63 protein-coding genes (2 of these 63 running past the window's edge) are annotated in these 57,351 nt (G+C 42.4%); 27 read left to right on the forward strand and 36 right to left on the reverse strand.

Annotated elements, in window-relative coordinates:
* From BB781_RS01665 to BB781_RS01680, 4 genes are all read left to right on the forward strand, one after another.
* Positions 1-520, forward strand: partial view of a CBS domain-containing protein gene (locus BB781_RS01665; protein ID WP_242492491.1) — the 3' portion only. Its footprint begins 281 nt before the window's first position; the window shows 520 of its 801 coding nt (coding positions 282-801); its start codon lies off the left edge, out of view; it ends in the stop codon at positions 518-520.
* 337 nt (positions 521-857) lie between these two features.
* A complete protein-coding gene (locus tag BB781_RS01670) occupies positions 858-1,466 on the forward strand; it encodes a YkgJ family cysteine cluster protein (protein ID WP_094226757.1) in 609 nt (202 codons plus the stop codon).
* 73 nt (positions 1,467-1,539) lie between these two features.
* Complete coding sequence (locus tag BB781_RS01675) at positions 1,540-2,481, forward strand: phosphotransferase (RefSeq protein WP_242492492.1); 942 nt, start codon at positions 1,540-1,542, stop codon at positions 2,479-2,481.
* The gene (locus BB781_RS01680) at positions 2,460-3,161 is read left to right on the forward strand and encodes an HAD family hydrolase (RefSeq protein WP_094226758.1); all 702 of its coding nucleotides are present in this window, start codon (positions 2,460-2,462) and stop codon (positions 3,159-3,161) included. Before BB781_RS01675 ends, BB781_RS01680 begins: the two co-directional genes overlap by 22 nt.
* A 20-nt stretch (positions 3,162-3,181) precedes the next feature.
* Here BB781_RS01680 and BB781_RS01685 read toward each other — a convergent pair whose 3' ends face one another.
* Both BB781_RS01685 and BB781_RS01690 read right to left on the reverse strand, forming a co-directional pair.
* The gene (locus BB781_RS01685; protein WP_129582600.1) at positions 3,182-3,799 is read right to left on the reverse strand and encodes a hypothetical protein; all 618 of its coding nucleotides are present in this window, start codon (positions 3,797-3,799) and stop codon (positions 3,182-3,184) included.
* 139 nt (positions 3,800-3,938) lie between these two features.
* Positions 3,939-4,799: a PrsW family intramembrane metalloprotease gene (locus BB781_RS01690; protein WP_094226760.1), complete on the reverse strand. Its 861-nt coding sequence runs from the start codon at positions 4,797-4,799 to the stop codon at positions 3,939-3,941.
* 166 nt (positions 4,800-4,965) lie between these two features.
* Here BB781_RS01690 and BB781_RS01695 point away from each other — a divergent pair, with 166 nt between their 5' ends.
* Complete coding sequence (locus BB781_RS01695; RefSeq protein WP_094226870.1) at positions 4,966-5,418, forward strand: DUF5788 family protein; 453 nt, start codon at positions 4,966-4,968, stop codon at positions 5,416-5,418.
* Between the two features lie 28 nt (positions 5,419-5,446).
* Here the strand turns inward: BB781_RS01695 and BB781_RS01700 are convergent, their stop codons facing one another.
* The 4 genes from BB781_RS01700 to BB781_RS01715 all read right to left on the reverse strand — a co-directional run bounded on the left by BB781_RS01700 (position 5,447) and on the right by BB781_RS01715 (position 10,881).
* Entirely contained in the window at positions 5,447-6,418 is a 972-nt protein-coding gene (locus tag BB781_RS01700) for a mechanosensitive ion channel family protein (protein WP_094226761.1), read from the reverse strand.
* Positions 6,419-6,457: 39 nt separating this feature from the next.
* Positions 6,458-7,369, reverse strand: a complete 912-nt coding sequence (locus BB781_RS01705; RefSeq protein WP_094226762.1) for a hypothetical protein — start codon at positions 7,367-7,369, stop codon at positions 6,458-6,460.
* A 338-nt stretch (positions 7,370-7,707) separates the two neighbouring features.
* Complete coding sequence (locus BB781_RS01710) at positions 7,708-10,170, reverse strand: tetratricopeptide repeat protein (RefSeq protein WP_094226763.1); 2,463 nt, start codon at positions 10,168-10,170, stop codon at positions 7,708-7,710.
* A gap of 114 nt (positions 10,171-10,284) precedes the next feature.
* Positions 10,285-10,881: an IMPACT family protein gene (locus BB781_RS01715; RefSeq protein ID WP_094226764.1), complete on the reverse strand. Its 597-nt coding sequence runs from the start codon at positions 10,879-10,881 to the stop codon at positions 10,285-10,287.
* Positions 10,882-11,027: 146 nt separating this feature from the next.
* On the opposite strand from BB781_RS01715, the gene BB781_RS01720 reads away from it, so the two are divergent.
* From BB781_RS01720 to comE, 9 genes are all read left to right on the forward strand, one after another.
* Positions 11,028-14,198 (forward strand): tetratricopeptide repeat protein, encoded by a 3,171-nt coding sequence (locus BB781_RS01720; protein ID WP_164997743.1) that lies wholly within the window; start codon positions 11,028-11,030, stop codon positions 14,196-14,198.
* A 45-nt stretch (positions 14,199-14,243) separates the two neighbouring features.
* Positions 14,244-14,900 carry an HAD family hydrolase gene (locus tag BB781_RS01725; protein WP_094226766.1) on the forward strand — a complete coding sequence of 219 codons (657 nt, stop codon included), beginning with the start codon at positions 14,244-14,246 and terminating at the stop codon, positions 14,898-14,900.
* 33 nt (positions 14,901-14,933) lie between these two features.
* Entirely contained in the window at positions 14,934-15,656 is a 723-nt protein-coding gene (locus tag BB781_RS01730; RefSeq protein WP_094226767.1) for a tetratricopeptide repeat protein, read from the forward strand.
* 134 nt (positions 15,657-15,790) lie between these two features.
* Entirely contained in the window at positions 15,791-17,041 is a 1,251-nt protein-coding gene (locus BB781_RS01735) for a cysteate synthase (RefSeq protein ID WP_094226768.1), read from the forward strand.
* Positions 17,042-17,043: 2 nt separating this feature from the next.
* Positions 17,044-17,808, forward strand: a complete 765-nt coding sequence (locus BB781_RS01740; protein WP_094226871.1) for an ATP-binding cassette domain-containing protein — start codon at positions 17,044-17,046, stop codon at positions 17,806-17,808.
* Positions 17,805-18,503: a GTP-binding protein gene (locus tag BB781_RS01745; RefSeq protein WP_094226769.1), complete on the forward strand. Its 699-nt coding sequence runs from the start codon at positions 17,805-17,807 to the stop codon at positions 18,501-18,503. Before BB781_RS01740 ends, BB781_RS01745 begins: the two co-directional genes overlap by 4 nt.
* A gap of 3 nt (positions 18,504-18,506) precedes the next feature.
* Positions 18,507-19,142, forward strand: coding sequence for a (Fe-S)-binding protein (locus BB781_RS01750; protein ID WP_094226770.1), 636 nt, complete (start codon positions 18,507-18,509; stop codon positions 19,140-19,142).
* 4 nt (positions 19,143-19,146) lie between these two features.
* The gene (gene comD, locus BB781_RS01755) at positions 19,147-19,674 is read left to right on the forward strand and encodes a sulfopyruvate decarboxylase subunit alpha (RefSeq protein WP_242492493.1); all 528 of its coding nucleotides are present in this window, start codon (positions 19,147-19,149) and stop codon (positions 19,672-19,674) included.
* Entirely contained in the window at positions 19,671-20,234 is a 564-nt protein-coding gene (comE, locus tag BB781_RS01760; RefSeq protein WP_094226771.1) for a sulfopyruvate decarboxylase subunit beta, read from the forward strand. The genes comD and comE overlap by 4 nt, the downstream gene beginning before the upstream one ends.
* On the opposite strand, the gene BB781_RS01765 is transcribed toward comE, so the two are convergent.
* From BB781_RS01765 to mdh, 6 genes are all read right to left on the reverse strand, one after another.
* Complete coding sequence (locus BB781_RS01765) at positions 20,203-21,486, reverse strand: methanogenesis marker 16 metalloprotein (RefSeq protein WP_242492494.1); 1,284 nt, start codon at positions 21,484-21,486, stop codon at positions 20,203-20,205. The two genes, comE and BB781_RS01765, sit on opposite strands and share 32 nt — an antisense overlap.
* A gap of 61 nt (positions 21,487-21,547) precedes the next feature.
* Positions 21,548-22,681: a hypothetical protein gene (locus BB781_RS01770; RefSeq protein WP_094226772.1), complete on the reverse strand. Its 1,134-nt coding sequence runs from the start codon at positions 22,679-22,681 to the stop codon at positions 21,548-21,550.
* A gap of 79 nt (positions 22,682-22,760) precedes the next feature.
* Positions 22,761-23,711 (reverse strand): tyrosine--tRNA ligase, encoded by a 951-nt coding sequence (locus tag BB781_RS01775; protein WP_094226773.1) that lies wholly within the window; start codon positions 23,709-23,711, stop codon positions 22,761-22,763.
* A gap of 62 nt (positions 23,712-23,773) precedes the next feature.
* A complete protein-coding gene (locus tag BB781_RS01780) occupies positions 23,774-24,514 on the reverse strand; it encodes a tRNA(His) guanylyltransferase Thg1 family protein (protein ID WP_094226774.1) in 741 nt (246 codons plus the stop codon).
* 3 nt (positions 24,515-24,517) lie between these two features.
* Positions 24,518-24,787, reverse strand: a complete 270-nt coding sequence (locus tag BB781_RS01785) for a PRC-barrel domain-containing protein (protein WP_094226775.1) — start codon at positions 24,785-24,787, stop codon at positions 24,518-24,520.
* A 91-nt stretch (positions 24,788-24,878) separates the two neighbouring features.
* Positions 24,879-25,802 carry a malate dehydrogenase gene (mdh, locus tag BB781_RS01790; RefSeq protein ID WP_094226776.1) on the reverse strand — a complete coding sequence of 308 codons (924 nt, stop codon included), beginning with the start codon at positions 25,800-25,802 and terminating at the stop codon, positions 24,879-24,881.
* 156 nt (positions 25,803-25,958) lie between these two features.
* On the opposite strand from mdh, the gene BB781_RS01795 reads away from it, so the two are divergent.
* The 4 genes from BB781_RS01795 to BB781_RS01810 all read left to right on the forward strand — a co-directional run bounded on the left by BB781_RS01795 (position 25,959) and on the right by BB781_RS01810 (position 30,167).
* Positions 25,959-26,714 carry a ribonuclease H-like domain-containing protein gene (locus BB781_RS01795; RefSeq protein WP_094226777.1) on the forward strand — a complete coding sequence of 252 codons (756 nt, stop codon included), beginning with the start codon at positions 25,959-25,961 and terminating at the stop codon, positions 26,712-26,714.
* A 1-nt stretch (position 26,715) separates the two neighbouring features.
* Positions 26,716-28,512 (forward strand): excinuclease ABC subunit UvrC, encoded by a 1,797-nt coding sequence (gene uvrC / locus BB781_RS01800; protein WP_094226778.1) that lies wholly within the window; start codon positions 26,716-26,718, stop codon positions 28,510-28,512.
* Positions 28,513-28,591: 79 nt separating this feature from the next.
* Positions 28,592-29,341, forward strand: coding sequence for a glucose-6-phosphate isomerase family protein (locus tag BB781_RS01805; protein ID WP_340637501.1), 750 nt, complete (start codon positions 28,592-28,594; stop codon positions 29,339-29,341).
* 70 nt (positions 29,342-29,411) lie between these two features.
* Positions 29,412-30,167: a DUF128 domain-containing protein gene (locus tag BB781_RS01810; protein ID WP_094226780.1), complete on the forward strand. Its 756-nt coding sequence runs from the start codon at positions 29,412-29,414 to the stop codon at positions 30,165-30,167.
* A 6-nt stretch (positions 30,168-30,173) separates the two neighbouring features.
* Here the strand turns inward: BB781_RS01810 and BB781_RS01815 are convergent, their stop codons facing one another.
* On the reverse strand, positions 30,174-31,556 hold the full coding sequence (locus BB781_RS01815; RefSeq protein ID WP_094226781.1) for a DHHA1 domain-containing protein: 1,383 nt from the start codon (positions 31,554-31,556) through the stop codon (positions 30,174-30,176).
* Positions 31,557-31,568: 12 nt separating this feature from the next.
* Positions 31,569-32,066: a hypothetical protein gene (locus BB781_RS01820; RefSeq protein WP_094226782.1), complete on the reverse strand. Its 498-nt coding sequence runs from the start codon at positions 32,064-32,066 to the stop codon at positions 31,569-31,571.
* Between the two features lie 111 nt (positions 32,067-32,177).
* On the opposite strand from BB781_RS01820, the gene BB781_RS15245 reads away from it, so the two are divergent.
* Both BB781_RS15245 and BB781_RS16300 read left to right on the forward strand, forming a co-directional pair.
* A complete protein-coding gene (locus tag BB781_RS15245; RefSeq protein WP_129582602.1) occupies positions 32,178-32,360 on the forward strand; it encodes a hypothetical protein in 183 nt (60 codons plus the stop codon).
* Positions 32,361-32,563: 203 nt separating this feature from the next.
* Positions 32,564-32,695 carry a hypothetical protein gene (locus BB781_RS16300; protein ID WP_277985475.1) on the forward strand — a complete coding sequence of 44 codons (132 nt, stop codon included), beginning with the start codon at positions 32,564-32,566 and terminating at the stop codon, positions 32,693-32,695.
* Between the two features lie 57 nt (positions 32,696-32,752).
* Here BB781_RS16300 and BB781_RS01825 read toward each other — a convergent pair whose 3' ends face one another.
* Entirely contained in the window at positions 32,753-33,148 is a 396-nt protein-coding gene (locus tag BB781_RS01825; protein WP_094226783.1) for a DUF1699 family protein, read from the reverse strand.
* 569 nt (positions 33,149-33,717) lie between these two features.
* Between BB781_RS01825 and BB781_RS01830 the strand changes: the two genes are divergently transcribed.
* Positions 33,718-34,515 carry a hypothetical protein gene (locus BB781_RS01830; RefSeq protein WP_094226784.1) on the forward strand — a complete coding sequence of 266 codons (798 nt, stop codon included), beginning with the start codon at positions 33,718-33,720 and terminating at the stop codon, positions 34,513-34,515.
* A gap of 10 nt (positions 34,516-34,525) precedes the next feature.
* On the opposite strand, the gene BB781_RS01835 is transcribed toward BB781_RS01830, so the two are convergent.
* The 6 genes from BB781_RS01835 to BB781_RS01860 all read right to left on the reverse strand — a co-directional run bounded on the left by BB781_RS01835 (position 34,526) and on the right by BB781_RS01860 (position 41,081).
* Positions 34,526-35,272 carry a MinD/ParA family ATP-binding protein gene (locus BB781_RS01835; RefSeq protein WP_094226785.1) on the reverse strand — a complete coding sequence of 249 codons (747 nt, stop codon included), beginning with the start codon at positions 35,270-35,272 and terminating at the stop codon, positions 34,526-34,528.
* Between the two features lie 20 nt (positions 35,273-35,292).
* Positions 35,293-35,652 (reverse strand): helix-turn-helix domain-containing protein, encoded by a 360-nt coding sequence (locus tag BB781_RS01840; protein ID WP_340637502.1) that lies wholly within the window; start codon positions 35,650-35,652, stop codon positions 35,293-35,295.
* Positions 35,653-35,742: 90 nt separating this feature from the next.
* Entirely contained in the window at positions 35,743-37,398 is a 1,656-nt protein-coding gene (locus BB781_RS01845; RefSeq protein ID WP_094226787.1) for a tRNA uridine(34) 5-carboxymethylaminomethyl modification radical SAM/GNAT enzyme Elp3, read from the reverse strand.
* A 43-nt stretch (positions 37,399-37,441) separates the two neighbouring features.
* Complete coding sequence (locus tag BB781_RS01850; RefSeq protein WP_094226788.1) at positions 37,442-38,470, reverse strand: AAA family ATPase; 1,029 nt, start codon at positions 38,468-38,470, stop codon at positions 37,442-37,444.
* 17 nt (positions 38,471-38,487) lie between these two features.
* A complete protein-coding gene (locus BB781_RS01855) occupies positions 38,488-40,182 on the reverse strand; it encodes a preprotein translocase subunit SecD (RefSeq protein WP_094226789.1) in 1,695 nt (564 codons plus the stop codon).
* On the reverse strand, positions 40,179-41,081 hold the full coding sequence (locus tag BB781_RS01860; protein ID WP_094226790.1) for a protein translocase subunit SecF: 903 nt from the start codon (positions 41,079-41,081) through the stop codon (positions 40,179-40,181). Before BB781_RS01860 ends, BB781_RS01855 begins: the two co-directional genes overlap by 4 nt.
* Positions 41,082-41,194: 113 nt before the next feature.
* Here BB781_RS01860 and BB781_RS01865 point away from each other — a divergent pair, with 113 nt between their 5' ends.
* Positions 41,195-41,656: a deoxycytidylate deaminase gene (locus BB781_RS01865; RefSeq protein WP_094226791.1), complete on the forward strand. Its 462-nt coding sequence runs from the start codon at positions 41,195-41,197 to the stop codon at positions 41,654-41,656.
* Here BB781_RS01865 and BB781_RS01870 read toward each other — a convergent pair.
* From BB781_RS01870 to BB781_RS01880, 3 genes are all read right to left on the reverse strand, one after another.
* Positions 41,642-42,400 carry a coenzyme F420-0:L-glutamate ligase gene (locus BB781_RS01870; protein WP_394335321.1) on the reverse strand — a complete coding sequence of 253 codons (759 nt, stop codon included), beginning with the start codon at positions 42,398-42,400 and terminating at the stop codon, positions 41,642-41,644. The two genes, BB781_RS01865 and BB781_RS01870, sit on opposite strands and share 15 nt — an antisense overlap.
* A gap of 386 nt (positions 42,401-42,786) precedes the next feature.
* Positions 42,787-43,248: an Hsp20/alpha crystallin family protein gene (locus BB781_RS01875; protein ID WP_094226793.1), complete on the reverse strand. Its 462-nt coding sequence runs from the start codon at positions 43,246-43,248 to the stop codon at positions 42,787-42,789.
* A gap of 129 nt (positions 43,249-43,377) precedes the next feature.
* A complete protein-coding gene (locus BB781_RS01880) occupies positions 43,378-44,583 on the reverse strand; it encodes a cofactor-independent phosphoglycerate mutase (protein ID WP_094226794.1) in 1,206 nt (401 codons plus the stop codon).
* 114 nt (positions 44,584-44,697) lie between these two features.
* On the opposite strand from BB781_RS01880, the gene BB781_RS01885 reads away from it, so the two are divergent.
* The 4 genes from BB781_RS01885 to BB781_RS01900 all read left to right on the forward strand — a co-directional run bounded on the left by BB781_RS01885 (position 44,698) and on the right by BB781_RS01900 (position 48,731).
* Positions 44,698-45,924: a hypothetical protein gene (locus BB781_RS01885; RefSeq protein WP_094226795.1), complete on the forward strand. Its 1,227-nt coding sequence runs from the start codon at positions 44,698-44,700 to the stop codon at positions 45,922-45,924.
* A gap of 105 nt (positions 45,925-46,029) precedes the next feature.
* Positions 46,030-47,424: an aspartate kinase gene (locus tag BB781_RS01890; protein WP_094226796.1), complete on the forward strand. Its 1,395-nt coding sequence runs from the start codon at positions 46,030-46,032 to the stop codon at positions 47,422-47,424.
* Positions 47,425-47,438: 14 nt separating this feature from the next.
* Positions 47,439-48,443, forward strand: a complete 1,005-nt coding sequence (gene purM, locus BB781_RS01895; RefSeq protein ID WP_094226797.1) for a phosphoribosylformylglycinamidine cyclo-ligase — start codon at positions 47,439-47,441, stop codon at positions 48,441-48,443.
* Between the two features lie 9 nt (positions 48,444-48,452).
* Positions 48,453-48,731: a DUF1894 domain-containing protein gene (locus tag BB781_RS01900; protein WP_094226798.1), complete on the forward strand. Its 279-nt coding sequence runs from the start codon at positions 48,453-48,455 to the stop codon at positions 48,729-48,731.
* Here BB781_RS01900 and BB781_RS01905 read toward each other — a convergent pair whose 3' ends face one another.
* From BB781_RS01905 to BB781_RS01955, 11 genes are all read right to left on the reverse strand, one after another.
* Positions 48,732-49,298, reverse strand: a complete 567-nt coding sequence (locus tag BB781_RS01905; protein ID WP_094226799.1) for a hypothetical protein — start codon at positions 49,296-49,298, stop codon at positions 48,732-48,734. It lies immediately after the preceding gene.
* 238 nt (positions 49,299-49,536) lie between these two features.
* Positions 49,537-50,493: a tetrahydromethanopterin S-methyltransferase subunit H gene (gene mtrH / locus BB781_RS01910; RefSeq protein ID WP_094226800.1), complete on the reverse strand. Its 957-nt coding sequence runs from the start codon at positions 50,491-50,493 to the stop codon at positions 49,537-49,539.
* A gap of 18 nt (positions 50,494-50,511) precedes the next feature.
* Positions 50,512-50,745: a tetrahydromethanopterin S-methyltransferase subunit MtrG gene (gene mtrG / locus BB781_RS01915; RefSeq protein ID WP_094226801.1), complete on the reverse strand. Its 234-nt coding sequence runs from the start codon at positions 50,743-50,745 to the stop codon at positions 50,512-50,514.
* A 1-nt stretch (position 50,746) separates the two neighbouring features.
* Positions 50,747-50,974, reverse strand: a complete 228-nt coding sequence (locus tag BB781_RS01920) for a tetrahydromethanopterin S-methyltransferase subunit F (protein ID WP_094226802.1) — start codon at positions 50,972-50,974, stop codon at positions 50,747-50,749.
* 1 nt (position 50,975) lies between these two features.
* Entirely contained in the window at positions 50,976-51,704 is a 729-nt protein-coding gene (gene mtrA / locus BB781_RS01925) for a tetrahydromethanopterin S-methyltransferase subunit A (protein ID WP_094226803.1), read from the reverse strand.
* Between the two features lies 1 nt (position 51,705).
* Positions 51,706-52,020 carry a tetrahydromethanopterin S-methyltransferase subunit B gene (locus BB781_RS01930; RefSeq protein WP_094226804.1) on the reverse strand — a complete coding sequence of 105 codons (315 nt, stop codon included), beginning with the start codon at positions 52,018-52,020 and terminating at the stop codon, positions 51,706-51,708.
* A complete protein-coding gene (mtrC, locus tag BB781_RS01935) occupies positions 52,017-52,862 on the reverse strand; it encodes a tetrahydromethanopterin S-methyltransferase subunit MtrC (protein WP_094226805.1) in 846 nt (281 codons plus the stop codon). The genes BB781_RS01930 and mtrC overlap by 4 nt, the downstream gene beginning before the upstream one ends.
* Before the next feature lies 1 nt (position 52,863).
* The gene (mtrD, locus tag BB781_RS01940) at positions 52,864-53,535 is read right to left on the reverse strand and encodes a tetrahydromethanopterin S-methyltransferase subunit D (protein ID WP_094226874.1); all 672 of its coding nucleotides are present in this window, start codon (positions 53,533-53,535) and stop codon (positions 52,864-52,866) included.
* Between the two features lie 44 nt (positions 53,536-53,579).
* Complete coding sequence (gene mtrE, locus BB781_RS01945; protein WP_094226806.1) at positions 53,580-54,488, reverse strand: tetrahydromethanopterin S-methyltransferase subunit E; 909 nt, start codon at positions 54,486-54,488, stop codon at positions 53,580-53,582.
* A gap of 254 nt (positions 54,489-54,742) precedes the next feature.
* Entirely contained in the window at positions 54,743-55,135 is a 393-nt protein-coding gene (locus BB781_RS01950; protein WP_094226807.1) for a DUF5402 family protein, read from the reverse strand.
* Entirely contained in the window at positions 55,135-56,166 is a 1,032-nt protein-coding gene (locus BB781_RS01955; RefSeq protein WP_094226808.1) for a peptidase U32 family protein, read from the reverse strand. Before BB781_RS01955 ends, BB781_RS01950 begins: the two co-directional genes overlap by 1 nt.
* An 87-nt stretch (positions 56,167-56,253) precedes the next feature.
* Here BB781_RS01955 and BB781_RS01960 point away from each other — a divergent pair, with 87 nt between their 5' ends.
* Positions 56,254-57,066: a sugar phosphate isomerase/epimerase family protein gene (locus tag BB781_RS01960; protein WP_094226809.1), complete on the forward strand. Its 813-nt coding sequence runs from the start codon at positions 56,254-56,256 to the stop codon at positions 57,064-57,066.
* A gap of 46 nt (positions 57,067-57,112) precedes the next feature.
* Here BB781_RS01960 and BB781_RS01965 read toward each other — a convergent pair whose 3' ends face one another.
* A protein-coding gene (locus tag BB781_RS01965; protein ID WP_094226810.1) for a universal stress protein crosses the window boundary here: on the reverse strand, positions 57,113-57,351 show its 3' portion. 172 nt of this gene lie beyond the right edge of the window; 239 of the gene's 411 nt are visible here — the last part of the coding sequence; its start codon lies beyond the right edge, outside the window; its stop codon occupies positions 57,113-57,115.

A 57,351-nucleotide genomic window follows, 5' to 3' on the forward strand; every position in this document is an offset into this window, starting at 1 on the left:
CCGCTCTCCGGTCTTGAACTCATCAACAGACAAAACTATCGCAGGCATACTGAGTGATACCAATCTGTTGCGACAAGTCCATCTATCAAAGCTCCCTCAAAAGACAGTGGGGGAGATAATGAACAAAAATGTAAAGACTGCTTATCCAGATGACAGTGTAGCTAAGATATGGGGCAACATGCTGGAATGGGATTACACAGGAATACCTGTTGTATCTCATGATGATGAAGTCATAGGAATAATCACCCGGAGCGATATCATAAAAGTAGGGTTTGCCAGAGTAGTTACCCGTTCCGGTGATTTCCATGACAATGGTTCCGGGGATAGCCCTAAAGTAGAAAAGCTAATGTCTACACCGCTTTATTCGATCAGTTCCGGCACAACCATCTCCAAAGCCATCGAAGCCATAATTCACTACGATGTTGGTCGCATATGCGTCACAGATAACAAACATCTCATAGGCATTGTTGACAGGTTTTCCCTTCTGAAAGAATGTCTTTCAGGCCACGGTTTTGAATGATTTCCTACTTTCCCACCATTTTTTTATAATTTTGCATCTGCCAGAGTTTTACAAAGGCGATTTTATCATTGTTTTTCATTCAATCAGGTCAATGCAGGGTCTTTTCAAAAACACCACTTTCAATATTCATATTATGTAGGCTTGTTTCTATGGCATTAATTCCTTCAATATTACCTTTATTTCATAATTTACTATCATATTTGTCACTAAATCATAATTTATCATGATTATTTCCTTTTTTCCCACTCAAAACATCTATATCCTCCTTATCTTCCTATATACTGCAATTTATTGAATTATACAGGTAAAAAAGATGTAATTGGAGATATATCGACTTATGGAATCCAGTATGACGGTAAAAAAGGCTATTCATTATAATGTGATACAGAACATTCTGCGATATTATGAATGTCCCGATACATGCAAGGCATATTGTTGCAAGAACGGCCGGGTTCACATGCTCGAAGATGAGTTCAGGTTCCTTACAGAAAAGGACCAGGAGAAAGCAAAGAATATTATAAGCGATTCCAATATCCCTCATCTCTATATGATGAACACCCCATGCTCTTTTTTGAATATGATCGACAGGTGCGATATCTATGACAAAAGGCCTACTGTCTGCGGTCTGTATCCATTTAAAGTAAATAATTCCGGCGTCTCACTAGGATTACAGCCATGCCCTCTGGGTTTTTTGATAATCAGAGACTTCTCATCATGGATAATGGACACCATCTCAAGATCAAATATCCCGGAAGATGAAAAGGCCGGGAAGATCAAGGAATGGCAGAATAATCTGGATTCCTATGAAACCGAACTTTCTGAATTCCACATAAAACCGATCCTGAAAGAAATGCAGATACCCTTTGATGAACTTGATATACTGTCAATGTTCCTGTTCTCTAAAAATGCGTTGAAAAACATTCCCCTATGTACTCCTACACTTTAACAGATAGACACATATAGTCATACATAGAAGTGCATAGAGTATATACCAACTCAAACAACGGGGAAATGCGGTTTTGAAATATTATGTGAACACTCTTTATCCGGGAGACCGTTTCAGGGACTGGCTTGTCGGACTGCTTGGTGACAGGATACATAATAAGAATTGTATGGTTGATGTTTTCAAGTATGATCCATCCTCGCATACCGTATGCAGGTACAAGTTCAGAGGAGAACGGTATAGTGTTGTAGCCAAGTTCTTTGCCGAGCCGCGTGGGAAAATGAAAAGATACGATGCATGTGAGGCAATGACGAATGAATATACCAATCTGAAAAGAGTGGAGCAATTCATAAACGTTGCAAAGCCCATAGCAATGAACCGGGATTTTAATTGTGTCCTCGTAACTGAGTATATATCAGGCAAATCTCTTTTCCGTTACATGGAAAACGAAAGGAATCTTTATGATCGTCTTACATCGGTTGCGCACATGCTTCGCCGCCTCCATGATTCCACAGAAGGCTACTATAACAGGGCGCGGGAATTTGCAAATTTCCATCATGTTCTGGATCAGCTCCATCTCGATCATTTCACAAGACAGGTTTTTAATGAACTGCTGGGAAGATGGTGGTACAGTCCGCTCCTTGACCGTTACTGCGGCTGCATGGTTCACAGGGATGCAACTCCTTCCAATTATATTTTCAGGAAAAGTGTTCCGTATGCTCTTGATTTTGAAAGTTCTTGGGAGAACGGCAATGCTGTGAGGGATCTGGGTATATTGTGCTCTGAACTGAAGAATTATTTTGAATATAACAAGGGTTCAGGAACAAGCGCTGAGCCTTATATTGGGCATTTCCTCTGGCATTACAGCAGGAATGAGGAAGATTTCCATTATATTACAAAGGTATTGCCTTTCTTCATGAGCCTTGGGCTCATAAGGTCTGCCCGGTTGCACAGGCGATATCCACATTATAATTATCTCATTAAGGAGGCTATTGAATGTCTGAAGGCTCCCAGATAAAGGGTTTGATATTTGATTGTTACCACACGCTGATAGATATCCAGACAGATGAGAGCAGTTTCTCAACCTATGATGCTGTGAGCAAGTGGTTGCAGTACCGGGGTGTGAAGGTAGATCCTTCTGTATTGAAAGAGGAATATCGCAACAGGACAAAGTACATAGTTGAAACTTCAGCAGAGTTCCACCCGGAAATAAAGATAGAGGAAGTCTTTGAGTCTATCTGCAATGATCATTCGATGTGGGATATCGATGCAAAGGAACTGGGAATTGAAACCTCTATTGTTTTCAGATCTGCATCCTTGCGCAAGATAGAGGCTTATCCGCAAAGCCGGATGGTCCTTGAAAAGTATAGGGATCTTCCTAAATGCATAGTATCTAACGGACAGCGCGTTTTCTCGGAGGTTGAATTGAAATTTCTGGGGCTTCATGAGTATTTTGATTTCATTATATTCTCCTCAGATGTGAGGTACAAGAAACCCGATACAAGGTTATTTGAAAAGGCGCTGGGTCTTCTGGGTCTTGAAGCGCATGAAGTGTTGTCCATAGGTGACACCCCTGAGAATGATATCTTTCCGCCTCAGGAGCTTGGAATGCAGGCCATGCACATCCGGGATGCATGGAAAGAAGTTGCAGACATAGAAAATAAAGGTGATGAAGCCGAAAATACAGAAGAGGCCTGAACCCTATGTTCTTTTATTTTTTATTTATCCCTTATCTGGCATGATTCACTGCACATCGACCTGATGAACTCAGAAACCTTATCATAATTCTCCTTTGTACAGAAAACGATGCTCTTTTCTCCGTATCCGGCTGAAAGTGTGATGGTGCTGCTGTATGGGTAGAATGTAGCCTTCCTGATCTTTTTCCATTTTATGTCCTGGTCCTGTCTGGAATTTGCAAGAAAACCTGCTCCTGTTGCTGTAGGATTCCTGGCAAGAAGTCCGATGATTATCAGCAGGAAATTCAATTTACTATTCTTGCTACGTTGTTCCACACGGCTGATGGTTCGCACACTGTTACTGTCCATTCTGTAGGAAAGCATGTATTTGTTCCCGTAGTATACGAATATGAACACTGCTGTGAAAAAGAACAATAAGCCTATGAGTATCAACGCATATTTAATGTCACTCGCATTGCTGCTGTTGGAATAAAAGTTCCCGCTCAGAATCGAAGGAAGTGTTATTAAAAACACGATGCTAAACGTGATAAATGTTGCAATTCCCAGAACTTTTAGTAGTTCTTTCATGATGAACCTGTTAGTCAATATTGAAACGTCAATATCCCATTTGATCTCATTTTTCGTGTTTATATCCATCACCAGCCATAACCACCTATCATTGTGAAACGACTAAATCCCTGCTGGATGAAGTCGATACTACAATGAAGCAACATCTATTAAATCATTTTTAATTTTAGAGGCAATGAAACTATTTGCCAGATATGTACAGGCAGTTAGGTTATTTCCAGCATGAAGCTTCCGGTATTCTGTTCCTCAGTCTTTCTATCTGGAGTCTCTTTGCTTCGTTGTATCTTCTCCATAGCAAAAAAAAGCCGATCAATGCAACTGAGACCTGTCCAATGAAAACATTCACCACGGGCAGGGGACATATGGCTAAGACTTCGGGCAGTCCGTTCCAGAGCCCGTGAAGTATGGCAACTGTCAGATATGTGATGATGACCTTGTGGTTGATATGAAATATCCGTGGTCCGCTTTCCCTGAACATCACACTGACAAGGATGGCTGTCCATGTGCCATGTCCTATGGGGGCGATAACTCCTCTTATAAGGGTTATAAGGACTGTCTGGGAAAGGCTTCCCCCACTTGCCAGGAAGGCTGTAAAGGCGTAGCCTGTGCTTTCAAGTGCTGCAAAACCCATGCCCGATGCCGCGCCAAGAATGAGGCCGTCCATTTCGGAATCATGAAAGCAGCGCTTTGCGATAATCAGGACCCCAAGTATTTTGGCAAATTCTTCTATCAGTCCGACCTCAAAGGAATAAAGCAATTTATGTTGGGATAAGAATATAGGTTCCAGTGTTGCTGCGGCCAGTACCCCAAGCAATCCACCATAGAAAAAAGCCCATGATGTTGTTGGTATATCGAGTTTGCTCAAATGTCTTCTCTGGTAGAAAAAGGCAACATATGTGATGGGCACCAGAAAGTTCCCAAGCATAACGACTGTAGGGAATATATTGGAATTGCGGGTTGCTGCAAGTGTGAACACTCCGAATATATACAGAAGTAATCCGCCTGTAAATACTTTAAGCCAAGAGAGTTTTCTCTCATCTTCCACTTCCTCGTAGATTTTTGTTTCTTTCATGTATATAACATTAGTCAGTACTCTGGGAAGTTGTTCAAATTGACAAGTGCTATTTTGAAAGTCATTAAATGGTCCGCATCAAATTAAGCATAAATTCCAATTTGAATATATGGTGTTAAGGCATATAATTTACGACATCAAATTTGATCACAGGATGTAATTGAAGATGCCGGATCCAGTAAAAGATGATACGATTTTGGAATGGGAAAGAAAACAGCTTCTTGCAGCATTGCATGCACGTCTTTTTTGGGTAGGCGAAGAAGTGCCCTATTCAGTTGATATAAAAGGGATAAAGTGTAAGCTACACGATCTGGTATGGGGGCTCATAAACAGGGATGAGATATCGGATGAGGACATAAAGCAGATCGAGAAATACATCTCTTATCTCAAAGAAAAGGAAACAGAGGATGAACTGCAGCTAGCAACAAAAAAACTTACAAGGGACGAAGCAAAGAATCTTTTCGATGAAACTGCTGGTTTGCTCCGGGCAATAATGGACCTCCGGGAAATTGAAGATGGGACTGCAAAGGAGAAAGAAAAAGAGTTTCATGAAACTTTTTCCCGGGAGCGCGTGGCTGAAGTGCGTCGATGGCTTAGCTTCCTGAGAGATAATGGATGATTAGTAGAAAACCTCACATCAAATTAATTCAGGTGCCTGAATATGATCGGATATCCACTTCAGGCATTTTTGTAACTTCTACACTTGAAATACTTCCTATGATGATATCCTGGTCATTGACAAAGACCTCAAGAAGACTCAGAACGATCATATCATTGAAATGTCTTCGTTTTTTAGGGTCAACTACGTATCTCAAGTGCATTTCTATCCTGTCGCCTTCAATTTGCATGAATACCCTTGTTTCAACATCATAGGACGTCAGCAAATATTTCTGTTCCATGCTGGCAAGTTCCTTTTTGGAATGTTCGACGTAGTCTTTTATAAGTTCATTTGTGATATCAAGTGCTATTTTTTTAGCTTTCTTCCAGTTACTTCCAGGGGCCAGTATGATTGTCACTTCATCCCATATGAATGAGAAATCCTTTGTGTAGTTCTTTACTGTATTGTTCAGGATAAAGCTGTTTGGAACATTAAGTATCCTCCCGGAGTATTGATCCCCATCGATCCATTCTCTGATTTCCATCAGGGTTGTATGGAAATATGCGATATCAAGTACATCTCCGTAGCATTCACCCATCTGTATCCTGTCACCTGCACGAAAGGATTTTGAGAATAAGATGATGATACCACCTGCAAAGTTACGAAATACATCCTGCAGTGCGATGACAACTCCCGCACTGAAAATACCGTATGCAATTATAACGGTGGTTGTTTCCTTTAAAAACACTATCAGTACCAATCCCGCAGCAAGCAGAGTGATGAATATCGAGGAAGCCTTCTTAAGGGTGTACCTGTCCCTGGTGTCATTTACTCTTTTCTGGATAATGTTTTCAAAAAAGGCATCCAGCAAATATGCAAACAAGACTATCAATGATGCCTGTATCAACTTTACAAGCAGGATCTCATAGTTTTCAGTATAGCCTGTAAAATAATTGAAGTAAGAAAGTATCAGGATAATGATTGTAAATAGCAAAATTGCAAAATTGTTTCTTCCATTCACATAATAATCTGGGATACTATATTATAATAGCTTAATCCATCAGATACACTTAATGTTTGAACATGTATTTTGCCAGATACTGAATGCTATGCGATATATCCTGTTTCCTGCCAATATACAAAATGTGAATATAATTAATGATTGATTAACTTCACCTGATAGGATCCCTGTTCCACAAAAGAAAAGTATCGCCACAATTCTCGCTGATTTTATTCTTGCGGGGTCAAGAGATTTGCCGGTCCTGTCTCCAATGCTCTCTAATTTTTCCGGTCTTATAATTGCAGGCAGAAATAGGAGAGTCCCTAATACAACAAGCAACACACTTTCCAATGAATATGTGAATGTCACTCCTCCCTTTTCAATGAAACTAAGGGCAGAAGCTATAAGTGTCAGAGTTCCTAACAATAAATGATGTTTTGCCGGGTCATTTAATCTGCTATCTATTATAAATCCTGTAGCTGTCAGAACGCCGTATATGAAGAAAGCGTAGTGTGATAGTATTATCCCAATAAAGCTGACTAAGGACGAATCTATTACTCCAGCTGGCATACCGGTGGAATGATTAACGATTCTCAGGATGAGGAGGAACCAGACAAATGGCAGAATGGAAGATGTTCCTGAAAAAATGATAACTACAAGTGCCAGAGATACATTTACGAAAGCTCCCCACTCCTTGTCGGGATCAAGTTCTCTTGAGATTGCCCACAAAAGAAATACAAGCAAACCTGTTCTTATTCCGTTTGTCAGACTTGCATAGTTCGTTTCTCCATGGAATACGTTAAAAAGTGCAACAAAGGCAAATGTGAGGAAAGCAATAATGACTATCAATTTGTTTGTCACATATTTGAGGTCTAATGGGCGACCTATAGTGGTCATTTTGCTTAAATCCACTTTTGTAAAAAGTGCTGCAACCTGATCTCTAGTTATCTGATCATCTATTTTAGAGTTCAAAAGTACCTCATAATAATGATAACAATTATTCATCATAGTATAGATATATTTATATAGTATGTTTTATTTGTAGGTAATACAGTCACATAAGATGGACTGTGGCAGAATATCCCTGAAAATGGTACGATATGGGATTCATCAAACCCGCCAAAAAGCGGAAATTGGATTGCACAGGAATGTGGACTCATGATACTTTCCCCTCGGTATCCCCTAAAAACGTTTACACACGTCCACATTTCCTCCGTCAATTCATGTATTGGAGTATGAGCAAAAGGTAAGGAGTAATAAAGAGTATGCATTCCGGTTTTTATGGAATGCGGGGTTATTGTCATTTCACTTTACTCAATGCCTTCTTCTATCTTTCTGGCATTTTCATACATCCACAATGCATCTTCTTTTCTTCCCATAAGTTCCAGTATATATCCAAGATTCTCAAGTGTAATTGTCACATTGGAGCGATACGTCTGGTTTTCAGGTTCTAGCTCCATTATTGCCGCATAGGTTTTCAAGGCATTCTCATAGCTTTTCTTTGCTTCAGCATGCATTCCATTGTTAATGAAGAAAGAACCCATTCCATCCAGCACCCCGGCATAATCCAGATGATGTGCTGTGTTTGAAGGGTTTGCATCCATCAATATCCCATAAGTTTCAAGAGATGTATCATATCTGGTCTTTGCCTCATCGCCATCCCCGACACTTGCAGCAAGTTCTGCGATCCTTGAGTGAAGTGCTGCAATTCTCTCAAGCGGGAAGATGCTTTCCGGTTCCAGTTCTGCCAGTGTGGCATATGCTTCAAGTGAATATTTGTACATATATCCGGATTCTTCAGTTTCTCCTTTTTCTGAAAGGGTATGTGCTATGTTCTCAATAACAGATGCACGGTTGGCAACAATAGATACATCGTTCCCATTCATTTCCAGCAGGTTGTTATATCTTGAAAGCAGGAATTCAAGTACTTCCAGTTTTTCAGATGCCTGTTGTTTCCCGGCGGACAGCTTAATCCTTTCAAGCAGCTTTACTATTTTAGGCATATATCGGTTTGAGTTATCTGTTTCCAGAAGGTGCTCATATACTTGAAGCGCCTCTCTTGTTTGTCCCATTGCTATCAGGATATCGGCTATCTTTTCCTGAAGTCCTTTTATCCGGTTTGAATTCTTCTCATGTTCATCTGGTACAAGCCCCAATAGTTCCGTTCTGATGCCGATTATCTTTTCATACTCTTTTTTCAGGCTTTCCACATTTCCTGTATTGTCTGCTTTCCTTTCCTCTTCAATCAGTATCTCATTTATCCTGTCAGCATATCCTCTAATGAATGTTCCTGTTTTTACAAGTTGCATATAACTGAACAAGGCATCATCATCAAGTCCAAGGCTAAGCTGCGTTTGTGCAATGCATTCCAGAACCTCATTCATTTTGGAACAGTCTCCTGTTGCATGCCTGACTGTTTCATAGGTTGAAAAAGCCTTTTTGAAATTCTCAAGTGCTTCTGCATGAGCACCATTTTCAGCAAGCATCCTGCCTGTTTCATTGCATATTCCTGCCCTGATCAGTTCAAGTTCCAGGTTTTCCTGATTCACCATCTTTATCTTTCCTTCCAGTTTTTTGTAGAGATCAAGTTTTGTATCGGTACTATCAGCCAGTTCTATCAATACAAGCATGTCCTCTATTATGGATACTCCTGCCTGTAGGTTTGAACTGTCCTCATATTCAGTTTCAAGAATATTCAACACAATATCCGCTGATTCTTCTATTCTTTGAATTGCCTCTTCTATTCTGCCTTCGTCTTTGAGCAGGTTTCCCATAATATCCAGAGAGAAAGCTACATTCAGCTGGTAAGAGGTATTTGATGGCATTGAAGAAAGCAGTTTCCTGGACATTTCAAGTATTGATTCGTATTTTTCCAGCAATCTTTCTGAATGCTCGTCATTTTCCAGCAATCTGTTCATATCCCTAAGAAGGTCAATGAGCATCTTCCTGCTGGCAGGGTTATCTGGATCTTCATTAAACTGCTTTGAAATTATCACCAGTGCCTCTTCAAGTTTCAGGTACGATGCTTCTTTTTTTCCTTCTTTTTCAAGTATATGTGCAAAATTTTGTAAAGCTGTGGAGACTTTTACTGATTCTGTATTATTTTCATGGACCTCTGCAAGGTACATTTCCAGTAATTGGCCGTATCGTTCTTCATCCGGCCCGGTTGCACTCTCCACGGGGATATTCAGCAGGTTTTCAAGTATTGTGTTTCTCTTTTGCCTGTATTCAACGACATCATTTTTGCTTTCAGCTGTCTGCTCATGGAAATTGAAAGCCTCTTCAAATACCTTGAATGCTTCCTCATTTTCTCCCATTTCTGCAAGTAATGCCCCCATATTGTTAAGAGTGGATACAGCATTTGAAATATGGGATATATTTGAAGGCTCCTTTTCAATGAGTTCCTTGTAATTCTGTGCGGATATCTCATATGTATTCCTGGCATCTTCCTTATTCTCCACATTCTCAAGAGCTGTTGCCATGTTACTGAACATACTTGCCCTTTGCTCAAGAGGTAGATATTTAAGGTTCCTTTTGAGGATATCTGAAGCAGCAAGATATCTTTCAAGTGCTTCTTCTTTTTTACCATATGAAAACAGAAGGTCTGCATATGTCTGCAATACTGCGACCTGTATCTGAGGTGATTCTGATTCTTTTGCCTGCTCTTCAGCATGCTTCAGGATTTCAAGTGCATCTTCATGCAGTCCTTTTTCGATGAGGCTTACTCCTTTGTTGAAGTGCCTAAATGCCATATCTCTTGCTTTTTTGGACATAGTGCTCTCGGTTTTTTGATGATGGTAATTAACAACATAGGTTATACTATTTATTTTCTATCGGGGAAATAATTATTAATGATTGCATTGGTTCGCATTTTAGGTGGGAGTATCTTATTTAATAGTAACCCTGTTCTTAGTTGCATTTGTGATTTTTTCTAAAAAAACAGCTTCAAGCTCTGACTCAATTTCTATGGTAAAAAGTGCGACATCGGAGTAATCCGTGTTCAGGACGGTGCCATATTCTGAAACAACCTTGTTGACGATCTCAATGTCTGAATAATCCGATTCTATGTACATACATATCCTGTCACGAACTTCGATGGTTCCGGCATTATCTATTGCTTCGATTGCTGTTTCCTTGTATGCCTTTGCAAGTCCTCCAAAACCAAGTTTGATTCCTCCAAAATATCTGCTCACGACAACAGTCACGTTGCTGAGTTCCTTCATCTCCAGCACTCTGAATACCGGCTTGCCGGAGCTTCCGGCAGGTTCTCCATCGTCATCAGACCTCATTGCAATGATATTGCCTGAATTTATGAGATATGCAGAAACATTGTGGTTTGCATCGCTATGCCGGTTTTTGATATTTTTGATGAACTCGGTTGCATTTTTTTCATCGTTTACAGGAATTGCATAGGCAATGAAGATTGAATTCTTAAACTCTTTTTGTGCCTGCCCAGGTCCTTTCAATGTTCTGAAGATTGACACCTGTATCCTCCTTCATGCCTTTGTCTGCTATAATTATATATGGTTGTTTATACTATTTCTTTAGTTTCGATATATGTAAATACTTCAATTGCTATATTTACTATTCACAAGTGTTAGCATTCAACTTCTTATTATCTGGTAATGTTATGTCCTTTAAAACTCATGTTCGCTGTATAATAATCCTGCTGGCAGTCTTTTTTTTGTGTCCTTTAGCTGACAGTCTGGGACAGGAAGCCCAGGGTTTGAACTCAATAGCAGTTTCGATGACCCAGAATGGTACTTATGATGAGGCCATTGACTATTATGATAAAGCACTGGAAATAGAACCTGGTTATATTCTGGCGCTTGATAACAAAGGTTCAACTCTGTTCCTGATGGGGAATTACAGTGGGGCGTCAAAAATCTATGACCGGATACTTTCTACTTATCCAGATTCTCCAGCAGCCATTTATAAAAAAGGTCTTTCCCTTTCAAGGCAGGGTTATCATGAAGAAGCCCTTGTATGTTATAACCGGTCTCTACAATTGATTTTAAACGAAACGGTTTCTGATTATGAACCAATATTTGACATCGGCATGTTTTCCCTGAAGGGTGATTCTCAGGAATGTTATATACATAATGTGAACTATGATCCAAGAATTCCAAGTGTATGGTACCAGAAAGCCCTGTCACTTGAAGCTCTTGGAAGGCACAATGAATCTCTCTACTATTATGATCAGGTTATGGGTTTTGCAACATCATATTCTGCTGATCTGTCAGGGCGTGCCGCCAGTTTATATGAGCTTGGAAAATATAATGAATCTATAAGTGTTTATGATGAAGCGCTTGGAATCGAGCCTGATAATGCTGTTTATTGGTATGGTAAAGGACTTGCATACGATGGCTTAGGTGATTACCGGAATGCTGTGGATGCTTATGACAGGGTTATTGAGTTTGAACCTGGAAATGCCAATGCATATTTTAATAAGGCTCAGGCATTTGAGGCTTTGGGTGAGCCCGAACTTGCCGTACAGCAATATGATGCACTTCTGACACTGGATCCATATGCTGTTAATGCCTGGTATAAAATGGGCAAAGTCTACCAGCAGCTTGGGAATTACGACTCCTCCCTGAAAGCCTATAATCAGGTTCTTGTCTATGAACCTGAAAATAAAGAGGTATGGACTCTCAAAGGTGATATTCTGGATATTATGGGGAGGTACACAGAGGCTATAGAAGCTTACGATAAGGCACTACAGTTTGTATCTGATAGTTCGGGCGCAGGTTCTTTTGGGTATGGGGCTAAACTGTTTGGTGTGCCGGTAGAGGTTTCTGATTGTTATGGAAGCACTCCTGAATTCAAATCAGATTCTGCTTTGCTGTGGTTCAACAAAGGTCTTGCTTTTTACAAGATGGCTGATTATGCACGCGCAATTGAGGCATTTGACAATGTAGTTTCGATAGAGCCTGATTTTCCAATGGTGTGGTATAAAAAGGCTAATGCATATGACAATCTTGAAGAATATGGTGAAGCCGTTAGATCATATGAGCAAGCTTTAAAGATCGATAGTTCGTGTTCAAGAGTTTACTATGACCTTGCTCTTGATTATGATAGGCTCGGTGAGTATGGCTCTGCCCAAAAAACATACTCTAAAGCTGTAAAACTGGAACCTAATTTCACAGCAGCTCATTATAACAGGGCTCTGGCTCTGGATAATCTAAAAAAACATAGTGAATCTGTAGAGGTATATGACCAAGTGCTTGAATTACATCCGGAGTCTGTTGATACATTGCTCAGGAAAGGTAATGCTTTGCATGAACTTGGCAGATATGAAGAAGCAATGGCTTGTTATGAACTGGTTCTTCAATTAAATCCAACTCATTCAGTGGCTCGATTCCAGTTAGGTTTAAATAAGAACTTACTTGATAACAAGGAAAACTCCGTTTCCGATTTCATAGGAACTTCTTCTTTGTTTGGAGTTATGAATGCCAATCTTTTCAATTCGGATCTGTTCATCTGGTATGGTTCTGATTCTCTCTTAAATAGCAATTCCAATAACCTGAAAGATGCGGAAATACTTGGCGACTTTATAACTTATGACAGGGTATGGGTCTCAAGGGGTTCTTTCTTTGAAAGTATGTCTATGCCAGACGTTGCCCTTGTTTCTTATCAGAAAGCAATACTTCTCAACCCGGATTCTGCTGAGGCATGGACCCGTATGGCCTCATCTTATGATTCGCTTGGAAATTACGCTGATGCTGTCACAAGTTATGAACAGGCGGTATTGCTTGATACCGGTAATCTGGATGCCTGGTTCAATAAAGGTCTCTCACATTACAATAATGGGGACAATCAGCTAGCAGTTGACTCCTTTAAGAAAGTACTTCAAAAAGAACCTTCCAATCAGAAAGCTCTCTACTTTGAGGCTTTAGCTTATGATAATCTTGGCATGTATGCCGAATCCCTTCATATCTATGGATCCATACTGCAAAAGGACATCCAGAATACCGATGTCTGGTATCGGGCAGGCTATGCTTCATACCACCTAGGATCTTATGAACAGTCCATTGATGCGTTTAGCCATGTTTTGAAATACGACCCTGGAAACATCACGGCTCTTAAATTACAGAGCACATCAGCTGAAAATATTGGACTGTATGAAACAGCACTAAGCTCATATGAAAGAATACTGGATATTACTCCTACAGATTCAATTGCAATGTTTGGGAAAGCCTCAGTATACGAGAAACTTGGGAGATATGAGGATGCTCTTGCAACCTATGATAGCATACTTGAACTAGAGCCCGGTAATTCAAGGGCTTTGAACAGCAAAGGCTTCACCTACTATCTTATGGGTGATCTGGCAAGTGCATCATCAATGTTTGAGATGACAGTAGCTGCTGATCCTTCAAGTGAATCTGCATGGTATCATCTGGGCATGCTGTCGTATCTGAGAAGCAGCTATGCCGGTTCCATCTATTACTATGATAAGGCACTGGAACTGGATCCATCATGCACTACTGCCTGGTATAACAAAGGTTTCATCCTTAATATCCTGGGAAAGGTTGATGATGCAGTCATATGTTACGACAAGGTACTGGCAATCGATCCAAATTCAACCTCTGCTCTCTACAACAAGCAGTTTGCATTGTATCGTATTGGTAAATCCGTTACTGCAGATGCAACAAAAACGAAACTGGACTCTATTGATCCGGGCTTTGCAGCTTCCCTTAAAGACCGGGGCACAGAGTTCTTCCTGCCAGATAGTTACAGTGATACACTGGATTATAAACTGCCTCAGAGATGGTACGACAATAACAGTGCAACACAAAGCTAATTCCTGTCACACAAGATTTATCGCATATGGCGGTAATTACACCCCATGCTGAGTTCTCTTATTTTTGACATGGATGGCGTACTCGTTGATTCCATGCTGTATCATGCACAGGCCTGGATACAGGTTTCAAGTGAGGTTGGTGTCAATGTAACACCTTCTGATATTTACGAGATAGAGGGTGCAAACCACAGGCTTGGTCTTCAATGGCTGTTCCAGAAGGCAGACAGGGATTTTGAACCGGAGATGTATGAAACGATACTCCAAAGGAAAATTGAGATATTTCACAGCATTGCTGATGTAAAACCATTTGATGGTATGTCAGATTGCCTTATAGCCCTTAAGAATAGTTTCAGGCTGGCGGTTGTGACAGGTTCAGAACGAGCCACAGTTGAATTGTTCATGGACCAGTTCTTCCCTGGTATCTTTGATGTTGTAATTTCAGGTGAGGATGTACATTATGGAAAACCATATCCTGAACCTTACCTGAAAGCTGTTGAAATGCTGAGTATCGCAAAGGACGAGTGTATCGTCATAGAAAATGCTCCGATGGGTGTTGAATCTGCAAAAAGGGCAGGTCTTTATTGTGTGGGAGTGCCTACGTATGTTTCTCCTGATAAGTTATCTGAAGCAGACCTAGTGCTGAGGGACCATGCATCATTACAGAATTACCTCTACAATATACTCAAAGGCAGGAATTCGTAAGTTTTTAAAACTAATCTGTCCAATATACTCCACATGGATGAAAATACTGAATCCAATATAAAAAATATGCTGGCGAATAATCTGCGCAGCATGAAGGAACATTTCCACGAGACTCCGAGTATGGAAAATCTGTTCCAGATAGTTGCTAAGTATCATGAGATGGAGCAGACAGAACGTGGAATTGGTTTTGCAGAAGCCTTCCTCATGCAGATAGAAGATGAAAAAGACAGGCTTTTACAGACTTCCATGGTTCTGGAAGTGGTGGAAAAGAATGAAGAAGCACTTTCTTATCTGGTCGATGCTGAGGAAAAATTCCCGGATGATGCCCTGGTGAAAAATCATCGTGCTATGCTTTTGAACAAGTTGTCGGAATTTGAAAAGGCCCTTTCAATTTACGATGGATTGCTGGAGGCCGATCCTAAATCCCTGGAGTCGCTTTCAGGTAAGTTGGTAGCATTGACAGGGCTTGTCAGACATGGAGATATTCTTAAATTGTATAAGACCTCTATTGCCATAACTCCTTCAACTGTCCAGGACTGGCACTTCAAGGGAGTTATTGATGGAATTCTCAAGGATTATTTTGAACATGAGAAGGGTGCTTCCATTACTGACGGGCAGGCTGAAAAATTATCTAAGAGCTTTGATTCCATTTTCCGTATAATAGATGGACTTGATCCCGAAGTTCGTAATTTTTATATGATGGGAAATTTTGCCGGTAAAGGGATCTATCATGAGATAATAGAAAAGAAAGACTGATCTTTTAATATTTTTAGTAAGAATATCAGTCCAACTCTCCTTTTTGTGTTAATTGTATCTCTATTTTATCCATGGAAGGCATGTTATTCACTCAAAAGGATAACTTTTATAATCGCTCTTTCCACATTTGCCTTATGGATAAATATAGTGTGAAATGCCTGATGTGTGGCGAAGTTCACGACCATTATTCATTGAATTGTAAAAAGGGTGATGATTCTCTTCTTCGTGCTTATTACACAGCCAAACAGTTGATCCCATCGGATATGCCGGGTATATGGAGATACTACAACTGGTTGCCTACTGAAGGTATCATAGAAGAAGGTTCAGGAAGAACTATCACCTATAAAAGTAAGGGCCTTGCTTCAGATCTTGGTCTTGACGATCTGTGGATTGCTTTTAATGGTTACTGGCCGCAGAAGGATGCTTATCTTATGACATGCACCTTCAAAGACCTTGAGTCCTTCCCGACCATGCAGAGACTCAGAGAACAGCAAGAAAAAAGGATAATGGTAGTGGCATCCGCAGGCAACACTGCCAGAGCATTTGCCCATGTTTGCAGCATCACCAGCCAGCCTCTGCTCCTCGTGGTCCCAAAGGACAGTGTACACAGGTTATGGACCATACATGAAGATAATTATTCAATCTGCCTTGTCACAGTTGAAGGCGACTATTTCGATGCAATTGCCCTTGCAGGTAAACTTGCATCACTGGAAGGTTTTGTAAATGAAGGTGGTGCAAAGAATGTTGCCAGGCGCGATGGAATGGGTACTGTGATGCTGGATGCTGTCCTGACTTCAAAAGAACTGCCCGCTCATTATTTCCAGGCAGTCGGAAGCGGCACTGGTGGTATATCTGCATGGGAGGCATCCATGAGATTACTTGCAGATGGAAGATTCGGAGATACTTTGCCAAAGCTCCATCTTGGGCAGAGCCTTCCATGCGCTCCGTTATATTCGCTCTGGAATGGCGTTGATGCAGTGGATGCTGCGTGTCCCGGGGGGATGTATGATGATGTTCTCTTTAACAGGAAACCACCTTTTGCCGTAAAGGGCGGTGTGAAGGATGCCCTTGAGGCAACCGGTGGAACTCTCTATGCTGTAAGCAATAAGGAGGCTTCGGATGCTCAGGAACTCTTTGAGAATGCTGAGGGCATAGACATAAACCCAGCTGCTGCGGTTGCAGTCGCTTCATTGGTGCAGGCTGTAAAAGCCGGTAATGTAAAGCCCGGTGAGAAAATAGTCCTCAATATCACAGGCGGCGGACAAAAACGATTGATGCAGGATTATAAATTAAAGCAGTTGCCCATATCCCTTGAAGTATCAGCAAAGGATGAGGGTGCAGAGGCTAAGGTAGTAAAAAAGGTAGCAGAAGTATTTGGTGTATGATCATGAGTGAAATAATCAATCTTACAATAATTGGTGGTGTCAATAAGGATGGTGTTGATGAACCCATAAGGTCTGTTGATATTTGCCGCGGGGAAATCGTGGGCATTGTAGGTCCCACAGGTTCCGGCAAGAGCACACTTATCGACGACATCGAGCAGCTTGCCCAGGGTGACACCCCAACCGGCAGGACGATTCTCATCAATGGCGAGAAACCGGATGCAAACATACGTGTGGATCCACGTAAGAAACTCGTGGCCCAGTTATCCCAGAACATGCATTTCCTTGCGGATATGACAGTCGAGGAATTCCTGCAGATGCACGCGCGCAGCAGGGGCAAGGATGAAGGTCTTGTGACAAGGGTTATCGAACTTGCAAACACCCTTGCAGGAGAGCCTATTGCCGCACACCATCATCTTACAGCTCTCAGTGGTGGTCAGTCCAGGTCACTCATGACCGCAGATATAGCAGTCATCAGCGATTCCCCGGTAGTACTTATTGATGAGATAGAGAATGCCGGTATCAAAAAACAGGAAGCTCTCCAGTTGCTTGCAGGAGAGGGAAAGATCGTTGTCGTGGTCACGCACGATCCGGTGCTTGCGCTGATGTCTTCCCGCAGGATAGTTATCAGGAACGGCGGTATGGCGGATATTATCACCACAAGCCTGCAGGAGCAGGATGTCTGTGACAGGATCACCGAGGTAGATAACTGGCTCATGTCCCTCAGGGAAACCATCAGGCGAGGGGATATCGTCGAGGGCATCGCATGAAACTGGTAGTAGTTGCCGGTACTCCGGGTTCAGGAAAAACCTCTGTTCTACTGCACACGATAAAAGCCCTCATGAGACATGAAAAAAAGCCAGCCGTCGTCAAGGTGGATTGTCTCTGGACAGATGATGACCAGCGCTTCAAAAAACTGAATGTCCCTGTTCGTGTGGGACTTGCCAGGGACATGTGTCCTGACCACTTTACCATTTATAACACCGAGGAAATGCTCAAATGGGCAGAGAAAGAAGGTGCTGACGTTCTCCTGAGCGAAACCGCCGGACTTTGCCTGCGCTGCGCCCCCTATCCTGATGAATGTCTTGCAGTATGTGTCATTGATGTTACAACAGGTCCGAACACTCCATTGAAGGTTGGTCCGCTTCTGACAACAGCCGACATAGTTGTCATGACAAAGGGCGACCTTGTATCCCAGGCCGAACGTGAGGTTTTCAGGGAACGGGTGCTTGAGGTCAATCCCGGTTGCAACATAGTGGAAGCCAACGGCCTGACAGGGAAAGGAGCATTCGAGCTTGGAGAGCTGATACGTTCCGGGCCGGATGTTTGTGATAATATGGTCCTGCGCTACAATCCTCCACTTGCCATATGTTCTCTGTGTACAGGTGAGACACGTGTTGCAAGGAAGCATCATATGGGTGTCCTCAGAAACCTTGACGGTTTTATGGAGTATAAGGGGGAATAACCTTTGAGCGAGATCGAAAAACTGCTTCCGGGCTATAATTGCGGAAGCTGTGGCTTTCGTCAGTGCAGGGATTTCGCCGCGGAGCTGAAAAGTCCCGAAGACCTGCATAAATGTCCTTTCCTGATTCGCGAGAATTTCCAGGACAATGCCAGAAAAATATTGCTCCTGTTAGGTGCAGACATCCCCCTGGATGAAAAAATAGTAGGAATCATTGATGGCATTGAGGCGGATTTCACACTGGCTCCGCTTAAGGATGAATGTTCCTGCAGGGAAGATATACATCCATTTGACGGCTCAATTGAAATAGAGGCAGGTGACATACTTCGTTACAGGCCTCTGGGATGTCCGATTACTCACTTTGCAAAGGTCATTGAGAAGACCCCAGGTGGAATATATACTGTCCATCTTGTCGGACCCCTGCACAGGCTTGGAAACGATGATTTCAAATTCAAGGACGTTGGTCTTTGTATGATATTGGCCTTTGACGGAAAGGTTGCAAAAGGTAAGATTCCCAAAGTAGGTCAGACCGTGAAGTTCGTTCCTGAGTACTGCATGATGCAGAAGGTCCACTCCGGCATGGTCGTAGGTGTGGAAGGCAGGAACGTTCGCATCGAGGCAATAGACCTTAAAGTATGGTGATCTCATGGAAACTTCGTTATCAGGTGCAATGACACCTTCAGAGTCTGTATTCAAAGGAATAAAAGATGCAGGTATAGATTTTATTGTCAGTGTACCTTGTGCCAATCTTAAAGAGCTGATCCCGATGGTGGATGCTGCTCCTGATATCATTCATGTTCCTGTGACCCGTGAGGAGGAAGGTGTAGGCATATGTGCAGGTGCCTACATGGGCGGGAAAAAGCCTGCAATGCTGATGCAGAACTCAGGCCTTGGTAATTCAATCAATGCCCTTGCTTCACTGGATATTCTCTATGGAATTCCCCTTTTGATGATAATGAGTCACAGGGGTGTCGAAGGCGAACCCATAGTTGCCCAGGTACCCATGGGTGAGCTAACCCCGAAGCTGCTGGATACAATGGATATTCCCTATTTTCTTCCGCAGAGCGGGACCGACCCGGCAGAACTCATAATAAGGGCCTGGAAAGTGGCCTCAGAAGAGAAAAAACCTGTTGCTGTACTTTTACCTATACCTTTCTGGAGGACGCAGTCATGAAGCGTATAGATGCCATTAACGAGGTTGCTGAAAAGGCAAAAGAAACCGGTGCATTGCTCATAGGCAACATTGGTATCCCCTGTAAGGAATTACATAATGTATGCGATATGCAGGCTAATTTCTACATGCTGGGCTCCATGGGACTTGCATCTTCCATTGGTCTTGGTCTTGCACTATCGCGTCCGGATAAAAAGGTAATTACAATAGAAGGGGATGGTTCCATATTGATGAACATGGGAACCCTTGCAACAATAGCTTCGCAGGAGCCTGGGAACTATCTACTGGTCATTATTGATAATGGTGCTTACGGTTCTACAGGCAACCAGCCTACAGCCACGTCAAAGGGCACCGATCTTGCGGCGGTTGCAAAAGGTGCGGGAAACAAAAGGGTCTATGAGGCTGATACTCCGGATAACCTGAGGGAGATCCTGAGGTTCGTGGATGCCGGGGTAATAGTAGTAAAAGCAGATCCGGGGAACACCGATGCTCCGGTGATCGAAATGACTCCTAAAGAGATATTGGAACGGTTTATGGATATATCTTCTCAACCATCTCGTTGAGCTTGAATTCTCCATCTATTACTTTCTTTTTCAATTTCTCCGCCAGCTCCTCTGATCTTTTACGGTCAGATTGCCTGAGTACGATTGGAACATCGAAATGTTCTGCATCTGTTTCAAAATGCAGAGTTCCGAGCTTCGCAGTGAACACTTTTTCCGGGCAGATAGTTGTGCAGAGGCCGCAATTGAAACACAGGTACCTGTCAAGTATCACTCTGTCATCCTTGCGGTATATTGCCTCCATCGGGCAATCCCGGACAGGTTTGCATATCTCACAATTAAGGCATACGCCAGGATTAAAGCTGACTGAAGGATCTGTATTCTTCCATGCATCGGCGTATGTGCTGCTGCCTATCATTACTCTTTTATCGACATCGTTCACGACCATGGGAATGTCTTTGTCGGTTTTAAGGATAGCATCGAGTACAGACTGGCTTGTGACAGGTATTGCAATTGCCCAGGATGCTATACATTCCGGTCCGGTGGATGTCTTGAATCCGCCCATCAGTGCAGGATCCATATTATGCATGTCTGCAACGCCGGTAAGGTTCGGCTTCCCTGGGCTGCTGCGCGTTCCTTCTCCAATGACAAATCCTTCGGCACCATTCATAAGCATGCGTGTTCCTATGCCAATGGTCTCCATTTTCGGATCATTCTGGACCGGGTTTATCTCACCACATCCGGAAAGTGTCGCACCGTTCATGTCAGGGCTGAATTGCACAGCATGGAATATCGTGCTGACAGGCTTAGACGAACAATTGACAAAAGCCGCATAGTTCTTGAAAGCATGGCGGGTCGCGTAGAGCTTTGCATAGGGCATGTCTGCCAGTTTGATCTCACTTTTGAAGGATACATTCTCATCGGTGACAACAGAAACATCTATACTTTTTCCTTCAGCCATCTCCCTGAACAGGTGGCCAGCGCCGTAACTGTGTTTATGGGTTGAGTGTGCCGTACCGAATATTATCAGGTCAAGCATTCCAAGATTTTCGTTGGGACAGGGGCCCACATATGCAGGAACTCCATTAAGGAACACTTCTGCTGCTCTCCTGAAACCAAGAGGGGAATTAACAGGAAATGAAAGAACTGCATATGTTCCGCTCATAATCGCTCTTGTTGCAGTGGTGACAACATCAACATTCATTGTGCTAATGTTCTCTCCCCTGTCCACAAGTTTGGATACTTCCTGTGCTGTCATCACAACAGCTTCTTTTCTCTCAAGTTTCTCTCTGATCTTGGCAACAGAGTGTTCCAAAATATTCCTCGTGTCAGTTATGTGAATGTAAAAATAGAAAAGATCGCAGCATTTGCTGCGTTCAGTCAACACCAAGTATACTTGCCAGTTCAAGACCCTCGCTTCCAAGTTCTGCAAGCTGGTCAAAGGATTCTTCCTTGGTGATATATTTCTCTGTACGGGTGCCGTCAGATGCTTCAATCTTAATGGTTATTTCGTTTTTGACATATCCTCTCTCAAGTGATTCCTTAACAATGTCCCCATATTGTTCGGCAATGAGCTTGAGGCAGTCAAACACTTCATTATTGCGCACAGCATCTTTTCCATCAAGAAGTATCTGTGTCAGTTTGTGCGTCTTTATGAACATTTCCACATACTTTCTAAGATCATTCACAAGACCTGTGATGTCATCAACTTTCACTGATTTGAGCAGTGTTTCATCAGAAGTGATCTCGAGGTCCCCGTGATATATCTGGTATGTGTCATTGTCAGAAACAATCCTGAATTTGTGCTCTCCCTTCTTGTTCTCAAAATTCACATCTACATGTTTGTTACCGTCATAGTTTATAGACGTGATTATGTACTCGGATACATCCATCATTTTGACCTTATTTTCTTTATATATTATGCCCGATTTCGTCCATGTTGGCAGGAGCAGTTCCCCGTATGCCTCTCTGATGGTAAGTATGTCGTGAGCATAGGTAAGGTCGCATGAGTATTCCATGCCGGAAAAAGATGCTTTGAGTAATCCTCTTAAAGCTCCATCTGCCATGGAAACAGAATATGTTTTGTTTGCACCATATACTCCGGATTCAAAAAGCGGTTTCAGATTGTTCAGCAGGTCCTGTTCTATCTTATAAATGCCACTTTCAGACTGGCGTTTGATCTGTTCCAGTTTCTGGTTAAGTTCTTTGAGTCCGCGGTTTGTGGTTTCAACGCATACGTCTATGACAGCGTTGCGGCATTCAAGGATCTCCTTATTCTCCGCTCCCTTTGAACGCTCATCAACGTATTGCTGTATATCCTTGCTGAAACTTTCAATTCCCGCAATTCTTGACTCAAGGGAAGATATCTCTTCTGATTCTTCCTCACTAAGTTCAATAGCGGAGTTTTCAAGTGGCAGGACCTTCTTTGCCATTTCTATGAAGTTGTTAAGGTCCTGAATAAAATCCCTTTGTAAAGGTAATTCAGTAGAGTCCTGAAATGTGTATTTCATCCAAATCCCCGTCTTGTTTTTTTAGTTGTATATTCGTGCGTACATCATATATAAATTCCTATTGAGGGGGGAAAGTATTCTAGATCACACTTCTGACTACTTCAAGTATCAGGTTCATGTACTTTGCAGCACCACTTTTCAGATCCATGGGGTGAAGCTGTGCCGATGCAAATACCTGTTCCAGTTCCCCGTATCCTTTGCATACAAGGTTGCCGCCAAATTTATCCGGTCTCTCGAATACAACTTCCTCATACCTGGGACATATGTGGTATTTGAATAATTCCATTATTGGATTATCATTTATCTGTTCAGCGGGACAAAATGCCTTTTTAACTTTCTTCTTTATATCCTCGTCAGAATCATCTATGGATATGAAATTGTTATTTGAAGAGGACATCTTTTCACCGTCAAGTCCCAGAAGTATTGGCGTATGGATGCACAGGGGTGCTGCAAATCCAAGTGATGGGAGCCCTTCCCTTGCAAGCATGTGTATCTTTCTCTGGTCAATTCCACCGACAGCTACATCCACGCCAAGCATTGCAATATCAACTGCCTGCATAATAGGGTAGACCATCTGTGAGACCGTTGGATCGTCCATCTTGCGTCCCACCTCGTCCATACTCCTTGTTGCCCTGTTCAGAGTTGTGATACGTGTCAGTTTAAGCACATTCAGGATGTATTCATGCCCAAGCTGGTAATCTGAACCATAGACAAAATTAGTGTTCTCTTCATCAAGTCCCAGTGCAATGAAACATCTTTTGTTGTAGTCTGCTATTTCACGGACTTCCTCAAGTGTTCCTTTCTTGTTGAGGTAGGCATGCACATCCGCAAGGAGTACTGTGATCTTGAAGCCTGCTTTCTGAAGGTCAAGGAGCTTATTGACCGTAAGGACGTGTCCCATATGGATCTTACCGCTTGGCTCATAACCTACATAGGCTGTAGGGTGTTCTTTTGTTTCCAGAAGTTTATCCAGTTCTTCCTCTGTTACTATTTCCTGTACATTTCTTTTTATAAGCTCAAGTTTATCCATGGGTTCACCTTATAGATCGTGGTTTGTATAAACACATCCCTCTTTAAATGCTTTTTCTTGTGTTATTCGTTCACATTTAGTGCAAGGAGTTTTCGGAGGAATATTTCTCCTTCTTCTGAGCTGAACAAGGGGATGTCGCGGTCAATATACACTTTTGTCCTGGTACTGGTTGTTTTTACATTGAGATGTGGATTGAAACCTTCAATTTCACTATTTTTTTTCAAAATCATTATTCCTCTCCTTTGCCATGCAGGGACCTTTGCTATATTGATTCCTTTCTCAAAAAGAAGTTCATGCATGTCTGATGACTTTTTCCTTTTCAGATGAAAAGCTGCTTCTTTCTCATCCATGCCTTCTGACAGGAGAGTATAATACGCATATGAATTGATGCAATTGCGCCATGCTTCGTCCTGCCTCCACACAAGGTATTCGCGAATCTCTTCCTCATGCAGGGAAATTACTCTTGAATCAAAAGACACAGGTTCCTCCTGATTCAGAGCCATTGTAAAAGCACTGCTGATAAATGAGGGAACTATTGAATCTATCTTTTCGATTCTCCCTTCAAAGGCATTATCCCTGAAAAAAAAACTTATCTCGTCTGAAAAAGTGTATGCAAAAACAGGGCTCAATCCGCTTTTCTTGAAAAAGGATTCTATTGAATCGACAATCGCGGATGTGAACCTTTCATCATAAGGTTTTTCAAATCCCATGCGTGACAGTGCATTTTTGAAATTCCTGCCATCAATACGCACGATCACAGGCGGTACACAACGCAGATCTGAATAGATCTCTCGCCTTTTCATGGATCAGTCTTCTTCTTTCTCTTTTTTTGTTTTTTTGAACTTGTTCACAACGTTCCTGATAAGCACGATATCTCCGGAAGTGACGACCCATCTGTAGGGAATTATAATTCCCCTGGATGTGACATCGAAAAGATCTCGATTGATGTCGGAAACTGCCAAGCCTTTAACGATTCTCTCGTCCACATCTAACACTAGGTCAGCAACCTTTCCTACATATGTGCCTGTATCAGTGTAAATGTTCAATCCGAAAAGTGAAGTTATGTCTGCACGCATGATATCCCTACTCTCTTTTATTTTACTTATATATGAATATTTGTATGTAAGTCGGATAATTTCGTATGTAATACCATCTTTGAAGCTTCATTCAGGAACGGATCTGTGCAATTCCTTCTCTGACAACGTTAGCAGATCTTTGCAGAGCTCTCATTTCCTGAATGCTAAGTTCCAGTTCTATTATCTCTTCCACACCGCCCTTCCCAAGTTTTACAGGCACTCCCAGACATATGTCATGCTGTCCGTACTCTCCGTTAAGATACGTGGAAGCAGGTATTATTCTTTTTGTGTCATTGAGTATGGCTTCAACCATCGTTGCAATTGCAGCAGACGGTGCATAGAACGCACTGCCATTTTTCATATATTCAACGATCTCTGCACCTGCATTGACAGTCCTGTTTACGATTCTCTCAATGGTTTCTGCGTCCATCAGTTTGCTTAGCGGTATCCCTGCCACAGTAGCATATTCAGGGAGTGGGACCATTGAGTCTCCATGCCCGCCCAATACCATTGCGTTTACATCCTTTATAGAACAGTTCATCTCTTTTGCAATGAATGATGCAAAACGGCTTGAATCAAGCAGTCCGCTCATTCCAAACACTCTGTTCCTGTCAAATTGTGTGCATCGCAGGGCAGCGTAGGTGATAATATCAAGGGGATTTGTTACAGTTATGACAATAGCATCAGGTGCATATTTTTCTATATTTGAACATACCTGCTGTGTTATCTTTATATTCGTTGCAAGCAGATCGTGTCTGTCCATCCCTGGTTTGCGCGCAATTCCTGCGGTAACCACGACAACATCCGCATTACTGATATCAGCATAATCATTGGTCCCAATAACGTCAACATCGTAACCTATAAGGGGGGCAGCCTGGCGTATGTCCAACGCTTTTCCCTGCGGCAGACCTTCAACTATGTCCACCATAACAATATCTGCGATATTAAGTTCTGCAAGTCTCTGGACCGTGGTAGCGCCCACATTGCCTGATCCTATCACTGCAACTTTACTCATATCATTCTCCGGAAAACGGTTGATTTTAAAATAACCATGTTATGAGTGTAGGGATTGAATCCAACATATATATATCAGACCTTCTTTTATTTAGCATTTGCAGGCAGAACATCATAGTTATCAATATAATCAATCATAACTGAAAAGGGAAATATCATGCTTACAAGCACATACATTCATATGCCACGGATCGGTGAAAACGTGGAAAAAAGGATATGGTCCTGTGGAATAAGGACATGGGATGATTTTCTGGACCGGAAAGATGAGCTTCTGATACCTCCTGCTAAAAAAGGGATGATCGTAGCAGGTATCAGGGAGTCTGTTGAAAGGCTGGAGTCCAGGGATTTTGAATTCTTTGCAAGATCACTTCCCCGGGCTGAGCACTGGCGCGCCTTCAGGGAGTTCTCAGGCAAGGTTGCATATGTTGATATCGAGACTACAGGTCTTTCTCCGGGCAATTCTTCCATTACGGTTGTAGGTATCTATGACGGAAAGGACACCAGAACCTATGTAAAAGGTATAGATCTTGATGAGATTGTTGATGTTTTTCCCAAATATGAGTTCCTTGTTACCTTCAACGGGGCAAGATTTGATCTGCCTTTCATCAAACGTGAGTTCCCGCAGATAGAATTTAACCAGTTGCATGCAGATCTTATGTATCCCCTGCGTCGTATCTCTTTTTCAGGTGGTCTGAAAAAAATAGAATGCGAGCTGGGTATTTCACGAGCTGAGGAAACAGTCGGACTAAGCGGATTTGATGCTGTGCGCCTGTGGCACCAGTACGAGCGTGGGGACAGCGAGGCACTTGAACTGTTGCTGAAATATAATCGTGAAGATATAGTAAACCTTAAAACTATAATCGATATGACTCTTCCACGTTTCATAGATAACAAATTATCCAAATGTATCTGATATGAAGTTCGACCTGAAGACACTTCCTGGCTTACCCGGTGTCTACCTGATGAAAGACAGTTCCGGAGATGTCATATATGTGGGCAAGGCCAAGTCCCTGGATAAACGGGTACGCCAGTATTTCCAGTCAAATAAGAACCTTTCTCCAAAGACTGTTACACTTGTCAGGCATATCGACGATATTGAATACATTGTAACGGATTCTGAAATAGACGCACTTGTATTTGAGGCGAACCTTATTAAAAAGTACAGGCCTCGTTACAATGTCAGGTTAAAGGATGACAAACGTTATCCATATGTCAAGGTCACGGTCAATTCGCTATTTCCTCGTATATTCATCACTCGTAAAAGACTCATGGATGGGGCACTCTATTTCGGACCTTATACTAATGTAAAGGCACTCCGTACTACTCTGGACCTGATCTCTCGTATTTTCATGCTTCGTCAATGTAAAAAGAATATAGAGCCGGGAAAAATCCGCCCATGCCTCAATTATCATATTAAACGTTGTATGGCTCCGTGTAAAGAGGGGATAGATAACGAGCAATATCGTAGGAGGGTGATGGAGGCTGTTCGTTTTCTGAAAGGTGATACCTTAGAGATTTTAAAGGAACTTGAGAAAAAGATGCACTCTCTGGCTGAAGAACAGGATTATGAATCTGCTGCCGAGGTCCGGGATCAGATCGAATCTGTAAAATGTCTTGCAGAGCAGCAGATAGCAACATCTGGCACCGATGATCGTGATGTGCTGGCTGTAGTGTCTGATGAAAAGGCCATCTATATTCAGGTGTTTTATGTGCGTCATGGTAACATGGTCGGAAAAGCGGATTTTACTCTACTTGGTGCCGAGGTTTCGGAAAGTATCGAAGAATCTATGGCCCAGTTTGTTAAACAATATTATCAGGATTCACCTATCCCTCCTGAGATCCTTGTCCAGTACGAACTACCTGAGAAGGAACTTATTGTCCGATGGCTTTGTCAGCACTCCGGCAGGGATGTAAAGGTGCATGTGCCACAACGGGGTGAAAAGAAAAAGCTTATCGAGATGGCTGCAAGGAATGCAGGGATGACCATGAGGATTGCGCAGATAAAGCCGGAACCATCGGAATCAGCCATTGCAGCACTTGAGGAACTGCAAAAGGTGTTGTCTCTGGATTCTCTTCCTCTTTACATAGAAGGTTTTGATATTTCCAATATATCAGGTACCAATGCAGTGGGTTCAATGGTATGTTTCGACAACGGAAGACCTGTAAACAACAAGTACCGGCAACATAATATCAAAACAGTGAAGGGTATTGATGATTTTGCCATGATGGCTGAGGTTGTTCACAGAAGATATTCCCGTTTGCTTAAAAACAAAGAACCAATGCCGGATCTTATTCTTATTGACGGAGGTCCGGGACAGGTTGGCGCCGCCAGATCATCCCTTGAGACACTTGATCTTGATATACCGCTCATTGGTCTTGCAAAGAGGTTTGAGCATATAATCACGACCAAAAAAGGTCCTGATGAGGTTATAATTCTCCCTCATGAATCTGCTGCGTTAAAACTGCTGATGCATATTCGTGATGAGGCTCACAGGTTTGCAGTAACTTCTCACAGGAGGAGGAGGTCTGCAAGCCTTACACATTCGGAACTGGATTCCATACCAGGTGTTGGTCCTTCCAGAAAGCGTGTTCTGCTTGAGCATTTCGAATCCATTGAGAAGGTCCGGTCTGCTTCGGTTGAAGATCTGACTGTTCTTGATGGTATAAGCAAGCAGCTTGCAAAAAGAATACTTGAGCATCTAAATAAATAAGTTCCTCTTATTGATACAGTTGCGGCAAAAATAAATACTGTGATGCAAATATATCTTTTGATACTTGGGTTTGTTGTAAATGCTAAAGTGTGATCAAATGGGTAAAGAACTTGATTTTTTAGGGAATATTCGCTATCCTGATATCAGGATGCTTCACGATATGGATGAAGTGGTACATGACAAGGCATGGCTTCGCTCAAAGGAGAACTTTGAGCTTTATTACATGTATCGCGATCTTTCGAAAAACGAATCAGACCACAAAATAATAGTAGAACACGGTCTTCGATATGATATTACTATTATTCCTCCTGCTATGCTTGGGGATGAGTTTGTCAAAACAGCGGGTCATTATCACCCTCCGGTTCCGGGGCATGAAATGTCATACGCTGAACTTTATCAGGTACTGGAAGGGGAGGCCACATACCTTCTTCAGAAGGCAGAAGGTGACAGGATTGTTGATGTAATTGTCTGTGAGGCAAAAGCAGGGGACCTTGCTCTGGTTCCGCCGGGGTATGGTCATATAACCATTAATGCTTCAGATAAGACGCTTAAAATGGCCAATTGGGTATGCCGTGATTTTTCCTCCCTTTATGACCCTATCAAGAAACTCTTTGGTGGAGCATACTATCTTTTGACAGGTGGTTTTGTAAAGAACCCTGATTATCCTGAAGTACCTGAAATAAGGTTTGTTAAACCAATGGACTATCCGGAAGCTGGTCTTTTCTGTGGCAAGGATATGTATGAAATTGTAACTGATATAAGCAAGCTTGATTTCCTTGTGAATCCGCAGGATCATATGGATATGTTCGGGAAGATGATATCTCCCTGATCAATAACTTTTTTGTTATCATGAGAAACTATAAATGGCTGGCAGTTACTAATCGGTTAGAGGTATGTCTTTGCAAAGGAATAACCGAATTCAATTCACGTCGTCGAAAATAGAAGACCTGATGTTCAGGACGACTTTCAATCCCAAAACCATGGAAGGGGATGTTATTGTTAATCTTTCCCTTATTGAAAAGCAGGATTATGACGATGTTCTCAAGATATTTAGTATGGCCATCAACAGCGGGCTTTCAGTCAGTCCTCTGCTAAAAATACTTCATGAAGGGGATACAATTGGTGACCGGAAGATCGGTGAAGGTGAGGTTGGCTTTGCAACCGTGTGCAGTATCACAATTGATGGACTTCTCCTGAAGGCAGGCGTAATGGTAAAACCCCGTTTTGGTGGTCTTGTGGAAATTCGTGATGGTGAACCTATACGTTTTACAAATGTCCTGACCTACCAGAGTACTACAATAGATCCTCTTGAGGTCCTGATGTCGCAGGAACTAACCTCGGTTATGAGTATGCTTAAAACAGGTTCGGGCAAGATACTTGCTAACCTGCGCGAAGCACCCATGGTGGCCAGGGATACTATTGACAGCACTCTTTCTGACATAGCAGATGTCGGAATAAACGGGATCCTTGAAGTGGGTGAGCCAAACACAAGAATCCTGGATGTACCGGTAGAGCGCGATCATCTTGGGATCGTTGTCATTGGAGGTACTAATCCCATGGCCATAGTGCAGGAACATGGCATTCAAATAAGAACGAATGCAATGTCAACACTTATTGATATCAATAAACTTTCCCACATCAACGATATTGTTTGATGTGGTTCATGTTTTTACTAACTGAGCTTTGATGGCAGAATTTAGTTTCTGTATAAACTCCTCTTTTTTACCGAATGGAACTGTAGCACCGGCTGCAATATCGTGGCCTCCGCCAGCTCCACCGAGTTCCTGGCACACAATGTTCAGGGCATCTGCAAGGTTTAGTCCTCTGTTGACAAGTTCTTGTGTTCCTCTTGCAGATACCTTATAGCCGTCTTCCTTGTCAGCAAATGCTAAGATGGGCAGTTTACGGTTGCCTGCAGAGGAATGGCTCATTCCTGCAACTATACCGACTATGGTTTCAGGGATCGCATTTCCGGCATCAAAATATTGGAGGTGTGAAAGCTCAATTATCCCATTATCCTTTACAAAATTCAACCCGTCCACGAGGTTTTTGCGATGATTGCTCAGAAGGTCCTGTGCTTCCCTGTAAGCTTCTCCGCGATCGCCCATGCATACCTGCATTCCTATTTCAGCTTTCATGTATCTGCCAGTGGCATTAAGGAGTGTGGAATACTCTGAAGCATCTCTCATTTCAGTACCTTCCTTTTCGGCAAGCAGGATGTATCCCTCTGACACAAGTCTCCCTATATTGTAGGATGACATGCCGCTTTGCATGGAATGCTGCAAAAGGGAAGATGTAACTTTCACTTTTTCTTCTTCAGAAAGGTCTATCCATCTTCTCCACTTTTCATCATTTGAGAACTGAAGGCCGACCCTGGACAGAAAATCAATGCATGCATCTTCCTTGCCCGTAAGTCCTGGAATGAAAGGATCAGATGAGTACTGCAGCATCTTATAAACAGGCCTTGTCTGTTTTCCGAAAAGCGATATATCCTTTTTCGGACTTATTATGTCAGGATTTGCCTCAAGTATCATCTTGTTGAGGCTGACAAGTTTTCCGTGCTTGCGGTATTGCATATCACCTATGCATCCTACAATTGCAAGGTCTGCAAGATCACGGTTGTCGCCAAGCTGGGTGGCAAGTATGAATGTTGTCCCAGATCCGCTGATCTCATAAGAGCCGTTTGCTCCGAAAAGATGGGGATTTAAGTGAAACTTCGTATCTCCCTGGGGTCGGTGGTGGTCTGAAACAATGGCATTTAATCCGTAATTTGTTATGTGTTCCAGTTGCCCGCTTCCAAGATCAGTGAATATCGTAAGTTTTGGGTTTATATCTGCAAGTTTCTCTACGATTGTCTCATCAAGCTGTTTTACAAACATCATTTTGTAGCCGATACCTGCTCTTTCCAGAGTTTTTGCAATAATAGCTGCTGATGTTATCCCGTCTGCATCGATATGGGATACCAGTTGTATCTCATCGTGTTTTCGGATCTCTTCAGCGCATTCCCGGGCTCTTTCTGCCATCATAGCCATGGTTTCAGACATATTGTAATCCTCTTATTCGATCAACCTGGATTTTTTCCATCCTTTCGGATCTATCAGGTATTTATTGCTCTCTCTTTCAATTCCCGGATACTCCTGTATTTCTTTCACAGTTATTTTTGGAGTTCCTTCTTCTTTGTATTTCCTACAAAGCTCTGTCCAGGGTATCATGTATGCTTCCCGTGCTCTTCCTACACCCATTTTTAATTCCACTGCAAGGAATCCTGTTCTCCCTGATCTTAGAAGGAAATCTGATATCCGTTCTATCTGATGGGCACCATTCTTATCAGTTGTGAAATGTTGTGTGAAATAAAGTGCTTTTGCACCCTTGTCTACAGAAATGCTCTTGCATTCGATCCCCATGTAGTAATCCGGGTCAAGTGAATCAACAAGTACATCCAGAAACTGGGAAGTGAATCTGTGTTGCTTGAGGCGATAAGCAATTCCCTTCATTTTTTTCTCTTCGAAGAATGTGTTGAATGACTGGACAAGTACTCTTTCAAATTCTGTCATTGTATGATCACGTTTTTGGAATTATATTCTTTTCAACGTTATATTAAATATTGCATTGCAGATGTTCTGCAAATCGTTAGATTGATGTACCTGTTAACTCTATTAACACTAATGAATAAGAAAAGTATGGAAATCGTATCTTCAACAGGTTCGGTAGTATTGCTGATTATACTTTTTGCTGCCGCACATCAGATGAGGGACTCAGTTCCGCAGACATACGGATTTATTGGCTCACTTGTGGCATTTATAATTGTCCTCTCTGTGATTGGCCTGAAGTTGAATGAAATGCAGTGAGGTTCTATTGGTCAATATCGGTGTTCATCGGATATTTTATTCAGGAAACATCCGGATATACGGGTGTAATCGATTTGAATCGCAGAGTTTCCAAACGGGTTGCTTCCCCTGGTTTTAACAATAGCATTGTGTTTTTATGTGGCCGGGATCAGCCGCAGTAATAACTACCATTAACTGCCATTGAGTTTGTTTTGGAGTGGTTTGTGACCTGGCAAAAAAGTTTTAATGTCTGGAACCTGTGGACATTCCTTATTTTCATAATGAAAGGTCGTACGATGGTACTGGTAGGTATGGATTATCGTCCACATTCAAGAACATCTTTTGTTCAGGTATGAGGTGCCTGAAGACTCGAATTAAAAAAGTTACCGGCAGGTGGCCGGAGTTTCTTTTGTTTACTGTTTGACGAGGAATTTGACAAAATCAGGACTAAGTCTTGTCTCTCTGATCATCTTGTCTTCAACTTCCTCTTCGGAAAGTCCTTCTTGCTTGTACTGTGCAATACGGTCATAAACACTCTGTGAAACTTCAGAGTATTCGTTAATGTCCTTCCTGTGTCCCCACACATCTCCTTCGAGAAGTTCGATTCCCTGCATCTCAAGGTACATCTTTGCGGAGTTTGAGATTGTCCTTTTGTAGGAGCTTGGTATGTGAAGTGCTTTTACATTAGGGCACTTCATAATAAGGGAAAAGATATCTGTGTTTGAAGGCCTGAATGCAAGGTGTATAATCTCTTCATTCTGACCAAGTGTGTTAATCTCTTCTTTTGAACTTACAACTCTTATTTTCATGTTTATCTTCCTTTTTCTTTGCGTTTTAAATAATGTCTGTGATCATCCAATGAGATTTTCTCTCTAAAAATTAGTGTATATACAAACTTTTATTTAAAGGTTGCTACTATAACATTATATTCATCATATAAATTAGTTTAATCATATAATCTTTTATTTTATTAAGGCTGTTGTGTTATGTAAAAAACACTATCGATCGTATACTTTTATAATTTAAATAAGATGTTAACTCTCTTTTTTTCAAAATTAAAGTTGTACTTTTTAACAAAGACTTAAAAAATAATCATTCTATATTTTAACGTTAATATTTCTTATTTTGAGTTGCCCAGTAAAAAAGTTTGGTTCTATATCTACACATTATTTTATGTGTATCTGCATGTGTGCTGTAAACCACACAACTAATACCATTGTGGGTAATGTTATTACTCATGTATATACAGAAAATGTGTTTCATCTCCAAAACCCTTTCAAAAAAGAATAAGTACTAGCTGTTTTTGAGATAATTAGTTTTGTTAAAATGTAAATGTTTATATAAACATGTATCCAATTTAAGCAATGTGTTTCCAAAAATGTTTCCAAAATTAAGAGTAAAAAATGATGTAAAGGTAATTTACATTCTCTTTGGAATCCTCCTCACATATTTTTCGAGCTATCTACCTGATTTTATGAACGTCATTGGTCTGGAAGGCACAAGAATCAGTTCTATTGTGTCTTTTGGTGCGCTGAATGGTATGCTCTTTGGTCCTTTCTGGGGTTCATTTGTTTCGATATCAGGTCTTTTTTTACATCAGGTCACAAGTGGGACATATCTTTCAAAGAGTACATTTTCAATGATTTCTCCTTTGTTCATTGCCCTTAGTTCGATAGTTGCAGGTCTTGTTGTCAACAGGGAACATAAGGCTGCTAAACGTATCTTTTTTGCACTTATAATCATATGGTATGTTCTTGATGTAGGAAGAACTGCATATTATTATCCATGGTATCATTTACTGGTACTGGGTTGCTTTGTCTTTTTTGAGAAATCAATCCTCATGAAGACCGTTACTTCTAAAGTATATGTCTTTTTATCACTGTTTCTGGCTTCTCTAATGGGTGTTCTATCTGATCACATGGCAGGTAGCATTACATATTATCTGATATACAATTTACCTGCAAAAATGTATCAGTCCGTGATTTTTGTTTATCCTCTGGAGAGGACAATACTCGCGTTTTTCCCTGCGTTTTTGGTCTATGTACTGGTTGTCGTTTTCAAGGACATGATCCTTTCATCAGGAGATATTGGAAAAGATATGGAGGAGATGAAATCCAAGGATCTGGAGGAATATCTCCAAAATGATGTCCTGAAAATAATAAATGAGGAAAAATAAAAGCAAGAAGTTATTGCATTGCTTCTATTTTATCTTTGATTGTCATAATACTTTTCGAGAACAAATGTTCAGGATCAGAATGAACTAGTATCTCGTTTTTGCTTCGGGTTGCTATATCGCACATGCATGGTATGGTTGTAAGGACGGGTACACCATATCTGTTTTTCTCTTTAATGTCGAGGCAATTTCCATGATACATGTTATCAATGATCGCACATCTTTTGTCGAGAAGTGTGTAAACGCCTTTTATAAGTTGTTCTGTACAGTCATGACATGCTTTAGTATCGTTATGGACTATAATTACCATATCAGATGCCGCAACAGCATTTATGGATTCATATTCAACACCAGGACTCGTATCTAATATGGTCACATCAATGTTTTCTTCAGCAAGCTCCCTTTTTCCATTCATCAGAGCCTTAAGAGCTCCTGCCTGCCAGTTCCGGTCTTTGCTCACAAGATCCCTGATTTCTCCGATATCTGGATTTGAAAAACTAAGATAAAGGTGGCCACTGGTTCCGATGTCCTTTTTGCTATCAGTCAACGTATCTTTCAGGTTACATTTCCCTGACAAAAAGTCATTGATCCAAAAATGGGTTTTCGGTTTAAACATAGAACAAAGGGAGGGTCCTCTCAGATCCATATCTATCAGACACGTGTCTTTTCCTGCAGACGCAAAAGCCACTGCCAGGTTCACCGCAATGCTGGTTTTTCCTGTTCCGCCTTTGGAAGAATGTATTGCTAATGTAAGGGTCATGTTTCCTTCATTAATGTATATTATTTTTTCTTTAAGCTATCATTTATGCGGAAATAAACTTTTCTTCCTTCTCTGTACTTTTTGACGTTATTCATCCTTACAAGCTGGTTAAGGTAGTTACTTTCTACAGCTCTCTCCTTGTTTGTAACATTTGCAACTTCGTCTGCAGTCGCAGGTCCTATCTCAAATAATGTCGTTGCAGTTGTTCTTAGATGATCCGGGAGAGATAGTAGTGTTAATACATCAAGAGAATATGCCGCTATTTTATCTTTGTCACTAGTCGTTTCATCCCTGCACTCGATCTGAACAATTAGTCTATCAAGTTTAGAATTTATTTCTTTTAAATTATTGACAACCTGTTCCAGCAACTCTGAGTCCAATATTTTTTCCCCTGCGATATCATCTAAATGATATTATTACACATTACGGTTAACAGAAATCTGTCATCTTTACTAATAAAACTTTCTGATTCAGTTATTCTGCAAGTTCTTTGTCATATACACATTTTCCAGTTCATAACCTGCCTTTCGATAATATTGACGTACACCTATACCACTTATTATCGCAACCTTCTCGTACCCGAAATTAGTTGCAATTTCCTCAGCATGTGATATAAGCTCTCTGCCATACCCTCTGTGTTGCCAATCGTTCTTTCCTGCATCTTTTCCCACAGCCACAGAGGATCCGAATATATGGAGTTCCCTGACAAGAGCAGCATTTTTCAATTCCTCACGATGAGGTCTTTCCGGGAATCTCAATCTAAGGAAACCTATCAATATGTCCTTTTCAAGGTCCTCAAAGGAAAGGAAATATTCCTTTCCTCCGCAGCATTCATAGGATTCCACTGTAAATTGTATATTCTCTATATCTGGCTCATTTCCTTTTAACAGGTTATGTCCCACTTCCCGGCATCTTATGCAGCGGCATTTTCCTCCATGTTGTTCCAGATGCTCATGCGCAAGCTGGCGAATATTGCTCTTCCGGACCCCTGCAAGTATCTGGGGTGATGGAATGTCCCTCTGGATGCGCTGTAATCTCACCCACTTTGGAATAAATGATTTGATCCTGGACAAGAGCAATGTTGCTTCATCATCTCCTATGGCCTCATATCTACCTTGTTTCCACATCTCGTGCAGTTCTGTGCCTTCGGTGACAAGAGTGGGGTAAATTTTCAGATAATCCGGCTTGAATCCGCTTTCTTCAAATAACCTTCTAAAATTCCGTATGTCCATCTCTGCATTAGTGCCGGGTAGTCCTGGCATCATATGAAAACCTACTTTCAGGGCACTATCCCTAAGTATCCTGTTCGCCTCGATGCTATCTGCAACGCTGTGACCTCGTTTCATCCTTTTGAGAATAAAATCGTAAGTGCTTTGAACACCAATCTCTACTTTCGTTGCCCCAAGTTCAAGCATCTTATCAACATGTGCTTTTTTTGTCCAGTCAGGACGTGTTTCAAATGTTATGCCTGTGTTCCTTACTTCTGATGTTTCGTTTGCCTTTTGAACATCCTCAATTGTAAAATAGGGTATTGCCTTGCCAATGGGGTTTGCCTGCTGTCTCCAGGAATTACCATAAAAATCATTCATAGCTTCAAGGCAACGTTTTGTGTACCATTCCTGATAATCAATAGACCTTGCAGAAAAAGTTCCTCCCATAATTATAAGCTCGGCTTTTTTAACTTCATGCCCAATTTGTTTTAATTGTGTCAGTCTGTTTGTTACTATCCTGTAAGGGTCATACTCAAATTGTATTGCCCTCATTGTTGAAGGTTCTCTTCCCATGTAACTTTGAGGTGAATGGAATTCCGAAGCTGGTCCTCCAGGACATGGCACACATATCCCATGCGGGCATGGGGCAGGTGATGTCATAGCTGCAATGACTGCAACTCCTGATATTGTGCGCACGGGCTTACGCTGGAGTATGGCCCGGACTATTTCCTGCTCCTCTTCACTGCCTGAGGTGATGATATCTGCATTTTTTGGAAGGGTTGAAAGATGGAATGATTTTGCAAGCTTTTTCTTCGCTTCATTTAGTTGCTTTTCATTGGTTATCCGGCCATCCAGTACCATGTCCAGTATATCCCGGCAGGCTGTTGCAAACTGTATGTTGTTATTCTCAGTCATCCAAACCATCAATTTGTTGAAATAATGTCACAATCTCTACAGTTTACTGGCAGAACCTGGCAACAAGGGCTTCAAGCTGTATTCTCTCGTTTGCAGCTTCTGTCATGTAGAAATCGGTGTCTGCTATCTTTGTTATCCACCCGGCAATGATATCCTCAGATTCGTTCGAATCAACTGTTACCTTATGCAACTTGAGCAGTATTTCCTGCCCGGACAGCCCTTCTTCAAGGATGAGGGCATCAATGTATTTCCTGGCTTCAAGAATGTCTTTTGAAATGATCGATTCAAAGAGCTTTGCTACATTCCCTGATTGTTCCCCCAGTGTTGCATCATATATTTGTTGCGGTCCAATAGTATCGATCCCTGGTTGTATGGATGCTATCTGGAGCGTGTTCAATGCCCTGGCAACATTGCCCCTGGCATGATATACCAACGCATCTGTACCATCAATGCTGACAGAAAGCCCTTCAGCTTCAATTATTTTGGAAATGAATTTTCCAAGTTTGTCATCTGAAACATGCGTGAAGAACAGCTGTAATCCCCTTGACCTGAGCGGTGTTATCAGTTTTGAAGGCTGGGTTGTTGAGAGTATAAAACGACATGTGGCTGTATATTTTTCCATGATTCTTCTAAGGGCGTGCTGTGAATCTGAATTCAGTGACTCGGCATTATCAATGAATATTATCTTAAAATCAGCATCCATAGGTGCCATACCTGCATATTCATTTATGATTTCTTTGAAAATATAAATTACACTTTTATCTATTTTCTTTGGATCATCTGTTCCAATGATGCGTATAAACCTTTTGTCACGTACAAGGTAGTTTTTTCCCTGTTCAAAAAAATCAGATGCATTGAAGTATGCCAGATTACGTTCATAGCCATCCCCATATATCTCACGGGCAATTGCAAAGGCTGTGCTTGACTTGCCTGAGTTTTCCGGTCCATGGAATACAAGGTGTGGGAGGTTGTTGGACATGGCCAGTTTTCTGACCATGTCTACTGATTGCTCATTGCCTACGATATCTTCCAGGCTATTTGGCCGGTATTTTACAGTCCACAGGTCCCTCAAACACTCACCTCTCCTTCTTATTCGGTGTTCATTGGGTTCGTTTCAAGAACTTCAGGTATCACTCTGGCATATGCCGGCCTTGCAATGAATATGCCTATCAGGACGCCCACGATGGTGGTAATTGCAAATCCCTTAAGTGCACCGAATCCCATGAAGACCAGAGGTGACATTGCAAGAATGGTAGTTGCAGCGGCTGCAAATATTATGGCGAATGCCTTGTTTATCCTGGAAAGGTATACTTTCTTAGGAGGTAGCTTTCCTTCATAAAGTACCTCATCAGTGATGATGACAAGGTGGTCAATACCTGTTCCTATGACTGCTATTATGCCTGCAATGCTTGCAAGATCAAGTTGCCATCCGGTTGCTGCTGCAAAACCAAGTATCATTATGACTTCACTTACAGAAGTGCCTACCATTGGTAATAGTATGGCTTTTTTGTTGTATTTTCTATATATCACGAATGCAACACCAAAAAGTGCAAGGAACCCTGCAAGAACTGCCTGCTCTTTGAACTGTTTTCCAAGTGTGGCATCGACCTGACCTGAACCTACAAGTTCCACATTTACTGGCAAAGCACCTGCACGCAGATGTATCTGCAGTTGTTCCGCCCTTGCCTTGCTATCCTCGTCAGGGCCCGTGGATGCCTGCCATGAATATATCGGCACATCCTCAAGGCGGGCTGCGGCTGAATGGCTGAGTGGTGCACTGTAAACCTCTCTGTCATCAAGATACATTATCAGATTATGTGACAAAGGGTCCTGGGTTGCACCGGTCTCTATGGCCGCTTTCTGAAGTGCAAGAGCACCGGCATCTGTAAGGGTGAAAGGCACATACCACTGTCCGTCCATGTCATTGTATCCAACAATACTTACAGCCTGGATCTCATCCCCGTAAAGCACATGTCTAGACTCATTTCCCTGGGTAGCTATCCGTATCTCGAATTTACCTGGCCTTTCTGCGATGTTCTTGGCGGTTGCAAGGTCAATTCCTGCAAAATCAATGAGTATGTAATCATCACCTACTGTTTTTACCGGTATGTCCTTAAGTCCAAGGGAATTGAGCTTATCACTAAGTATCTCTTTTGTCAGGTCTCTTGTCTCTACTGTAACGCCTTCTTTGTAGATGGCATCTCCAATGGCATCGGTTACAATAGATCCTCCTACAACTACCATGAGTCTTTCAAGCTCCTCCTGGGAAACAGCGGTCCTGATCTCGTATTGCACTCCATTGGAAACAAGTACTGGTATGACTTCGGCTTTTAGTGAATCTGACAGGTATGTGCTTATGAGGTTTTCTTTTGATGTGTGGAGCGTCACTTCTGTTATATTGTTACTTTGGGAAATGGTTGCCTGCCCAACACCAAGTTGTTCCATCTGGTTGTTCTTCAGTATCGAATCGGATGTGAATGTGACTTTTGTTCCGTCGTCCCTTTCATCGACCGACTTGATCTCAATGTTCTCTCCAAGGCTGATATTTACTATTTCCCTGACCAAGAGGCCACTATCAGCATCAAGTTGCGCAACAGCACCCTGGAGTTTCACCTGAAGCCAGGATCCACCCTGAAGGTCAAGACCATAGTTCAGGTTGCTCGTGAAACCTTCGTCTGAAGAGTACCATGGTTGTATGAAAAATAAGGAGGCAATTATTGCCAGTGCGAACAGAATTATCCGGTAGTCCCGGTAAATGCTCTGTTGCTGCTCGTCATCTCTCATGCTTTACGCCTCCTTGCACCATTTTTAGTCACATACCATCTCAATATGGATGTGTTAAGCATCCAGGTATTCATAAGATCTGCTACCAGTCCGAAGATCAGTACAATGGATATGTTTGAAAGGAGGGTTATCTGTGAAAGTGATGAACTGAGCAGGTAGGAATAAGTGGATACCAGGTACATCACTATAAGTGCGGCAAGTGTTGTAGTTGTCATGGTAACACCTGTATGCATGGCACTGGTAATGTTCTCCTGGGGCGTCCCCCTTCTTTTGAGAACCCGCGTGTTAAGCAATATATCACTATCAACCGAATAACCGATGATCATTAGCAGGGCTGCTACGGTTCCCAGAGATAATTCTATCCCGACAACATTCATAAAAGCCGCTGCTATTATTATGTCTGATAATGCCGATACTACTACTGCAATTGATGGCACGAATGTCTTGAAGATCAAAAATATCAGGATAGCCATGCCGATGAATGATATTATTACTGCGTTTACAGCCTGTTTCTGGAGGCTTGTTCCGTATACAGGTCCTATCTGGTTTATTTCCACGCTGGTGTAGGAGCCTACTGCATTACTTATAAGATCATGTTGCATTTCGTCATTCATGGGTCCGAATTGCATTATGACGCGGGATCCGGTCTGCCTGATATCGTTTATTGGATAATCGACAAATCTCTCCTCAAGAGATTGTACACTTTCCTCAGTCGCAACGGAAATCATTGTTCCGCCTTTAAATTCCATTCCAAGCTTGACAGGTGCACCGGTACTTGCGAAAGTGAATGCTAGTATCAATAATGCAATCACGAATATCGCAAGCGGTATTGCTGCAAGCTGACGATTGTTGTGCTTTCTAACAAAAGAATCTAAACGTTCAGTCAAACCGACTTCCATGTTTCTATGCTCCAGAATAATAGGTTCTCAATTCCGGCTGTAAATTTATGAAATTGATGAATACACTCTTACACTACAACTTATATATACCACTTACTGCTTCTTTTAGAGCAATGACAGACAGGCCAAGTATAGATGAGTATTTTCTTGAGATCGCTACAGTTGTGTCTAAACGTTCCACATGCCTTCGAAACAAGGTTGGTGCTGTGATCGCAAGGGACAAGCGTATACTGTCCACTGGCTATAATGGTGCTCCAAGGAACATGCAGCATTGTCTTGATATAGGCTGTATCAGGCAGCAGAACAACATTGCTTCGGGTACACGCCATGAGAAATGCAGGGCAGTGCACGCAGAACAGAATGCTATAATCCAGGCCGCCCTTCATGGAGTAAGTACTGATAGTGCGACACTTTACTGCACTCACCAGCCGTGTATATTGTGTGCCAAGATGATCATAAATTCCAATATCAAACGGGTTGTCTATATTAATCCTTATCCTGACACGGATGCTCTTGATTTCTTCTCTGAGTCTGGCGTTGAAGTAGTTAATATCGCTATTTCAGACTTTACTTAAGCAGCGAAGTCCCTTTTTAATTACATCTTCCCGGTCACTGCGGTACATCTCTTTTATTGAACCATCATCTGATCTGAGTTCCAGTCCTCTCAGAATGACTACCGGGTATCCTCCATCACCTTCGCCCATCAGCAGATTGGCTGCACCTGCAATCTCATCTGCTATGGCTTCCTCGGTAATTGCCAGGGTATTACCAAAGAGATCTTTTTGTCCTTTCCAGTTCTTGATCGGATGTATCCTGTAGACACCGATGGCGATACCTGTCTGACCTATCTTAAATGCCCTGCCATTGGTGTCGGTAACTATAACGCTTATCTTTTTTCCCGTTTGATTTTCAATGCCTACGCCAATAATTTTTGCACTCTGGTCCGGGTCTGCCGGAAGGTCGACCATGTATCCTTTATCGACATTAGATTCATCAATTCCTGCTTTGATACAGACATGTCCATTGTCTGTTTCCACAAGGAAGATGGGATGATCCACCAGGATTTCACGACTGCGGTTAAGGACTGCCTGCACAAATCTGGCATCAAGACCATGTTTGCCTGCAATTTTTTTCGCTTCTTCTCCTGCGGTGATGTCCTCCAGCCTGAACATCCTGCCTTCAGCCTTCGCAACGATAGTGGATGCTATAACTATGACATCATTGTTCTGAATACTTGTTCTTTCACAGATGATCGATGCAATGTTATCCCCTTTTTTGATAAGGGGTATGTTTTCCACAGTAAAGACATGCATTTTCAATAGATTCTCCGGAAAAATAGGGTTCTGTTATATTTCAAAAATGTTGCTATGTTAATTTATGCTTACTTTATTTAGTACAATATTATTTGATTTTTGGTCAAATCCGGCATACTATTTAATGAGTGATTCTATCAGGATACATATATTGTATTAATCAGGACTTATATAAGCAATCGATGGGCAGAAACCTGCAATAATTAGACTTCATCGTGTTTGAAAACTGAAAAGATGATATAGTATAGGTTCCTATTGTCACATGCGGCGATGATGACAGTTACCCCGACTGAGCAAAGGCTGATGATATTTCTAACTGATGCCGCAAAATAAAGGGGAATACAAAATATAAAACGTCCCATGTTATCATGGGCGTTTATTGCAAAAATGTTTTATTCTATCATAATCCTATGCTTATCTTCGATCTCAGCTTTTGGTAGTGTTATGGTGAGCACTCCGTCCTCAAGTTTTGCACTTGCTGCATCTTCATTGACTGCAGAAGGTAAACTGAACGCACGTGAAAACCTGCTGTAAGTGCGCTCACGCATCAGGTAGCCCTCTTTCTCATCTTCGGATTCTTTATGCGTATTGGCACTGATCCATACCCTGTTATCCCGGATATCGATGTTGATATCTTTCTTGTCGACACCAGGAAGGTCTGTTGTGACAACAATATTGTCATCTTTCTCCTTTATGTCTATAAGAGGGGAAAGTGTATCAATATCAATCATTTCAGATTTTGTTTCCCCTTCTCCGAATAGGCGATTGAGGCGTCCTTGCATGTGTCTCATTTCTTCGAAAGGATCCCAGCTTGAAACAGAAGCAGGCCTCCATGGTGTTAATCCAAACTTCATTCTACCACTCCCATTTAATTATAGGTGAAACTATCCGTAGTCTTACTACTCCCACCAATTAATATTATCTTCGTGGTCCTATTTATAAATGGTGAGCCGGACAGTGGCTCAAAAAAAGATATCAGTGGACTATTGTGCCCACTTATTATTGATCAGCATTCCTACAAGGTCAGCTGCATATACTGTTCCAAGTGAACCTTTTTTCACAGATTCCTCATCAAAGGCATCTGCATTGTCAGGTTTGTCTTCTGATGTGCAGTAAATGGCTACAGGGATTGGCACAGATGTGTGTGTTCTCAACGCAACAGGTGTGGGATGGTCCGGCAGGACCATAATGGTTACGTCTTCTTCCATATCTATGGCAGTTTTAAGAACAGTGCCAACTACTTTCTCGTCGAAATCTTCTATGGCCTGTATCTTTGCTTTCATATTTCCCATGTGGCCTGCCTCGTCAGGTGCTTCTACGTGCACAAACACAAAATCATGGTCTTTAAGCGCTTCCATGGCGTACTCGGCTTTACCAATATAGTTTGTATCAAGGTATCCGGTGGCACCCGGGACTTCAATAACGTCAAGTCCTGCATAGATGCCTATTCCTTTTACAAGATCAACTGCTGAAATAATGGCACCGCTGAGTCCATACAGTTCGCTGAAGTGCGTGAATGCAGGCGCGAAGCCCTGTCCCCAGAGCCATATGGAGTTTCCTGGATTTTTACCTTCCTTGATTCTCTTTTGATTTACCGGGTGTCCTTCAAGTATTTTCATTGATCTTTCAGTGAGTTCGGAGACAATTTCGCTGTCTTCTCCTTTTGGCATATGTTCATACCTGTTCTCATCGATGACATCATGCGGGGGGACACATTCGGTATTTGCTCCAAGTCCTTTCTTTGCTACCATAAGGTGGCGGTAGCTGATCCCCGGATAGAACCTTACCTTTTCATCACCAAGTGCAGAATCAATACTCTCAATGAGTTCCTTTGCTTCTTCATTGGATATATGCCCGGAGCTGTAATCTGATATCAGGTCATCTTTAATAGTTATCAGGTTGCATCGGAATGCAACATCATCTTTTTCAAGTTCAACTCCCATGCTTGCAGCTTCAAGGGGTGACCTTCCTGAATAGTACTTTTTCGGATCATAGCCCACAATAGACATGTTTGCCACATCACTCCCGGGATGCAAGCCTTCAGGGACTGTTTGTGCCAGTCCTGCCCTGCCATACCTAGCAATATAATCCATGTTGGATGTGTTGGCTTTCTGAAGAACTGTCATGCCTCCAAGTTCTTCCATGGGCTCATCTGCCATGCCATCTCCGATTAGTACCACATATTTCATATTTTCACCTATATTAATAGAAATAGATAAAACCTATAACACAGTAATATATGCTACAAGTTAAGTAGCATAATATTTTGTCATTTTTATCCGGTCGTATGTTGTGAGGTTTCGATGAAATATATACATTTTGTAATCATCTGCATTTGTCTTTTTGTCCTCTGGACTTCCCCAGCTGCGGGTGTAAGGACAGAGGCAATGATCCATTATTCGGAACCTGCTGTAAGCGTACAGGATGAAATTTTTATGGAGCAGGGCTATTCCTTCAAGGTTGTGGATATGAACAGCAAAAGCGGGGACATCTGGGTAGAATTATACCTTAATGGGGAAGAGATAGAACTGGATACCAACTTTGCAAAGGAAGAAGACCCGTTTGAATACGTTCGTTCAGTGGTAGAAAATGAAGATGGTGAAGAAGAAAACGAGGTTGACTATTTCATTCTCAGGATAACTCCGGAAGGTTCTGTCAAAAAGTCAGATGGTGTAGTGTATTCTACAATCTATATTGAGCAATATCTTGACCCGATGGAAGATGTTGATGATTATTTGATCCTGGATAAGAGTTATACATTAAAAGATGATTCAGAGCTTGAACTGTCTGCTCTTTATACGCTCCAGGCTATAGATGTGGATGATGGTGAGGTGTCTTTGGAACTCAGGCTCAACGGGAAGTTGCTAAAAGAAGATGAAGTTGAAGAAGGGAACTATTTTTACTACACTGTTTATTCCGATGGACAACCCAGAACCGTTTTCCTTGCAAACATAAAGGCTTTTTTCCAGACCGACGACACCATTACAGTTTTCCTCAAGCACGTATCTTTGCAGCAGGACCCTATATCCGTTACTGCCGATGTTCTTCCTGATGGGATTGACATCGATGTCGTTTCTCCGGTTGATGGTGGACTAAAAGCCGGGAGAATAGCTATTATAAGGTACTATGTCGATGAGTCTTTTCCTGAAGTGCGCATTCTGGTTGATGGGGAACTTACGGATTCCAGAAAATATGTCACTCCCGGAACTTATAAAACAGTGACTGAAGAGCTGGATGCAGGTGTCCATAAAGCAACACTTATGCTTATTGATGCTGACAATGAGATATCATATTATTCAGAAGAGTTTTCAGTGTCTGTTAATATAAGGGACAATATTACAGAATCAATAGCAGGAATTGCAAGTTCGGCTGCAGAAAGCCTTGGAAAGGACAATGGTTCAGCCAATAATTCCTCCAATTTCTCTCTTCCCTCTTTACCCTCTGCATCGAATGTCTCAAGCGTTATATCACTGATTGTAACAGCAGGGGTATTTGTAGTGTTTTTCCTGTTCTTCAAAAAGTTCAGGTGACATTTTAATTTTATCGCTCAGAATAATGTTTGCTTTACTCATAATCTTTATATTAGTCTGTATTGTTTATAGACGAAATTATCTGACAAACTAAATGGTTGTATCATGAGAATCGTAATGAAGTTCGGCGGGACTTCCGTGGAAAACGGTGAAAAGATCCGGCATGTGGCAGAGCTTTTAAGGCAATACCATATGGATGGCAATGAACTTGTGGCAGTGACCTCTGCGCTTGGTGGTGTTACAGATGGATTGCTGAACACTGCAAAAGAAGTCTCTAAAAATGGCAAAGTAACTCAGGTCAAGGAATTTATTGCTGATCTGTCCAAAAAGCATTATGATGCAATTCATGTTGCTATTGATGATGATAAGATAAGGTCGGAATGTGTAGAGGTAATAGACAGCAGGGTCGACGAGCTTGAAAAGGCTTTGATCGGTATATGCTATCTTGGAGAACTGAGCAATCGTTCCGTGGATTATATTTCTTCATATGGTGAGCGCCTCGCAGCTCCGATTGTAAGTGGTTCTATTCGTTCACTCGGCACTTCCTCAAAAGCATTTACGGGTGGGGAGGCAGGTATTGTAACAGATTCCAATTATGGTGATGCCAAGCCGCTTGAGGATAGTTACTCCCAGGTGCATGAAAGGCTCTGTCCTTTGCTTAAAGATCACATCCCTGTAGTTACAGGTTTCATTGCCCAGAACAAACAGGATATCATTACAACCCTTGGGCGCGGAGGGTCTGATTTCTCTGCATCTATTATTGGAGCTTCTGTTGATGCCGATGAGATATGGCTCTGGAAAGAGGTCCATGGTATACTAACCACAGATCCGAAAATAGTTCCGGAGGCAAGGCCCATCCCTCAGATATCATATATCGAAGCAATGGAGCTTTCTTATTTCGGTGCCAAGGTCCTTCATCCCAGGACTATTGAACCTGCTATAAGGCATAAGATACCTGTACGTGTGAAGAACACTTTTGAGCCGGATTTCCCGGGTACTCTTATCGTTGCCGAACAGCAGCAGATACAGGATGTTGTTAAAGCAGTAACTCTAATTAAAAAAGTTGCTCTTGTTAATATCTGCGGAGCTGGAATGGTAGGAACAATTGGTACGGCAGCAAGGGTATTTTCCTCACTTGCCAATGCGGGTGTAAATATCATCATGATCAGTCAGGGTTCATCCGAAGCTAACATGTCCCTGGTTGTCAACGAGGATCATCTTGAGGCCGCAGTGGCAGCTGTAAGATCAGAATTCACGACCAATGTAGTGGGCGATGTCGCCTACGATCGTGATGTCTGCGTAGTTGCCGTGGTCGGAGCAGGCATGGATGGCATTCCGGGAGTTGCAGGAAAGGTATTCAATTCCCTTGGGAAGGCCGGTATAAATATCATTATGATCAGTCAGGGTTCATCACAGCACAATATTTCCTTTGTAGTGAGTACGGAGGAAGCACTTGATGCTGTGCGGACCTTACACAAAGAATTCGAACTTGATAAATAATGCAGGGATTTCAGATGAAAGATAAGCACCTTACGTATGCAGGATCCGGGGTTGACATCGAAAAGGAAGAAGAGACCATCAAGGCGCTCACAAAGGGTATGGACTACAAGCGTCAGGGTCTGGGTGCGCCTTTGACCGGCATCGGCCACTATGCAGGTCTTATTGACTTTGGTGAATATGCCCTTGCTCTTGCTACAGATGGTGTGGGTTCCAAAGTATTGATAGCGAATGAGATGAAGCGATGGAACACAGTGGGTATCGATTGCATTGCAATGAATGTCAATGACCTGCTTGCCATAGGTGCCGAACCTATATCCTTTGTTGACTACCTCGCTCTTGAGAAGCATGATGAGGAATTTGCAGCCCAGATAGGCGAGGGCCTGAGGAAGGGTGCTGAATTTTCACGCATGTCAATAGTTGGCGGAGAAACTGCAACACTTCCTGACATTGTAAGGGGCTTTGACCTTGCCGGAACCTGCCTGGGAATGGTCAAAAAGGACAAGATAATCACAGGTGAAAAGGTTCAGCTTGGAGATGCTATTGTAGGTATTCCGAGTGCGGGTGTTCACAGTAACGGGTACACTCTTGTAAGGAATATCATAGACCAGTCTTCATATTCATATCATGATTCTTTCTCCTATGATACTTCAACAACTATTGGTGATGAACTTCTTATTCCCACAAGGATATATATGGAAGTTCTCGACGTGATCAGGGAATGTGATGTCCATGGCCTTGCACACATAACTGGAAGCGGGCTTCTGAAACTAAAAAGGGTTACAAAACTTGGCTTTGATTTCTATGATCCTATTGAGCCAAATGATATTTTCAAATTCCTCCAGAAAGAAGGCAATGTGGATGATCTTGAAATGTACAGGACATTCAATATGGGAATGGGATTTGTAGTCATACTCCCGCCTGACCAGGCAGAAAAGGCCGCCAAGATGACCGGTGGTAAAATTGTAGGTCGGATCGTGGAAAAAGGTATAAAAGTAGGCGATCTTGTAATTGTCGAATAAGGTATCATTATGGCTTGTATCAATGATCTTCCCTTTGAAATTCTCTTAAAAGGAGGCACCCCTGCTCAGTGTGAGAATATGATTAAGGAAAAATCCGATAAGGTATACCATGTTACAGGTGGTTACAGGATACGTGGTGTGGCACTTATGGGAGATAAGATACCCGTGGGTGTGAAAGGGGATGAGATTTTCTTCCAGTTTATAAAGCCATGCTTTGGACTCTTTGTGCTCAGGCTGCCGGAAGCAAAGGATGTCGCCGAGCAGCTTCGCAAAGATTTTGTAAAGTAGTTATAATCTGGTCTTTTTTGCAGTTTCATTTATCCATTTCAGGAATTTTCCTGAGGGGAACTCGTGAATTGTTGTGGCAATTATCCTGCCATTTCCCAGCTCTTTTACAACCATCAGCGGATTTCCTGATTTGTCACTGAATACTACTTCGGCATCTGTTTTTGAAAAAAATCCGTCAAATTCAACTTCATTCTCTGTGTCTTCGATCAGGCATTGCGCTTCATGATCTTTTACTTTACAGACAGTTGTTACTTCCTGTTGTTGCACGTACTCAAGTTCCATTGGCAGCCATTCATATTTGTATGAGTGGACAATGGGGCTGAATATGACGAGGTTTCCACCTTCGCGTACAAATTTCTCCAAGCGAGTGGCGTTTCTTTCTATTCCAGGCAGGATATTTGTATAATCTTTGTTTGCAAAACCTGTTGGAATGACTACACATTTGCATGGTGAGATAAAAGGTGTGCCTATGGAGTCAGATACAATTCTCTGGCACTTGATATTATGCTCTTTGAACAATTTTTCGAATAGCAATGGGTTGTCCCATATCAGCATTACCTCAGTCATGCTGGATGATTGTATTTGTTGCTTTAATTATTTTACTGCCAACGGTATGACTTAGTTCATTATTTCACTACTGTTGTATTATATCAGTACAACTAATGACCTATATAGTTATAACTCGTATTTTTGATATACGTGTGTACATTTTATGTACCCCTATAGCAGGTTGGGGGGTGGGGGTTCCCTGACAATGCCTACGGCTCTTTTTCAGGGCTTTCAATAAAAAAAGAAAGCTGGTTTTTTAAACCAGCTTGTTGATTGGGTGATTGGGGTCCTTGACCTCAATACCAAGTTCTTTTGCAGTTTCTGCAAGCATGATATCAACCATTGCTGTTGCAGGGAATATTTTGTCAGTGTTCTCGATAGGTCCAAAGAGCTGGAAGTTTGATCCAAGTACTTGTGGTACAAGGTTTGTTCCGATATCAGCTGGCATATAAATTGCCTGCCTCTCTTCTTTTGTCTCGAACTGCTTTTTGTATGTCTTCATCCAGTCCCACGCAGATGCCATGTTGTGGTATCCACCACCGACAGGGAGTCCGAGGTGGCCCTTGATTGCAACTACTGCTCTCATGGATGCACCGGAGCCAGCGCCCAGTGGAGTTGCTGCTACGTCGATCAATGGCTTTGTGATACCACATTCCTTTGCGATCTCAAGCATACCTTTTTCCTGTCCGGTCCCGCCGCTCTCGAGGATTTCCAGTTTTCCTTTTACACTTGGGTCTGTTGCATTGAATGCAAGGACAATTGAACAGTTAATGTCACTGTTTCTAATTGCCTCGATCTCATCTGCGTGGACACTTGCGTTGATGGAGTTGTAGATTGCCCTGTCAGCTACGCCGATCTCTGTGACGTATTCTGCTGCAGCTGCACGAACTTCACCGGCAGATGAGTCAATGAGGAATGGCGTCTTGTCATCAAGCTCGACAAACCAGTCAATGTACTTCTTTATCGCTTCAGGTGTTTCACCTACAATCTGGTTTACATATGGGTTGCCTGTAATTTCTCCCATATCTACAATGCCTTGCCAGAGCTTATTTGCCGCTTCCCTGTCGAAAATTCCCTTGTCCTCATCAGTCACGATCTTGTGCCTGTTATAGAACATTGTTCCCACAAGTACTGTTGGGTATTCACCTGGCTGGCCACCGAACTTTACTCCGCCGACCTCGAATACTTCTTGTTTCTTGTCAAATTTGAACATATGAACAACCTCTTTATTTTAAATACCGAGCATAGGCGCAAGGAACAGAACATATAGCAGGAATATTATTATTCCAACAACAGCTCCGTATAGTATTCCTATGTCTCTTCCTACTTTCTTTCCGATACGTTGTGCTACTTCACTGTTAACAAACTCGATCTTCTCATCTATCTTGTTGAGTTTCTCAAGTACTGCATTGAAGTCTTCCGGGTCTGTAACTACGCTTGGTACCTTGTCACTACTGTAAGCCATTTTACATCACCTTCCAGATGAACATAGGTATTATGACTACCATTACCAACGCAAATACGAATCCTGCTATAAAACCGGTTATGCCTGTTGCAGATACTCCGGAATCGAGTTTCTGGTTCCTTGCAATGAGCTGAGCTCTGTAACGGATATCCTCAACTACGGCTTCAATGGGCCCCATCTGTGGGTTTATGACCATTGGTACGCCTTTTCCATATTCTTCTTCTGCCATGTCAGTTACCTCCGAACAGTAGCATTCCAAGCAGTGTTAGTGTGATTGCAAGGCCAATCATTGCGCCTTCTATCTTTCCTGCATGTACGCCTGAGTGGAACTTGTTGAGGTTACCGATAACCATCATTTCTTTGTTGATGCCCAGTATCCTGCTTCTGATGGTTGCTATCTCAGCTGCCATTGGCTTAAGTCCGCCGGCCTCTTCGGTCTCGTCTTTGCTTCCTCCTCCTACTTCAAGCACCATTGGGTCTGCGTCGAAAGCTCCAGGGTCTTTTGATGAGTACTCTTTGATCTTTGCAACAATGGCATTCATATCCTCGGTACCGATGAAATCGATACATTCCACCTGCTGCTGGAATCTTTCTATTGCTTCCTGGGTCAGGTTCTCTACGTAAGGAATAGCACCACTGGCACCGACAATCCTGTTGTCCTTTACACCATTCTGGTGGATCTTGATGATTGCTTCCCCTGTAATATGACCCTTTACTTCAGATCCTGTTACAATTAGGTATCTGATGTTTGGGTTTGATATTACGTGTGCAACCACTTTCTCAAGACCAAGATTCTCGGTCTTACATGGACCTGTTATACATGCACCTGCATCTAACTGAGGACCACTGGCAAGGTGTGAACCACATGTAGCAACTGCAACACAGTTCTTTATGTTGCCAACATCGTATTCACCTTTAAGGATTGGCCATCCCACGGCGGGTTCTCTTTTATCTGCCATTTCACATCACTCCTAATGCGCTCATAACCAGGAGCATAAGTCCTGCAACTCCCAGTCCTACTACTACTCCGTAGAATGTGTTGCCGTAAAAGCCCGCGCTCATGGATGTATCCTCACGTCCCGGGAATGAATTGAGCAGTGCCCTGTCCGGTGAAAGGGAGTTTATAAGGTCATCTGCTATCTTGTCCAGTTCATCAAGCTGTGCCATTATAGGATCCATTGAATAAGCAATTATGTCCTCTCTTTCTGCTGCAAGAAGTGAGGTAAGTGGATCCAGTACAAGATGTACCTCCGGGGCTACGTGTACCATGCTCATTCTAATTCCTCCTTTGAGGGCAACATACCAGTGCCGACCACATCGTATGCATCTCTCTTCACACGGTCATAGAATCCACTGAATCCTATATACCAGAGTGCAAGTCCTATGAGGATTGTAAGTGAACCTGATGCACCTTCGTTGATGCTTGCAACGATTCCAGCAATGATCATTGCTATTGCACCCTTTTCCAATGCAAGCATAAGTGTCCTGTCCTGTTTCTCGTCAGGTCCCAGGTTTGCATTGAATGGGTGAAGGATGGCAAGTCCGCCTGCTATGAAGATGACTGCTATATATCCTGTTGTCATGACTCCACTGGCAACTCCCTGTGAGATTATCATTCCGTTGGCTATCTCGTCAAAGAACACGAATGTGCCCATCATAGAAGTACTGAGGCCAACAATCGTTATGGCACCTGCACCTGCAATCTCTATCATGGACTGTACCATTATCGGTATGCCCATGTTGAGTACCTTGTTCGCAAGAACTCCTACTACAAGTCCTATCAGGGACGCAAAGACGAGTGCGACAACAGGTCCGGCTATCCCGCCAACGGCAAGCCCGAATGTGGTAGCGATTACACCTATTCCAAGGGCAAGCATACCAATCGAAGGTACACCGGTACCTAATCCGTAGTTTGCAACCCTTCTGACTGCTGCAGCACCCCATATGATGCCGCATATAGCTCCAAGGGCACCCAGGAATGACATGTATGGACCTACCATGTCAACAAGGAAGTAAGCTGCGTATATTCCTACAAGTCCTCCTATTACTCCGAAGGCTATTATATTGTTCTGTGGAATTGCCTCGTGGGCTCCTCCTCCTCCTCCGCCTGCAGACATCTTACATACCTCCAATGGCTACTACACCCATGATGGCAGCTAAGAATGTTGCGACGAGGGATGCGAACACAGCTTTTGGAAATCTCTTGAACTTAGGGTCATGGAATCCTTCAATGGTTCCTCCTATATTATATGAGGGTATGACCGCATTAACGAAGAAAAGTCCGATTGCGAAAATGCTTGCTATTCCTATAAAGTCTGCTTCAGGAAGTCCGTTCTCAATGCTCAGAAGATAGAAGTATATCATAGATCCTCCCAATCCTCCAAGTCCGGCACCGATAACTCCACTTATAAATGATGCGGTGGGTATTCCGTGTCCTTCTGTACCCTGTGATACGTAGAGATCCTGTCTGTCCTTGGTTATTGGGTCATACTTGACCTTTGCAGATGCAGGTGGGCAACCTACTCCATAAACATACAGCCATTGTCCGACCAGCATTGTTACTGCTATCATTATCATGGCACCAACGGTTCCAGATGCGACAACCAGTCCCATGCTGTCGGTGGCATTCATCATGAACCCTGCTGTCACAAGACCGGTTAGGCCTGCTCCTGCAGCGAGTTGAACTGTACCTGTACCGACACCAGTGGCCTGTGCCATAGCAGCAGGGGCTCCCCCAACAGGTACTAAATGGACGCCCAATGAAATAAGTACACCACCGAAGGTTATCATAAGTATATTAAGAAAATCATCTGCTATTATTCCTACAATATCTATCAAGCTGCCACCTCTTCTTCATCACTTTTGTAGGGGCCGAATGCATTCCTGGCATCCACTTCGATCTTCCTGTTCCACATCACCATCAACAGTACCATAGCAACTCCTGCTATGATGGATTCCCATCCCATGACTTCACTGATGGAAGGGTCGAATACTACAGTTATCCATCCGCTGAGGAACACCACCATACCAAAGGCGATTCCGGTTGCAGGTCCACCGAACTTTGCACAGAACCATGAGTTGTCGATACCATTTCTCAGACCGGATTCTGCTTTTCTCACGATATTACCGGAGTTTGCAGCGTTAAGACCTGATCCGAACTCGACATTCTGGAATTCACGCTCTGCACCGTAGTGTACGTCACCGGTTGATGAACCGATAGCTCCAACCGCGATTCCCCAAATGAATGCCAGAAGTGGCAGTGAGAACGGATGTGCCATTACAGCTACCATAAGATATGATACCACAAGAATACAGAATGTTGTGATAAAGGCATATCCCATAATTACGGGTGTGTGACTTCTAATCAAATCAAGATAAATTGGTTGTTTAAAACGTTTCTGACTTGCTGATCTGCCGAAGTATGATGTTACTGAGTAGGTACCATGCACTGCCGCAGCGACTATTGATCCAATGATCAATGCCAGAATTGGGGATGCACCGGTGGTCATCAGAACGGATGCGGTTGTTCCACCAATTGCACACATAAGTGCGTTGGATGGTGGTTCTCCAGAAACAGCTTTATTATAGATCCTGTGTGGATACATCATCTGGGGCGCTAACTGCACTTGGGAGTTTGGGTTACTCTGGGACCCAACATCTGATTCAAGGTCTTCAGAGGCACCTGCAATAGTTGCGGCGGCTCCCATTAGTGCCAGCACGCCCATACTTGTGAGCGGTTCCATTCACATTTCCTCCTTTTATGTTATATATTAATATTAGCGTAAATCGTGCCAAAATTACAATAATTGTTTTTTTTTTAAATTTTATTATAATTACTATGGCGTAGACTAACGTCAGGTGGTTTGCATTATATTAAATACTTCTTAAACCTTTCGAATGGATTCACTTAAAAAGGGCATCTTTCAGGCAAATGGATAGGAAACTATTTCAAGAGCCGAAAACAGTGAAAATATATATTTAAGGATATGAGTGCAATTTACTTTTCTTCCCGACGGATAAAGTTAAGTATATATATATCCGGTCTTGGCTTTTTGCCAGTTCCCCGGGCAAAATCCATGTAACATCTGTTGCAAAGTATCCGGCTGTTAAGCGAAGCTATTTCTGCCGTGCCCGGCACAAGCCTGGCAAAAAGAAAAGAAGGTTCTATCTCAAGATATTCTGATGTCTTTTTGAGATACTCTTTAATATGTTCCTCAAAGATCTCAAGGTCATCGTATTGCAGTCCCCTGGTGTTTATAGTGGCTCCTTTGCATCCGCAAGGAAGGGCAAACACATCCATCTCTATAAGGAATACCGGTTTTAACAGCAGGTTCCTCAGTTTGATCTCCAGCTCGCTGCGGTTCTTTGATAATGTATCTGTTATTGTCATTATTGACCTCCTTCTTCTTTCAGGGGCCTGAGCACATTTTCGCAACCTTCGGTGGAATAGACTTTTATTATCTTTTCTGCCAGTTTCTTACAGTATCCGCATTTGTTGCAGACTTTTCTGCATTGCTTCCACTGGAATATTGCTCCTTCCAGTTCTTTGTTGGGTATATAAAAAAGGTCTTTCAGGTCTTTTGGGCAATCAAGCAGGTCCATAAGGTTGCCGTCATATGATTCGCTTGAATAAGCCTGTACGTTGTTGAGTATCCAGTTGGGGAAGTGCGTCCTGCCACCTATTTTGAATATGTCTGTTATATGTTTGTATTCCCTGAGGTCTTCCGGCCTTATCCATGGGGATTTGATAAGTTGCTGCGGATCATTTATCCTGAGTGAAAGGCATTTGTAATAATAATAGTCATCAAGCACATTTAATTTTGGTCCCGGTCCATTAGCATGGGAGAAGAAATTAAAGTGTGCATATCTGAAAGGACATTGGTATAAGCATCCTTCATTTACCAGGAGTTTCAGGTCACAGGACACTGCATCCCTAATGGCTTCAAGTTTATCAAAATCCCGGTTAATGACCGGATCTATAACAATAGTATCTGCCCCGAGTTCTTCATAGAACTCTGCCTTTTGCGGTGAGTCCACAAAAGAAAGTACTGATACCACGACTTCCATATCATAATCCTTTGCCAGCATTTCAACAAAGTATGGCTCAGCAACAGTTATAGAATCGATTCCTATTTTATTGAGTTGATTAAAATACCAGTTGATCCTGTTGTATCCTTCAGGGGTGAGATGTTGTCCGCCCATGCATGAACTGTTAAGGACTATCTCCATCTTAACTCCCTTTTCGTGGGCATATATGGTTTGCTCAGCTATCTCTTCAAGTCCCGGTGCGCTGAGATTAGTTCTTCCGGTACCTACATAATCAGGAGTACCTGCCATGTAAATCCCATATATGTCATTGGAGCTGGTGAGCAGTTCTTCAAGTCCCTCAAGATGTCCCACATGGGGCACATACAGTTTCATTGTTTGGTGGTACTCTTTAATTTAGATAAGTATTTTGGTACTGGAATAAGCACAAATCTTATCAATTGCCACCATATCCAGTTATTCATGATACTAGGTGCTTCGTCCTTTACAGGCAAATTTTCCGATATAGCTTCAGAATTGCAATCAGTCGAACTTTACATGCCAAAACTTAACGTATATAAGGATTCCATATTGCAGAAAGACATCCTTGGTTCAATACTTGATGAGCTTTCAGTATTTGATATGAGGACCTCAGTGCATGCTCCTTATTTTGCTGATGTGCCTACTTATCCTAAAGATGTGGTTGTTGACACAGCCAACATGGGTGAAACGGAGTTCCGCCTTATCAGGGAATCAATAGATATTGCCGCAAGGCTTGGTTCTGGGACTGTGGTTCTGCACCCCGGGCGATTTGACACTGACCATGAAGCCTGTTTTAACAAAATGATCTCCAACCTAAAAATCCTTGCAGCCTATGCGCAGGACTGCGGGGTGATGCTGGGGCTTGAGAATAAGGAAGGTACTTCGACTGGTAATATGTGTTGTAGCGCAGAGGAACTTGTGCGGGCCGTGACAGAAGTTAATTCCGATAATCTTGGGGCGACCTTTGATATTGGTCACGCGAACCTTACATGTGGTGGTGACCAGGTAAAACTTCATGAATTCGCAAAGGCAATCGCTCTTTATGTGGTTCATGTGCACGTCCACGACAATAACGGGGTCTGGACAGACCAATATGATGGAGATGAACATCTTGCACCCGGGGCGGGAACTATTGACTACACTGCCCTGAAAGAATTGAAAGGGTACCAGGGAATTTATAATATGGAGTTGTTCTCCATGGAAGATGTCCGTATGGGCAAGGAAACGATAAAAAAGTGCCTGGAAAATCTGTAATGCACATTTTGAAAGCCAGCGTTTGTTTCCAGTTCTGGCTTGTTTCTTAAATGTTGTAATTAGGCGGTACAACCAGGACAAGTACGTCCGATATCTGGAGCACTTTCTCAGTGACAGACCCTACCAGTTTTTTCAGGCCATTCTTGCCCTGTGTGCCCATGATTATTCGATCAACACTCATGTCCCTGGCAATCTCAACTATCTTCTCGGGGGCACTGCCGTCTTCTATCAGGGTTTCGATCCTTTCCATGGAGCATCCTGATTCAATGAGTATATCCGCAATCA

The sequence above is a fragment of the Methanolobus psychrotolerans genome (assembly GCF_002243045.1).
Lineage (GTDB): Archaea > Halobacteriota > Methanosarcinia > Methanosarcinales > Methanosarcinaceae > Methanolobus > Methanolobus psychrotolerans.

Excerpts from the sequence above, each read along its gene's own strand:
- purM (WP_094226797.1), top strand. The coding sequence starts at position 47,439 with ATGAAAGATAAGCACCTTACGTATGCAGGATCCGGGGTTGACATCGAA.
- BB781_RS01905 (WP_094226799.1), bottom strand. The coding sequence starts at position 49,298 with ATGACTGAGGTAATGCTGATATGGGACAACCCATTGCTATTCGAAAAA.
- BB781_RS01930 (WP_094226804.1), bottom strand. The coding sequence starts at position 52,020 with ATGAGCATGGTACACGTAGCCCCGGAGGTACATCTTGTACTGGATCCA.
- BB781_RS01845 (WP_094226787.1), bottom strand. The coding sequence starts at position 37,398 with ATGACTGAGAATAACAACATACAGTTTGCAACAGCCTGCCGGGATATA.
- BB781_RS01920 (WP_094226802.1), bottom strand. The coding sequence starts at position 50,974 with ATGGCAGAAGAAGAATATGGAAAAGGCGTACCAATGGTCATAAACCCA.
- BB781_RS01695 (WP_094226870.1), top strand. The coding sequence starts at position 4,966 with ATGCCGGATCCAGTAAAAGATGATACGATTTTGGAATGGGAAAGAAAA.
- BB781_RS01730 (WP_094226767.1), top strand. The coding sequence starts at position 14,934 with ATGGATGAAAATACTGAATCCAATATAAAAAATATGCTGGCGAATAAT.
- BB781_RS01680 (WP_094226758.1), top strand. The coding sequence starts at position 2,460 with ATGTCTGAAGGCTCCCAGATAAAGGGTTTGATATTTGATTGTTACCAC.
- uvrC (WP_094226778.1), top strand. The coding sequence starts at position 26,716 with ATGAAGTTCGACCTGAAGACACTTCCTGGCTTACCCGGTGTCTACCTG.
- mtrH (WP_094226800.1), bottom strand. The coding sequence starts at position 50,493 with ATGTTCAAATTTGACAAGAAACAAGAAGTATTCGAGGTCGGCGGAGTA.
- BB781_RS01775 (WP_094226773.1), bottom strand. The coding sequence starts at position 23,711 with ATGGATAAACTTGAGCTTATAAAAAGAAATGTACAGGAAATAGTAACA.
- BB781_RS01820 (WP_094226782.1), bottom strand. The coding sequence starts at position 32,066 with ATGACAGAATTTGAAAGAGTACTTGTCCAGTCATTCAACACATTCTTC.
- mtrA (WP_094226803.1), bottom strand. The coding sequence starts at position 51,704 with ATGGCAGATAAAAGAGAACCCGCCGTGGGATGGCCAATCCTTAAAGGT.
- comD (WP_242492493.1), top strand. The coding sequence starts at position 19,147 with ATGGAAACTTCGTTATCAGGTGCAATGACACCTTCAGAGTCTGTATTC.
- mtrD (WP_094226874.1), bottom strand. The coding sequence starts at position 53,535 with ATGATAACCTTCGGTGGTGTACTTATTTCATTGGGCGTCCATTTAGTA.
- mdh (WP_094226776.1), bottom strand. The coding sequence starts at position 25,802 with ATGAGTAAAGTTGCAGTGATAGGATCAGGCAATGTGGGCGCTACCACG.
- BB781_RS01770 (WP_094226772.1), bottom strand. The coding sequence starts at position 22,681 with ATGAAATACACATTTCAGGACTCTACTGAATTACCTTTACAAAGGGAT.
- BB781_RS15245 (WP_129582602.1), top strand. The coding sequence starts at position 32,178 with ATGAATAAGAAAAGTATGGAAATCGTATCTTCAACAGGTTCGGTAGTA.
- comE (WP_094226771.1), top strand. The coding sequence starts at position 19,671 with ATGAAGCGTATAGATGCCATTAACGAGGTTGCTGAAAAGGCAAAAGAA.
- BB781_RS01825 (WP_094226783.1), bottom strand. The coding sequence starts at position 33,148 with ATGAAAATAAGAGTTGTAAGTTCAAAAGAAGAGATTAACACACTTGGT.
- BB781_RS01690 (WP_094226760.1), bottom strand. The coding sequence starts at position 4,799 with ATGAAAGAAACAAAAATCTACGAGGAAGTGGAAGATGAGAGAAAACTC.
- BB781_RS01815 (WP_094226781.1), bottom strand. The coding sequence starts at position 31,556 with ATGTCTGAAACCATGGCTATGATGGCAGAAAGAGCCCGGGAATGCGCT.
- BB781_RS01855 (WP_094226789.1), bottom strand. The coding sequence starts at position 40,182 with ATGAGAGATGACGAGCAGCAACAGAGCATTTACCGGGACTACCGGATA.
- BB781_RS01955 (WP_094226808.1), bottom strand. The coding sequence starts at position 56,166 with ATGAAACTGTATGTGCCCCATGTGGGACATCTTGAGGGACTTGAAGAA.
- BB781_RS01785 (WP_094226775.1), bottom strand. The coding sequence starts at position 24,787 with ATGCGTGCAGACATAACTTCACTTTTCGGATTGAACATTTACACTGAT.
- BB781_RS01900 (WP_094226798.1), top strand. The coding sequence starts at position 48,453 with ATGGCTTGTATCAATGATCTTCCCTTTGAAATTCTCTTAAAAGGAGGC.
- mtrE (WP_094226806.1), bottom strand. The coding sequence starts at position 54,488 with ATGGAACCGCTCACAAGTATGGGCGTGCTGGCACTAATGGGAGCCGCC.
- BB781_RS01890 (WP_094226796.1), top strand. The coding sequence starts at position 46,030 with ATGAGAATCGTAATGAAGTTCGGCGGGACTTCCGTGGAAAACGGTGAA.
- BB781_RS01780 (WP_094226774.1), bottom strand. The coding sequence starts at position 24,514 with ATGAAAAGGCGAGAGATCTATTCAGATCTGCGTTGTGTACCGCCTGTG.
- BB781_RS01795 (WP_094226777.1), top strand. The coding sequence starts at position 25,959 with ATGCTTACAAGCACATACATTCATATGCCACGGATCGGTGAAAACGTG.
- BB781_RS01960 (WP_094226809.1), top strand. The coding sequence starts at position 56,254 with ATGATACTAGGTGCTTCGTCCTTTACAGGCAAATTTTCCGATATAGCT.
- BB781_RS01860 (WP_094226790.1), bottom strand. The coding sequence starts at position 41,081 with ATGGAAGTCGGTTTGACTGAACGTTTAGATTCTTTTGTTAGAAAGCAC.
- BB781_RS01720 (WP_164997743.1), top strand. The coding sequence starts at position 11,028 with ATGTCCTTTAAAACTCATGTTCGCTGTATAATAATCCTGCTGGCAGTC.
- BB781_RS01670 (WP_094226757.1), top strand. The coding sequence starts at position 858 with ATGGAATCCAGTATGACGGTAAAAAAGGCTATTCATTATAATGTGATA.
- BB781_RS01745 (WP_094226769.1), top strand. The coding sequence starts at position 17,805 with ATGAAACTGGTAGTAGTTGCCGGTACTCCGGGTTCAGGAAAAACCTCT.
- BB781_RS01735 (WP_094226768.1), top strand. The coding sequence starts at position 15,791 with ATGGATAAATATAGTGTGAAATGCCTGATGTGTGGCGAAGTTCACGAC.
- BB781_RS01710 (WP_094226763.1), bottom strand. The coding sequence starts at position 10,170 with ATGTCCAAAAAAGCAAGAGATATGGCATTTAGGCACTTCAACAAAGGA.
- BB781_RS01835 (WP_094226785.1), bottom strand. The coding sequence starts at position 35,272 with ATGACCCTTACATTAGCAATACATTCTTCCAAAGGCGGAACAGGAAAA.
- BB781_RS01740 (WP_094226871.1), top strand. The coding sequence starts at position 17,044 with ATGAGTGAAATAATCAATCTTACAATAATTGGTGGTGTCAATAAGGAT.
- BB781_RS01805 (WP_340637501.1), top strand. The coding sequence starts at position 28,592 with ATGCTAAAGTGTGATCAAATGGGTAAAGAACTTGATTTTTTAGGGAAT.
- BB781_RS01865 (WP_094226791.1), top strand. The coding sequence starts at position 41,195 with ATGACAGACAGGCCAAGTATAGATGAGTATTTTCTTGAGATCGCTACA.
- BB781_RS01875 (WP_094226793.1), bottom strand. The coding sequence starts at position 43,248 with ATGAAGTTTGGATTAACACCATGGAGGCCTGCTTCTGTTTCAAGCTGG.
- BB781_RS01725 (WP_094226766.1), top strand. The coding sequence starts at position 14,244 with ATGCTGAGTTCTCTTATTTTTGACATGGATGGCGTACTCGTTGATTCC.
- BB781_RS01880 (WP_094226794.1), bottom strand. The coding sequence starts at position 44,583 with ATGAAATATGTGGTACTAATCGGAGATGGCATGGCAGATGAGCCCATG.
- mtrC (WP_094226805.1), bottom strand. The coding sequence starts at position 52,862 with ATGTCTGCAGGCGGAGGAGGAGGAGGAGCCCACGAGGCAATTCCACAG.
- BB781_RS01885 (WP_094226795.1), top strand. The coding sequence starts at position 44,698 with ATGAAATATATACATTTTGTAATCATCTGCATTTGTCTTTTTGTCCTC.
- mtrG (WP_094226801.1), bottom strand. The coding sequence starts at position 50,745 with ATGGCTTACAGTAGTGACAAGGTACCAAGCGTAGTTACAGACCCGGAA.
- BB781_RS01830 (WP_094226784.1), top strand. The coding sequence starts at position 33,718 with ATGTTTCCAAAATTAAGAGTAAAAAATGATGTAAAGGTAATTTACATT.
- BB781_RS01950 (WP_094226807.1), bottom strand. The coding sequence starts at position 55,135 with ATGACAATAACAGATACATTATCAAAGAACCGCAGCGAGCTGGAGATC.